Origin of the sequence: Nonomuraea sp. NPDC050643 (genome assembly GCF_040654715.1) — a bacterium.
Taxonomy (GTDB): domain Bacteria; phylum Actinomycetota; class Actinomycetes; order Streptosporangiales; family Streptosporangiaceae; genus Nonomuraea.
The window spans coordinates 111,309-154,293 of the sequence record NZ_JBFAIM010000023.1 but is presented as its reverse complement, the minus strand read 5'-3'; the positions used below and the strand labels follow the sequence as shown (position 1 = coordinate 154,293).

Sequence of the window (42,985 nt, the reverse complement as noted above, 5' to 3'; positions counted from 1 at the left end):
TCGAAGTCGGGGGTGACGTCGGAGACGTCGATGTAGTGGGTGTCGTCCACGCGGACGACGGGCTTCTCGGCGCCGGGCGCGCCGATACGCATGAGGTGCATATTCCGAATAGTAGACCATGGTTCCGCCTGTCGGAAGGCGGCCTATCAGGCACAACCCCGCGAAACGGGCGGCCGCGGCCTGGAGGCGCGGTGCACTGTTCCGCAGTACGCGCTAGCATTCCATTGCGCGGAATAGATAGGAGAGCGTAGTGGCCGAGGTCCAATCCCCCGTGGGGAGCGTCGACCGTGCCCTGCTGATCCTTCAGGAGATCGGTAAGCACAGCAGAGGCGTCACCCTCGACGAGCTCGCGACCCGGCTCGGCCTGCCCAAGAGCTCGCTGCACCGCCTGCTGGGCGCGTTGAAGCACCGGGGGTTCGCCGCCCAGCCCGACCAGGGCGGGGCGTACTTTCTCGGCACCGAGATGCTGGCCACGGCCTTCAGGTTCTACGAGACGATGGATCTGCGCACCCTCGTGCGCCCCCTCCTGCTCCGGCTGAGCGAGGAGTTCGCCGAGACCGTGCACATGGCCATGCTGGACGGCGCGGAGGTGGTCTACCTCGACAAAGTGGAGGCGGTGCGGACGATCACGATGACGTCCGTCGTGGGCGGCCGCAACGCGGCCCACTGCACCGGCGTCGGCAAGGCGCTGCTGGCCTGGACCCACACCACGGACGACGCGGTCCACGCCTGGGGCGACCGGTTCGGGCCGCTCGTGGCCAAGACCAGGAACACCATCATCGACCCCGCCAAGCTGGCCACCCACCTCGACCAGATCCGTCAGCGCGGCTACGCGCTCGACCTGGAGGAGAACGAGCCGGGCGTGCGCTGTGTGGCGGCCCCGGTCTTCATGGGCAGGACGACGCCGGTGGCGGCGGTGAGCGTGACGGCGCTGAAGGACCGGATGTCCCCGGCCAAGATGGAGGAGATCGGCCACGGCCTGCGGCGATCGATCGCCGAGCAGGTGTGAGGGGTTCCGCGCTCCAGAACACCAGGACGCCAAGGGCGCCGGCGCCCTTCACGTCGTCAGGGTCTGGTGACTTGTCAGGGCTTGGTGACGGTGATCACCGTCGGGAAGTAGCCGTTTTCCCGCTGGTCGGCCGACGTTCGAGGCAACCGGGGTGCCGGGGACGGTCGAAGCGGTGAAACTGGTGACCGAGGTGCTCACGGTCAGCGCGGCGCCGGCCGGCGAGGATCTCCAGTGAGCCGAGCCGCGTCCGGTTCGACTTCCAGAACAGCGGGTCGGTGGCCGGCCCTGTCCGCCCTCGGCGCTGTGCCGCTGCCTGAAGGCGGGCCGGTAGACCGGCTTCTCCCTCGTGGCGGTGGCCGTCATCGCAACCTCGGCACCAGTTCGAGCGCGTTGCCCGCGTACACCCGCTCCAGGACGTCCTGGGGCAGGTCGAGCCCGGAGATCGTCCAGCGGCCCATCGGCGGCGGGTCGTCCAGCGAGTGCGCGAACGCCTCGTCGCCGGTCTCCATGAAGCGGAAGTGGATGCGGTAGATGTCGCGGTCCGGCGGGATCTCGTCGGTGCCGAACAGCACCCGGCCGGGGTGGCGCAGCATCAGCGCGCGCGTGGCGCGCGGCTGCCGGCCCAGCTCGGCGATCCGCGCGGCGATGTCGATGTGGAAGTTCGGGTACGTGTCCAGCAGCCGGCTCGCGAACCCCAGGTTCTCGGGCCAGCAGCCGGCGTGCACGCCGATCACCGTGGTCGCCGGATGCCGGGCGACCATCGACTCCATGGCCTCCATCAGCCGCTCGAACGGCGGGAACTCGGGCCCGGAGAAGTTCCAGTCGGGGCGGGCGGCCAGCTGTTCGAGCCGCTCGTTGCGCTCGTCGGCCGGCTCGAAGAAGGCCACCGGGTCGGCCGTGTGCAGGGCGATCGGGATGCCGGCCGCGCCGACCGCGGCCCACAGCTCGTCGAGCCTGGGGTCGTCGAGCATGAGCAGCTCGCCGCGGTCGTCGCGGACCCGCAGGCCCACGTCCTTCCACACCTTGAGCCCGGCCGCGCCCGCCGCCACGTTGCGCCTGAGCTGGTCGGCCAGCCGCTCACCGAAGCCCGGCTCGGCCGTCTGCGACCAGTCGACGTGGCAGAACGTGGCGAACCTGCCGGGGTGGGCGGCGTCGTAGCGCGCGATGTTCTCGGCCAGCTCCCTGCCCCAGCGGCCGTCGAGGTTGACCATGCCGCGCAGGTTGAGCTCGTCCATCAGCCCGATCAGGGCCGGGACGTCCTTGACCATCCAGCCGCCGTCCTCGGACAGCCAGCGGCCGAGGTGGATGTGGGCGTCCACGACGGGGACGCGGGCGCGGTCGATCTCGTGCGTCGCGACCCGGAGCTGGGACACGGGCCGGTATCGGGAGAGGGGCAGGTCCGCGTCACACATCCCTGATTCCTTCCGGCAGCAGGTCGCCGTGGGCCGCGATCAGGTCGTCCACCAGCTCGCGGACCTTGCGGACCGGGAGCGTGGCGGCGGTGTTGGGGTCGAGCAGCGCCGACCAGGACGATTCTGGCCATCTCTACCTCGCTTCCGGGGACAGCAGGGCTTTGACCGGGGTGGCCCGGCCGTTCATCAGGGTGGTGAAGAGGTCCGCGCCCTCATCGAGGGGGAAGGTCTCGACCCAGCTCAGGTCCCATTGGGCGACGAGGTCGAGCGCGCCGGCGAAGTCGGCGTCGTCGTAGGCGAAGGAGCCCAGCACCCGCTTCTCGCCGCGGACCAGGTCGGCGGCGTCATAGCCGGCCACGTGGTCGGCCAGGCCGAGCCAGACGGCCGCGCCGCCCGGGCGCAGGCGGGCCAGCGACTGCTCGTGCGTGGCGGCGCCGCCGACCGCGTCGAACACGACGTCGTACTCGCCGGTCAGCTCCGGTACGGTCGCCCGCGCGCCGAGCCGGGCGCCGACCGCCAGCCGTTCCGGCGAGCGGTCGGCGATCTCCACCGAGGCGGCGCCGCCGGAGAGCGCGACCTGCAGGCAGGTCAGCCCGATCGCGCCGGCGCCGATCACGCCGATCCGCGCGCCGGCCGGGCGCCCGGCCAGCCGCCAGGCGTGCACGGCGTTGGCGGCAGGCTCGGTGACGCCCGCGGCGGTCCAGCCGAGGCCCTCCGGCAGCGGCACGACCGCGCTCGCGGGCACCGCGACGCGCTCGGCGAACGCGCCGGGCCGGTGCACCCCGATGATCTGCCGGTTCCGGCACACGTTGCGCAGCCCGGCCGCGCAGAGGTCGCAGGTGCCGCAGGACAAAATCGGGTTGACCGTCACCGCCTGCCCGTCCCCGGTGCGGCCGGCGAACTCGTGCCCCATCACCAGCGGGGGCACCCGGAAGCCGGGGGTCCTGACCCCGTGCAGCTCGCTGCCGCAGATGCCGGACGTCATCACGTGCACGAGGACCTCGTCCCGGCCCACCTCGGGCTCGGGCACGTCGTGCGACTCCACCACGCCCGTCGCGGTGAAGACGAGCGCCTTCATCGTGACCCACCGGTGGCGGAATGCCCGTGTTCCATGCGGCTCCCATTCTCAGGTTCTACGCCGTTCCGTATAGCAGAATGACGTTCCGATCTGGCGATAGCAGATCACTGGGAGGAAGAGCGTGTCAAGAGTTCTGGGCGATCGCCGGGGCGCCAGGGTGGCGTCGGTGTTGTCGATACTTGCCCGATTGTTGGCTCTATGTCCTATTCCGATAAATGGAATGACACACTGCTATCCAGAATGCACTCCGCGTCTCCTCGGCGGCCCTGGCGATCGCGGGCGGCAGCCGGTGCGGCTGCCCCGTGGGTCGAAGCGGTGGGGTGAGATTTGAGTCAACGGCGGTAGGCTGAACGGCATGGCGGCCGAGCGATCTCGCCCGTCCCGCGCCGAGCGGCGCAGGCGGACCGAGGCGCGGATCCTCGACGCCGCGCGCCGGCCCTTCGCCACCTCCGGCTACGACCGCACCACCATCCGGGCCGTCGCCGCCGCCGCGCAGACCGACCCCGGGCCGCGTCATGCGCTATTTCGGCTCGAAGGACGAGCTCTTCGCCCGCGTCGCCGCGCTCCCGTCCGACGACGCCGCGCTCCGGGCGGGGCTCATCGGCGCGATCACCCTCGGCACCGTCGTCGGCCGCTACCTCCTGCGGTTGGAGGGAGTGCGGGACGCCGAGGTGGCGGACATCGTCAGCGTGCTGCGGCCCGCGGTGCACGCCATCGCCCAGGGCGAGGCCGAGCCCGCACCACGTACGGATGGGTCTTCTGGGTGTTTTTGACAGGATGAGGGGTCACATGGCGGACGGTTTCAACCCCGCTGGGGTGTGGGCGCCAAACGGGCGGGCGTTCTCGCAGGGCGTCGTCCAAGGGCCGGGCGAGGTCGTGCACGTCACCGGGCAGGTCGCCTGGGACGAGCACGGCGAGGTGGTCGGCGCGGGTGACGCCGAGGCGCAGATGGAGAAGAGCATCGACAACGTTCGCCTGATCCTGGCCGCGGTCGGTGGCCGGCTGGACGACATCGTCTCGATGACGATCTACTTCCTGCGGCGCGAGGACCTGCCCGCCATCCAGCGGGTGCGGTCCCGGCATTTCGCCGCCGGGTCCGCGCCCGCCAGCGTGCTGATCCAGGTGCCCGGCCTGGTCCTGCCGGAGTTCCTCGTGGAACTCGTGCCGATCGCGGCGATACCACAGGAGCGGTTCACCCGGCCCGAGAGTTGGTGATCTCCTGACCGGCGACTCGGCGGGATGAACCCGGCCTCACGCATGCCCCTTGCTACGCTCGGTGATGACTTGTTGACTTTGCGTCGCATATGGGGGCTCGTGTGAAGGTCGCGTGTGTCGGTGGCGGACCCGCCAGTCTGTACTTCTCGATCCTGATGAAGCGGATGAACTCCTCTCATGACATCACCGTCTATGAGCGGAATCCGGAGGGGTCGACGTACGGCTGGGGCGTGACGTACTGGTACGAGCTCTTCGAGAACCTCTTCCGGGCCGACCCCGAGTCCGCCCGCATCATCGGTGAGCGCGCGGTTCGCTGGGACACCTGGTTCGCGCGGGTCCACGAACAGCCGCCGGTGACGATCGGCTACTGGGACGAGGGCTTCGGCATCGGCCGGCAGGACCTGCTCGACATCCTCACCGAGCGGGCCCGTTCGCTCGGCGTACAGGTCGAGTTCGAACATGAGGTCACCGACGAGGCCGAGCTGTCCGACGCCGACCTCGTCGTCGCCGGGGACGGCGTCGGCAGCGTGCTGCGCGAGCGTCACGCCGGCCACTTCGGCACGGAGATCGACGTCGGCCGCAACATGTACATGTGGCTCGGCACCACGAAGGTCTTCGACGCCTTCACCTTCGCGTTCGTGGAGACCCCGCACGGCTGGATCTGGTGCTACGGGTACGTGTACAGCCCTGACAACAGCACCTGCGTCGTGGAGTGCTCGCCCGACACCTGGAAGGGCCTCGGGCTGCACCAGACGAACGAGGCCGACAGCCTGGCCATGCTGGAGAAGCTGTTCGCCGACACCCTCGACGGGCATGCGCTGATCGGGCGGGAGCACGACGACGACAGCGCGCACTGGCTGAACTTCCGTACCGTGAGCAACCGGCGGTGGTACCGCGACAACCTCGTCCTGCTCGGGGACGCGGCGCACACCACGCACTACTCCATCGGCGCCGGCACCGCCCTCGCCCTGGGCGATGCAGCCTGCCTGGTGGACACGCTGCACCAGGGCTCGGACCTGCAGACCGCTCTCGGCCGGTACGAGCGCGAGCGCCGGGCCGTGACCCGGATGAGCCAGCGGGCGGCACGCAACAGCGCCCGCTGGTACGCCAACCTGCCGCGTTACATCACCCTCCCGCCGCCGAAGATGCTCACCCTGCTCGGGCAGCGTCATTCGGCGGTGCTGGCGCATGTGCCGCCGCGGCTGTACTACGGGATGGGCTGGCTGAGCTCACGCGTCATCCGCACCTTCAACCGCGACGCTCGCCAACGCTGACCGCATCACCCGCGCCGATCGCATTGGCCGATTGCTTGGGCCGCATCGCCCGTGCTGGGCTGGGCGAATCGGCTCAGCCCGGCGCGGGGTGGCGGGGCAACGGGGTGGTTGCCGTTCAGTCGGTGCCGGCCTCCATGGCGGCCTGGTCGAGGAGCTGCTCCTCGTCGTCCGGGACCTCGCCGCGAGACGCGATGGCCTCGGCGCCGCCCTCAGGCATCGCGCCGATGAGGCCGGGCGCGGGGGTCTGGGGTGCGACGACCAGCGTCGTGTGCTGGCTGCCGACCAGGCCGAGCGCGGCGTACTGCTCCAGCTTGGCGCGGGAGTCGGCGATGTCCAGGTTGCGCATGGTGAGCTGGCCGATGCGGTCGGTGGGGCCGAAGGCGGAGTCTTCGGTGCGCTCCATGGAGAGCTTGTCCGGGTGGTAGCTGAACGCCGGGCCCGAGGAGTTGAGGATCGAGTAGTCCTCGCCGCGGCGCAGGCGCAGGGTGACCTCGCCGGTGACCGCCGTACCGACCCAGCGCTGCAGCGACTCGCGCAGCATGAGGGACTGCGGGTCGAGCCAGCGGCCCTCGTACATGAGGCGGCCGAGCTTGCGACCCTCGGCGTGGTAGCTGGCCAGGGTGTCCTCGTTGTGGATGGCGTTGACCAGCCGCTCGTACGCGGCGTGCAGCAACGCCATGCCGGGCGCCTCGTAGATGCCGCGGCTCTTGGCCTCGATGACACGGTTCTCGATCTGGTCGGACATGCCCATGCCGTGCCGGCCGCCGATGGCGTTGGCCTCCAGCACCAGGTCGACGGCGGAGGCGAACTCCTTGCCGTTGATCGCCACCGGCCGGCCCTGCTCGAAGCCGATGGTCACGTCCTCGGTGGGGATCTCGACGGAAGGGTCCCAGAACCGTACGCCCATGATGGGGTCGACGATCTCGATGCCGGCGTCGAGGTGCTCGAGCGCCTTGGCCTCGTGGGTGGCGCCCCAGATGTTGGCGTCGGTGGAGTAGGCCTTCTCCGTGCTGTCCCGGTAGGGGAGGTCGTGGGCGAGCAGCCACTCCGACATCTCCTTGCGCCCGCCGAGCTCGGTGACGAAGTCGGAGTCGAGCCACGGCTTGTAGATGCGCAGGGAGGGGTTGGCGAGCAGGCCGTACCGGTAGAACCGCTCGATGTCGTTGCCCTTGAACGTGGAGCCGTCTCCCCAGATCAGCACGCCGTCCTCGAGCATCGCCCGCACGAGCAACGTGCCCGTGACGGCCCGGCCGAGCGGGGTGGTGTTGAAGTAGGTACGGCCGGCGGAGCGAATGTGGAACGCCCCGCATGCCAGGGCCGCGAGCCCTTCCTCCACGAGCGCCGCCCGGCAGTCGACCAGCCGCGCGATCTCGGCCCCATAGGCCGTCGCGCGGCCGGGGACGGAGGCGATGTCGGGCTCGTCGTACTGGCCGATGTCGGCGGTGTAGGTGCAGGGGACGGCGCCCTTTTCGCGCATCCACGCGACCGCTACCGAGGTGTCGAGGCCGCCGGAGAAGGCGATACCGACACGTTCGCCGACGGGCAGGGAGGTGAGCATCTTAGACACGAGTAGAAGTATATACATACCTCTGCATGGCCATGCAAAGCCGGGGTGGGGGTGTCGGGGAACCCGATCGGGATCACTTGACCGGATCGGCCGTGGTGAGAGGCGGTACGCCACCCCAACGGGACGAGGCTCGGCGGTGTCGCCGCCACGTCTCGTCAGGATGGGGGGCGCCGACTTCCACTGCAAGAAGACGCGCGGGCTCACGTCGTCAGCCCTGAAGACAGCGCTCAGCGCTGAAGACGGCACTCGGGGGCGGAGACGGCGCTCGACCCTGGAGGTGGCGCTTGGTCCTGGAGGCGGTGCTCGACCCGGAGGCAGTACGCGGTCCTGGCATGCGAGGGGAAGATTTCTCTCCCGGACAAGGCAGGCGCTTGTCAGCGCGCCGGACATTTCCAGGGCGGAATCGTCGGCGGGGTAGAGAAAAGCACACCCAACCGGCCGAAGGCGTTCTGACGCGCGTGATCTGCTTTGCCATCATGGCTTGCACACAGACAAGGCCAGGCCGGCAGTAAACCTGGCCTCTCCGCGACCGCAAAGGCATGGTTGTTCGTGGATCTAGAGGCAGAAATCCTCGATCTGAAGCGTCGTATGGAAGAGCTTGAAGCAAGCCGGTGCTCTCCTGAGGGTGACGGCGGCCTGGCATCGATCGGCGTCATAGAGATGAAGTCCCTGATCACAGACGCTCAGGGTGCGCTCACCGAAGACCTGTCGGCTCTCAACGCCGAGATCGGAGGACTTCGCTGGGATATCAACAAGGTTCTCAAATCCGGCAATATGCAGACCCTCGACCAACTGGACGCCCTCCGGATCGACGTGATTCACCTGGGGCTCAAACTCGATCAGCTACTGGAGAAAGGCAGATAATTCAGCCAATTTGCGCCTTCGACGCCAGGTGCGTCGAGGGCGCACATTGAGCATTTCCGCAAGCTTTCAGCGTGCTCGCCTCTCGAAGTGGGCAGTCGGGGAGGCGATTCGGCGCTCGGCTGGTCGCCGCGATCGACTCCAACATCTGTCCAGTGGTGAGTGCGCCGGTGCACGGTGGGCCGCTCCCCGTACAACGCGGGGAAGCGGCAGCCCTTGCTTGCCTGGATCAGGCATGACACCTGAGTTCGTGATCAGCACTTACGATTGCCTGTTCGAGATCGAGAAGAGTTTCCGGATGGCCAAGTCCGACCTGGCCGCCCGCCCGACCTATCACCGCAAACGCGACTCCATCAACGCGCACCTGACCATCGTCTTCGCCGCCTGGCCATCAGCCGGTGGATCGAAGCCCGGACCGGCTGGTCCATCAGAAATTCGTCCGCACCACACGCCGCTAGCGCACGGTCCGCATTCGAGCGGGTGGCCATATCCTGACCGCGGCCGCCCACTGCCCGACGATCTACGCGACGTGCTCGCGCGAATCCTCGTTCGGGATGGTGCGCACTAATCTGAGCCAACTCGGGGCGAGTTCGACCTGCCATAGCCTCTCGGATGAGAAGGACGAAGCATCAGGTAGTGTTTCGTCCAGTCTGGTCGTATGATACAGGCTGATTGGCGAAACGCCCGCTCTTGGTCCAGGTCATGTGCTGAACTGGCTGGCAAAGCCGGCGATGGTGCAAGAAACTACTCGTTGACAAGGCGTCGGGACCGGGAAACGGTCTCAGCTCGGATGGCTTCAAGGATCTTCTGAAAGAAACCTGGCGTATAGTCGTCCCCCACGACGAGAACCCTGTCCAGGAGGACGTTGGATCGTTCGCACGATGTCTCGGCGACAAGTACACAACCGTGACAAGCAGCACGATTGAGGCTGTTCATTCCTTGTCCGCGGCTTTCCCTGCAGAGAGGGTCGGAGGAGCACCATCCGGCCTCCTCGATTGCCGCGACGAGTGTACGAGCGAGCCTGGGCGCCTCGCCTTCGCGTACGAGACCTCCGAGCGTGCCCTCGGCATCGCCAGAGGCGGTGTAGATCAGGAGCCCCGCCTCAGCGCGCGGCGTGGTCTCCGCGTAGACACGTTCTCGCAGAGAAGCGGAAGAGTACCCGCATGAGAAGGCGAGCCGACGCATCAGGAGGTGTGCCAACGTGTGCAGCAGCACTGCCCGGGGTGTCGCCTCGAAGAGACGGGAGCCCATGATGCTGCGGCGGCGCCGTGACTCGAGTACGGCCACTCGGGACTGTACCTCCTCCTGCTGTTCCCACTCGTTTAGAAGCTCCTGGTCAAGTGAGAGGAACACGCCTTCGCCGAAGGACTCCACGGCAGGAAGCCACCGTCCGCGTCCCCTTCTTCCCAGATTCACGTCGACCAGGTCGGCGTCTCCGGTGTAGCGTCGGAACCCGTGCAGCACTCGGACTTCGCGCAGCCGGTGAGCCACGACCACCGCGTCGATGTACTCGCTCAGTCGAGGAGTCACCGGCGAACTGTCGAGGTCTGCGCGCATGAATGCCGTTGCGCTGATGACGAAGTCCGGCGTTCCTACGGGTCCGTCGGTTGCCCCGGTGGGCTCGAGGAAGGCGTCCCACTCGTCGCTGAGCAAGCCTCGCCGCGATTCGCGAAGGACCTCGTTCAGGTCACCGTCCAGGGCCTGGCGGACTTGACTCTCATCTATGCCGAGGTCTTCGGCGATGAGCTCGATGAGGACTGCCGCTCTGGGGCCGTGGGGTGCACTTTGTACGTCCTCGAAGTTGCGGTGTTGGCGAACCTCTGCCGCGATGTCCCGCGCGGCACCCGACGGTTCGGGTATGTCAAGTGCGGTGGTCGTGTCGGCGAGGGTGACGTTGGTCGCCCCACGCTGCAAGACTTCGAGTGGGTCATCGCAGGGCGGTGTGTTGTGCTGCCACGGTTGCCCGCCGGTGCAGGTCACTCCGATTCGGTGGAGTGCCCTTCTGGATGGGAGGTCACCTAGATCTCGGGAGGCACCGCAGGTCAGACATCGTACGACCAGGCCGGACAGCCCTTCGTTGCCTCGGACGGCTGTGTCGAAGTTGAGCACGTGGTCGTGGCAACGCCGCTGGGCCTCTGACTCGGCTGCGGAGTGTGCCCATTTGTCCCAGGGTATGTCTCGGGCGTGTCCTTTCGTCGCGCACACTGCAATGAATCGCATCGGTACCAACTTTCCCCTGCACTGGCCGCATTGGGGAGGTTGACCGGTTTCTTGTTGGGTGCGGTAATGTTGCATGCGGCGACAGTCCTGACAGAACAGCCAGCGCGGAAAACGTTGATAAAGAATTCCCGGGCTATTTGTCGACGGTTTCGCCGGGACGCTCGGCGGTGAGCGTAGTTCTTGGACTCCGAGGCGTTCCTCGAGCCTCTTCGATTCCACTCTTGCAGTTCGTTCGTACGGCCATTCGCTGATGTCGACGCCCATGAGTGATTCACCCATGACATCCACGATGGCCCCTACACCGAACGGAGAGATGGTTTGGCTAAGCCGAACAGTTCTCATCGAGGCCCCTCTCCAACGGCAATGATGCGAACTTGCCGATCAACGGATCGCATGGAATGTGCAGTCGGCCAGCCCTCGCCGCCAGCCCCGAAGTCCTTGAGCAAGGAGGCCTGGTCCCTGGACCTGTAGTGCAGCCGTTCACCGCGTGCGGTGGTTGCCTCCGCACGCTCGTGCCACTCACCGGCGATTCGCCGCAGTTCCCGCTCGCTTGCCTCGGCCTCATCGGGATCAGCTCGGCGGGCGGCCTGGATCATCCGGTCAAGCGCTCGTCGCACGAGCGGATCATCGATGGAGAACTCCCCGGCCTGATCTTTTCGCCGAAGTCCGACCCCATGGCGCACAAGCAGGACGAACGCCGCACGCAGTGATCTCTCGCGCGAAGCCAGCGACCAGGGCGTAACACTCGTAGGTTCGACGTGTCGGTACAGGGATTCGTGATAAGCACGGAAGGATTCGTAATGGGATCGGTCCCGTGGCTTGTTGGCCCGGAGCAGCGTGATCACCAGGCCAGGTACCGTAGACCGGCCGACTCGGCTGGTGGCCTGGATGTACTCGGACGTCGTCTTCGGTTGGCCGTTCATGAGCATCACCCCCAGCCTGCCGATGTCTATGCCCACGGAGAGCATGTTGGTGGTGGCCAACACGTCGACGGCGTCGCCCTGATCGATTTTTCGCTCGAGACGCCTGATGATCTCTGGCAATTGGTCTGCAGGGACGTTGCTCGTGAGTTCCACAACCCCGTTGCCACGTAGCCCTCGGAAAGTTGCGGCATCGGTTCTACGCGCCTGCAACATGGCATCGACGTCGTCGCGGACCTGGGTCACCGTTCGTCCCAGTTCACGAAGACTGTTGTGGTAAACGACCAGTGTCCAGTAAGCATCCCGGTCATCGCCGGACAACCCGAGCACGGCAGGAGCCTGAAGAATCGCCACACTGCTCAGGATCGTGGCCGAAGCCTGCGTGAATGCCTGCGGCATCAGGCCGAGGTACAGTCGGCCCGGGCTTGCCTGATCTGTACGCGCGAAATAGCTGTCGTCTGCATCGAGTCCGCTGGGCGGGAAAAGCTTTACGGCAGCGCCGTAAAGGCCCCGCACCTGCTCGTCTGCTGCGCGGATGGTGGCTGTCGATGCAACAATCTTGGGATTGCCGCCATCCCAGCCCAGCAAGGAGTGCACTGCTGCCTCGTACAGTGCGACGGTCGTCCCCAGTGGGCCGGACAACAAGTGCAGCTCATCCTGAATCACCAGACTCGGTGCGTTGTAAGGCACGGAGCCTCGCCCGAACAGCCGACCTGCATCCTGAACCCAGGGCAAACGGGCTAGTTTGTCCACGGTTGCCAATATTAGCGTCGGGGGCTCGGCAAAGATATGATCGTCGACCACACTTACCGGCAGAAATTCGTGGAACGCACAATCCGGATGCGGGCAGAAAAGTTCAAAAGTATTCTTCGTGGACCTGACGCCGTATGCAGGACTGGGTCCTCCACCTGGTGCGCTCGGTTGACGTCGCTCTGGGACGATCGAAGTGCTGCACCACGGGCAGTTCTGAAGTTGGAAAGGGTTCTCCGGTTTCTGAGCAAGAAAGAGAACCTTGGTTCGGTCGAGGGCATCCTTGTACGTGTTCGGGGTGGTATCGCCGCCGACCCACAGGCCGATACTGAAAGGCGGGGCCTCATGTAGGTCGGGGTGCCTTTCTCTAAGGCGTTCCAGAGCACAGATGAGGGTTGCGGCGCGCTGAAACTGCTGACTGGTGAGAAGCCGAAGGGTGTAGCGGGTGAGGATTGCGGTGCCGCCGCCGCGTAGGCCGTCTACGAGGCGCCGGCGGATCATTTCGAAGGCAGCGAGCCCAAGGTACGCCTCAGTTTTTCCGCCGCCCGTGGGAAACCAGATGAGATCGACGACTCCGCGGTCGGGATGCATCTTGTCGGCGGTCGACGCCAAGCTGAGCAGCTGGAAACCGAGTTGGAAATGCCGCCAGCGAGGTTCGCTGAGCGTGCCTCTCGCGCTCAACGGTACACCCAATGCGCCGGGCTGTTCCTTCATGTGTCGTGTCTGGCAGATCTGTTCGTACATGGCCGCGTTTGCAAGGCGGAACGCAAGCATGCATTTTTGATCTCGACGCAGAAGGTTGATTCCTTCGTGCATCCGTTTCACTGCGCGCCGCATTCGTTCGATGAGTCTCTGTGCAGGGGGTTGGTGGAAGTACTCCAGAGTACGAGCCTCTCGCACCCGATCCGCAATCCAGGCTTCGTACTCGTTGACGAATTCTGTGAGCTCTCGGCAGAGAACGTCGTCGTGGACCGACTCGTCGGCGAGATGAGCGAGTCGGAGCACATCACCTCCGCCCGCCGGTGGGGCGACACCTAGTACGGCAGTGCTGGGCAGCATTTCCGTCCGTACAGTGCGGATCTCCCCGTCCGGATCCTCGACCCACTCGACTGAACATCCATGCCCGATGCCGTAGACAAGCCGGCGCCGGTAGAGCAGCCGGAGTTCTTGATCCTCGGGATCGTCGGACAAGTCTGCGCTGCTTGGATACGGAAGGACGTGACCGCCCTGGACGTGGCAGACAAAGGCCGCCTGGAAGAGGCACATCTCAGTTGGTGGAGGAGACTCCGCCTCGTCGTGCTCGGCAACATTCTCCAACGCGACGGTGACGAGCCAGGCCGTGCCTTCTCTGCGCCAGATACAGATCAGTCTGGCTCGACCTTCGAAGAGGTCGACCTTGTTGTCCTCCGGTGTACCGTCGGAGTTCAAGATCACCTCGTCGTGCCATTCCCGTCTTACCCAGCGGTCACGGTGGCCGTGCACTTCCTGGCTGTGCGTCCTTTCGTAGGTTCCGGCCGTGATCCGGCAGTGCAATCGAGGGGCATCGTGCAAGAAGGAGATGGCCGCCGAAGCCGGATGCCAATTGTTGGCCATCTCGATGGGTTCATCCAGCTCCTCGTCATGTGCATCCGTGCCGAGACTGTCGCCGAAATGCCGTTCCGTTGACAAGCCTTGCGGATAGAGCGTGCCGACAAGATAGGTGTGTTCCGGCCTGGTATGGAGGACTTCCTCCTGCCCAGAGACCGGGCCTACGTATTGGCTACGCAGGTAGGCGAGCAGATCTTCGCGTACGTCGCTCGGATCGCGTCGGCTCATTGCGTGCCTCCTTTGCTGTGGCCCTGCTCGATCTGCTGCCAGACGGTAGCGCTGATGGCGAGCCAGAGACTGATTCGTGGCCGGGTCATGGCCACATAGAGGCGCGCTGACCCGATGGTGTCATTGATGTCTCCGATGTCGACTAGGCAGACGTGGGCTGCTTCCAGCCCTTTGATCTGTGCCGTCGTGACAAGCTGAGCGGTACCGGGTCGCCGCGTTCGCGGATCCGGGTGGTCCTTGAGTTTGCCGGAGCGGAATGCCTTGGAGTGGATGGCAGAGCTGTCCTGCACTCGGTCTCGAAGGGTGACGACAGCCACGTCGGCCAGGTCAACATCTTCTTGCCGTAGCTTGCTGAGATGTGCGTCCAGCAGCCGAGCCGCGTGCAGATCGTCATCGCAACGCTTGTATTCGACAGCGGGGCCAGCGCCTGCTCTGGGGACTCCGAGGTCCGCACCAGTGACCAGTTGGGTCTGCAGAACCACCGGCGCGGTGTTGCGACAGTTGTAGGGCAGATTGATGGACACGGCGGTGGCTGTGAGCTCTCGAAAGGCTTCCTGGTCGAATACGCCGTCGACGTTGGCCTGGTTGTTGGGATCGCAGAAGATGCGCCAGCGACCGGACGCCCATCCGCCTTGGACCAGCGCGTCCAACTGCAGCAGGGAGTCGACGTCCATGAGGTCTTGGGCTTCGTCGACGACCAGGACGTCGGCCGGTGGTGTCCCGTTCAGCTCGCCCAATGCACCACAGACGACGTCGCAGTTCTCCAGGGCGTCGCCAAGGACGCCGGCGAGCAACGTGGAACGACACGTCAGTATGACCTTGCAGCCGGAGGCTGCAGCGCGACGTGCCGTCTCCACAGCAAGCAGCGTCTTTCCGGATCCAGCACCGCCGTCGCACACGATTCGATCGTTGCTTTCGAGACCGATGATCAGGTCGTACTGCCGTTCGGCGAGCTGGACGTATTCATGCTCGAGCCCAACGACTCGCGCGGCCAAGGTAGGCACCCGGTCGAAGTCCGGTCGTAGGACGTTCAGTAACTGCCTGTAGGCGCCACCTCGTACGCGACGTCCCAGGCGTTGGTGCCAGAAGGTACGGGCGCGCCGTAGCGCCTGTTCCAGACCACGGATGCTCATGGCACGAGGGCCGGCGTGTTGGGATGGCTCCCACTCCAGGTCCTGGCCGAGATCCTGATCCGGAGTGAGCACCAGAAAGCCGAAGGCGACATCGAGACTCGGCAAACGATCTTTGAGCCGGCGCTCCAGAGCGAACATGGCGGAACTTGCCTGTTCAAAGGGGCCTTCGCGTTTCTGGTGGGCATGCCCATAGCGATCCATGAAGGTCCAGAGCCCGTCTCGCCGGTGGATGCGTCCGCCCTTGACCTCGATCACCAGGACTGTGTCGTTCCACACCACGACGAAGTCAACCTCGGACATCCGCTTGTATTCATGGACCGGCAATCGCAACGAATACAGACAGGCCGTGGGTACCTCCAGGTCCACCTGGGCGAGGAGTTCGGCCACCCGCCGCTCCGCAGCACTTTCGACGCGGCCGAAGGTCTCTACAGCCGGGATCATTTTCATGTGTGCCGTCCGCCCTGTCGGTCCCAGAGGTAGTCGAATTCTCTGTACGCGAGACGCTCGCCGAACTGCCCGAACGTGTCGGCCACGTTGACCACCAGACAATGAGATTTGCCGCCGTTGGCCGGGCCGCGCAAGCCGCGTCCGACCATCTGGATGTACGCGTTGGGGCTGAAAGTAGGGCGGGCAATGTACAACGCCCTGACCCCCGGAACGTCGAAACCTTGAGTCAAGACGTTGCAGTTCGTGAGAACCCTGATCTCCATGCTTCGAAACCTTTTGATGTTTCGGCGCCGCTCATGGATGCGGGTGGAACCGCTGACCGAAGCCGCGGAGATTCCCCGGACACGAAGCAGGGCGGCCAGAACTTGGGCCGACAACACAGAGGCGGCGAACACGAGGATTGGCCAGTCCGGTGGCAGGCTCTCGATGTGTTCCAACAATCGCGACGTTCTGGCCTCGTCACGCCCGAGGCGCTCCAAAACCCGAGACGGCAACAGCCGTGTGCGTTGGGTGATCTTGGCTTCCTCGGCGTCAAGCGACACGGCTCCACCGTCGAGGATCTGGTGCTCGACCTGAGACAAGACTCCCAGACGCTGCAGCATCCCATAGGGGTCCTCACCGAGGACATCGATCAGGTTGTTGCCGAACCGCTTCGCCAACTGCCGGGTATTCTCCTCGCTCGTCCCTTTGAACGGTGTGGCGGTCAACCCGAGCAGCGGCCTGCTTGGGTGACGACCATCTAGGCCGAGCCAGGCGAGGAGTTCGGTGTAGTCCTTACCGGTTGCTTCATGTGCCTCATCGATCACGACCGCAGTGGGTCGCGCGAGCCATGCGTAGTCCGGGTTGCCACGACAGCCAGAGAGCTTCGCATCAGTGGCCACGACCACCATGAGTTCGTTCTCGCCTTCGGCGATCTCGTTGCGATCCCAGAGGCGACAGATCCGAAGTGCGCGACCGTCCCCGACGTCACGCCAGACGGCAGACCACGTCTGCACGGCCTGCTCGCACAACTCATCGCTTTGGGCCACCCACAACAGATGCCCGACCAAACCGTCCTCGATGAACGCCGTCGCCAGCGCCTGTACAGTCACCCTTGTCTTGCCCGCACCAGTCGGCAGGAACATCAAGCCCCGCTCCCGCCCAGTGATGAGGTGTCGAATCCTGTCGGCAAGTTCCTGTTGATAGGGGTGGAGAGGGCCGAGGCGAGGGGGGCCGAACACGGTCAGGTCGGGTTCAAGGTACGAACCGCGTTCCCCAGCGTATTCGGTGGGGAAGCCGAGCCTACGAACGAAACCCACGGCGGGCGGACTTCCGGCCCAGCGGTCGGGTACTGGGAACCCTGCCGCTTCCAGGTCGTGACGGCATTCCCTCAACACGTCGTAACCGTGGACATCCAGCAACAACCTGGCAATCTGTTGAGGCCCTTTGTCGTCATCGAGCTTGCGTACTGTCTTCAGCAACCCAGTGGGAAGCCTTGCTTCGAGCCTGTGCTCGTCAAGGAGACACAGCAGTTTTCTGGCAGGGTCACGTTGGGCCCGGCAGAGCGCGATACTTCTCTCGACCGCCTCGTCCTGCGCATCATTGAGGATGCGGCTGATGGAGTTCGAGGTCAACTCGACGTCGAACTCGTCTGCGAGCCGCAAGAGAAGATCCTCATCTCTCAGGTCCGAGCGATGGTAGACCACGTTGCCCTCGCGCAACAGGTCCGTTGGTTCCCGATCGACTCCGTCCGGTCCCGTGATCTGTCGGAAGAGCTCGCCGCATTCGATGAGTTCCACGTGGTTGAACACCTCGGTCGCCAACGGACGAAGGCCCCTGTATCGGTCCAACACGACGACCGGCTCGGCTGGACTCTCCGCCAGCACTTCCACCCGCAATCGGGAGGAAGCAAGAGCACAGTCCCACTTGTCGACCAGCAGTGTCGCGAGTGCCTCGTCGGAGACCGCGATGTAGGGAGGCCGACGTTCGGCGAGAACTCGCCCTTCTTCCTCCGTTCTGGCGATCAGAAGTTCCTCACGCGCAACCTGGCATCCCGAGGAGCCGCTGATCGCCGGAACATACTCGGGAACCTGGTCCTCGGCCAGACTCCGAGCGGCCTCGGCGACCAATCTGCCGAGAGTCCACGGGTCTCCGGTCGCCGGCAGACGATCGAGGAACTCCTGCCAGATACCTGGAGTGATCTCCTCAAGAGACTCGGTCAGCGACAGCTTGTCGGCCGCTTGGCACTCGGCGACAGGCAGGAGCGGCGCGTACTCCGAGAGCGACCTGGCCACGCTCAGTGCTGCTGGACGTGGCCCCCAAGGAGTGGCCAGCAGGCCATATTCGCGGGCTGTCCACACAGAGGGGGCGAGCACTTGAATACGCGGAAGGGACTTGCGGGTGAAGTGCCCGAACAGCCATGTGTCGGGGACGTCCATTCGAAGGAGAGCATGGGTCCAACCCACGCAGGCATCGAGATCGCTGGAATCGCGAAATCTGCGGAGGACGTGCAGGGGGCCCACCGGATCGTGGTCGAGGAAACCGAGTTCCTTGTCCGAAGGCCGTCCCCGCGCCGGCAGCTTCGCCAGATACTCCGTCCGGGTTCGTCGGAGGTACTCCAAATAGGTCGAGTCCTGAGTCAGAGCACGGCTCGCCAGGGGGCGGACAGCAATGCCTATCCGTCGCAGCAGATCAGCATGCAGGTCGTCATGGAAGTTCTGGTTGAGGACCATCACCGGATTTCGTGGCGAGATCTCGCCGGCGATGACCACTTCGTCGGAGTAGTGCCACCAGCCGTCTTTACACTTGACCTTGAGCCTGCGCCCCTCGGCGAGATGGTCCTCCAGATGCTGCTCCGCCACAGATTTCGGCACCTCGGAGACCAGCCGCCAGAACTCCGCCCATTCGACGCCTGTCCACTTCCTGGTGGCCGCACGTGTCAGCTTGGCAAGCTCGTGCCCCGGGTCGACGTCCTTGAAGCCAAGGTCTCGAAGGAAACGTTCGACATCGGGTAGCGCCAGCAGGGACTGTCGCACCAGGGCTATTTCGGCCTGCTGAGTCAGGACGTTCCCATGAAGGAAGACGTCCCGAGTCGCGTTCAGGGGCCACAAACGGCCGCCGTCGTCGGGAAGGATTTCGGCGGCGAGAAAATCGCGACGGGTATTCTCGTCTTTCGTCACCGCGATCACCCGGAGCGCGGACGCGCATTCTTCGTCGGTCGCCTCCCCGACGATCTGTTGCAGCCAGTCCGCGGCGCCCAATTCGACATCCGTCGCTCGTGCGTCGTCCACTCGGATGAGGCTGCGCAGACGCGCCTGTCGGATTGCGTTGCGGAAGCACTGGACATGGGGCACCGAGCGAGGGCATCCGGGTGACGAATACCAGGCCCTGAGCAAGGCAGGATCGAGTCGTACCTGTTCCTGATTTGGAAAGCGCAACGCATCGATGCGGCGGAGCACTCCGTCGCGGTCAGGAATGCAGGCTTCTGCCGCAATCAACTGGGGCACGCGTTCTGCAAGGAACCGGTCGGCGAAATTCGGCGCCTCGCGACCTCGTGCAGGCAAGTAGTCGAAGTGACGGGCAGGATCTGCAGCGCTACTGAGAGTAGGTAGACCTTCGGCTACGAGAACGGCGACCCGTTCAAGAATTTCCTGATTGAACCGTCCGCGGAGGAGACTCGTACGGTCGTCGTTGACTTGCCAAGGTGCGTTCAGAATTCCCCGCAGCGAGGTCGTCTCTGCCAGCGGGTAGTAAGCCCAGAACCGTCCCAACGCCGAGACATCGGCAGTCAACGGCGCCGCCCAGGTCACGCTGACACTCGCGCGCTTGATGGCTTCCCCGACCTCTTGCAGGGCTTGGGGCGACGGACTGTGCAGGGCGTGCCACACACGCCAGTCCGACGGCTCGCGACCGCGGGTCTGCAGTCGGTGTACTCCGTCGGGGCGCACGACACACTCATGTTCCAGCTCGACTCGTTCCGATCCAGGGCGGTCGACCACGATCCGCAGCACGGACACTCTGGGCACGAACAGGAGGAACTCCATGGGAAAGTCCCGGAGTTCCTCCTCCAAACGAGTCGCGTCCCCCGACAAAGGCAGGCGGACGACTGTGGTCGCCCAAGCCGTCAGTTCGGCGAGTACCGCGTCGCGGGCGATCTCCTCCATCACGTCGAGGTGGGCAGGCATACGGAGGACAGGAAACCGAGTGGAGCCCGGACCGAGGGATCGTAGTTCCTGCGCCGCTCGTTCAGCGTCGAACGCGAAGCTGATCGACCGGCTGAAGACGGCCGGTGTTCCGGTGATGCCCAGGACGGACTTGAAACCGAGTCCGAACCTGCCGATCGCTTCGTCTCGCTTGTCGCTGAGGAAGGCGTGGCAGATTGCCTCGAGGCCCTGGCGGGAGAATGCCCTGCCCTCGTTCGCGCAGTAAAGAGTGCCATTGACCAGGCGTATCTCAACTTGCCCATGCTGGTCTTGGTACTGTGCGTCGGCAGCATTTTGAACTAGTTCGAGAATCTGCCGCCGTGAGTAACCGCCGGTCCTGTAGCTGTCCTCTTGGTTGGCATGCTCTCCGAGCAGGAGCCGATCCGCTCCGTATGCCCTGAGTGTGTTTGCGCGGTGCTGCTCGAGCCAGTGAACCAGATCCAGGTCTTCCTGACCCCAGTTGCCGTCGGCGGTCATCAATACCCCCGTTCCGTGTGCACCATGGTCGTCCTGCTATGAACGCGTCCAGATCGACTTTGGAGTCCTTGGGCGTAAAGTCCTAGTGCCACCGAAGCCTAAGCCGTGCCGACGGTAGATCATTACAGAATCAGCAGGGCGATGCCCAGTCTGCCGGAAGCGCGATGTGCGACCAGATATCGCGGGCGTACAGGGCGCCGTGCGTGTCAGACTGTGCCCATGCGTTCGGACGACGAGCTACGCTCTGCAATCGCCAGCGCGCGTGATGCTCTGCAGGTCGCTGCTGACCACTTGGACGAGATCGCCAAGGCCGACAGGGTGATGGAGGACGACTGGCAGGATGTCAGTGCGGCTGTTGGGCTCAGCATGGCGCTTCATCGTGAGCACATGGCGAAAGTCGGCGTTCTCCTGGGACTGGGCGGAGCGCAACAGCGTCTGCTTCGATTTCTACTGAGACACGTAGGCCAGGTTGTCTCGGGCCCGGAGTTGTCCGGCGTTGCTGGGATCGCCGAGTGGGCGCGGCGAGTCCGGGAGTTACGCGTGGAGCATGGCTGGCCTATCGAGAGCGGGGTGCAGTCGCCTGATCTTCGCTCTGATCAGTACGTCCTTCTCCGACCAGAACCGGACGAACATCTGGCGTGGAGATGGCGCCTCGCCGCCGACATTCGCAGAAATGGTGGCGCTGTCCGCGACCGTGTCCTCGCCTTCCTGAAGGCCGTCAGTCCCGATGCGGTTGATCGAGAGGATCTTGACTATGTCACCAGGACCGGCGGCTGGAAATCGTCGATCGATGATTTGAGGGCCGATGGCTGGGAAATCCGATCTTCCGACGAAGATCCGCAACTGGCGCAGGGAAGCTATCGTCTGCTGATGTAGGACTTAGGGAATAGACAGTTCCTGCATGCCATAGTGCTTCTCACCTGCATCGGGTAAGCGGTGATGCCATGCGAGCAGGATGATCTGCCTGGGTTGCGAAAGTCCCAGGTCGCTGGCTCGAAGTGTGCTGAAGAGGTGGTGGGAATTGTCAGTGATGCGTCCGACGAACATCAGGCATATTCCACGTCGGCCTCAGCTGTGAGGTCGAAAGCTTCTGGCTCTGCAGCTTCACCGGATCTCCAGGTCTCGAGACTCTGCAACAGTTCTTTGCTTGGACGGCCCCTGCCGAATGCGGCGCAAAGGATGTGCATGGCCAATCGAGGTGGGACGGCATTTCCGATCTGCTGACCCACGTCGCGTCCCGACCACGGATAGTCAACAGGAAAAGTTTGAAGGCAGCCCGCTTCCGGATGAGAAAAGCGTTCCAATTCAGCGCCGTCCAGTGCGACGACACGGTTGCGGGAGATCTTTCCGGTTACCGTGGCGGATGGTTCCCAGGAGGCACGACGACCGCGAGCTTTGGGGTCCCCGCCAGTGCCGTAATTCGAGATGACGCGGAACGGCGACTGCCGATCAAGCACGTCTGCCATCCTTCTCCACGGCTCAAGTGCCTGGTCTCCGGCCTCACGTGGGACACCCTTCCGGTAGGGCCGATGCGTGGGGTCGGGCAGGGCCACCACTTCATCGCCGTAGCGAGCGATGAGCACTGCCCTCTTGCGGGTCTGCGGGACACCGTATTCCTCTGTGCGCAGGATGCGGCAGTCCACCTTATAACCCTCGTCGTAGAGAGCTGCTGCGTAAGCCTCCCACACCGGGAGCACCGCTGGAACCTGCTCAAGAATGATCGCCCGATAGGGAGTGTTGTTCTCGTTGTCGATCGCTTCAAGGGCCCAGCGTAGAGGCTCCAGCACCAATCCGGTTCGCTCGTCCTCTAGCTTGGCCAGATCCTGGTCGATCTCGTGTCGGTCTTCTCGGGCGACCATACGTTTGACGAAGCGCAGTACGTCATCGAGCGCCCTGCGGCCGGCTCCACCGCCGGCGACGGTGAAGGTCTGGCACGGGGGTCCTCCCGCCAGTACGTCCGCTTCGGGGAAATCGGAAGGGCCGTATTTGCGGACGTCCCCCTCTACCGTGGCCAGGCCGGCGGCCCTCCGGGTCTCACAAGCCGAGGCATCCCATTCCACACCCACTGTTGCTATGTCGAGCTTCTCCGCTGCCACGTCGAGCCCGCCAGGACCGGCGAACAAGTCAACAATCTTGACAGGGTGCACTTGATCTCCAGGGGTGTGTTACTCGGGACGATGCTGCCACAGTTTCTGTGGTCAGTAGTCCCATGGGCCGCAAGCTGATGGACGAGCACACAGCGTACTGGGGGCCACCGACAGTATCAGGGGTCACAGGCAGCATGTTCGGCACATGTGGGGCCCAAGGCGCCTGACCGCCGCCGAGCCCGGCGACGTCCTCGATGGCCTTGACCAAATCACGGTCGGAGGTGAAAGGGCGTCGATCTTGGCACGGATGGCCTGGCTAGGCGATGATCGACGAATCACGAGCGTGGGGGCTTTCTCCGTACGACCTTGGCGGTTCAACACGGAACCTACGCTTGCTATCTATTTACCCCGCATCCCGGCCGCGACCGGCAGTGCAAGCGTGGCAGCACGAGAAGGCAGAACCTGGCGCGAGTGACCCGTCCGTCTACTGATGCTTCAGATCCGGCTCCTGGTCCGGGTGGAGCAACTCGTCCCTCGGTGAGGTGCCCATCAGAGCGTGCCTACCTCCATGGCAATTGTAGCAGAGCGTCACGAGGTTGCGCTCGTCATTGTCGCCGCCTTGGTGCACGGGCAGGACATGGTGCACTTGGAGCGCAACGCCTTGACCGGGTACGGCGCCGCAATCCTGACAAGTCTTCTTGTCCCGCTCGAGGATTTTGTGGCGGAGTTTGATGGCCTGACGTACACGAGGCGGACGCTTGATCAGAGTAGGCAGCCGATATGAACCTGGTGGCAGGCTTGGGTCGTCGATGTTCGAGACGATCTGCCAGCCCTCTTCCTCAAGTTCACGCATCCGGCGGGGCCAGTCGTGGATGATCGCGACATAAGCTAGTTGTTCCTTGTCGGCGCCGCGAGGCGAGATCTCCTTGAGGTAATGAAGGAGTCTGTCTTTCCCGGAGGTCTTAGCGCCTCCTGCCTTCCTGAGGTTGCGCGCGGCTTTGGCGACCCGCCAGCGCTCCGCGAGGTCTGTGTCGGGCTCGTCCGCGGCAAGCCTGTAGTGGTCATGAGGCACGTCGTCGCGGTTGATGCTCGACTCGATCGGCCAACCGTGCTCGACCCGGAGCTCGCGTACCCGCCGTGCCCATTCCGAAATTCCTGCGACGCCGCTCAGGGCATGAGCGGGTACAGGCGTTCCGATGTGATTCCGCAGGTACCGCAAGATGGCTTCCTGGCCGGATGGGATCCCGAGTGCCCGGTTCACCTGTGAGACAGCGTCTCGCATGGTGGCCGATAAGCCGCCGAGTTGCGCCGCAGATTCCAACCAGGAGTCATGACTGAGTGACTGCACCTGAACTCGGTCGATCGCGTCCAGGTAATTCTGTGCGGTGACCTTCAAATCCGATAAGGCATGCTCAGGAAACGCGCCAGCGTTCTTCGCCACAGTGCCTCCCGTGACACTACATGATCGTGCAGAGGCAGTTTAGCCCGGTTTGTCTTGCTGCTTGGGCGCTGAGGCAGGGGATGGCCACTCCGCTCACCTGGCGGGGGTCCGACGGTGACAGGACTCGGAGCGGATAGCGAGAGCAAGCCGTCGCAAAGGATGCGGCAGGCTTCTCCGTATGGAAGCGACCGCATGGGCCTCTGTCGACGCTAGCAACCTGCAGTTGGAACGTGCTAGCCGTTGTCGCGACCCTGAGCGGCCATTGTGACTCAGCTGCCCAGAACACTTCTTGGCGGCTGTTAGCGGTCATCAGGAAACCCCGGTCGGTGGTCACTGACGATCCTGGTAGACGGTCATGGGTTCCAGGCAGACTCCTGTCCGCCCATGCCCCGGCGAGGCCCCTGTCATACCTGGTTGGCCGCGATCTGACGCCCTGTTACGCGCAGAACTTCTGGTAGGCGCTCAACACTAGATCGAATAGGGTGTGGACCCATGGTTGTGGAGAGGCCGACCAGTGCATCCAGCGAAGGCGTTCGCAGGAGTATGAAGGCCAACAAAGGCCGGGACACCAAGCCCGAGCTCGCTCTCAGGCGTGCAGTCCATGCCCTGGGCCTGCGGTATCGAGTCTCCATCCGCCCTCTGCCGAGCATTCGCCGTACCGCCGATCTGGTCTTCACCAAGGCGAAGGTCGCGGTCTTCATGGACGGCTGTTTCTGGCACGGCTGCCCCCAGCACCACACGAAGGCCGCGACGAACGCCGACTATTGGGCGGAGAAGGTCGTGAAGAATAGGGCTCGAGACAATGAGACGGACAGGATCCTGGCCGAGGCCGGGTGGACGGTCATTCGTGTCTGGGAGCACGAGGATCCCGTCTCGTCGGCGGGGCGGATCGCCGACGAGCTCAAAGTCATTCGGTCCAAATCGCAGGACTAATGCTTGCGCTTCTTTCGGCGACCCCGGGCCCCGGGCGGTCGGGTGGGGACGAGGCGTAGGGGATGGCGGGCGGTCTTGCGAAGTGACTCGGCGACCAGGTCGCGCATTTCTCGCAACCCCACCTCGTCATGGTGTCCCGACGCCAGCACCGCCTCCACCAGCTCGTACGCCTCCCCGCCCGCCATCCCCCTGAGCTGCCCGATGAGTTCTTCCGGTCCTCCGACCTCCAGCAACGACAGAAGGTTCTCCGCCCCCAGCAGCAGGTGCTCCCGCTCGCTCAGCGACTCAGGATCCAGTTCCCCGGCGTCGATGAGTTCCGTCCAGACGGCGGGGCCGAGGATCGGGTCGTGGCGTAGGTCTCGGAGGAGGGTGCGGCCCTGGGGGAGGGATTCGGTGAGGACGTTGAGGAGGATGGCGGTGCGGGTGCGGAACGGGCAGTCGCGGATGGCCTGGACCAGGGCATCGATGGTCTGGCCGGGTTGGGCGAGCCATCCGTTGAGCTCCGTGACGGCGTCCTCCAGCGGGTAGTGCTGGCTGAGCACGCCCAGGAGGCCGGACGGTGGGGCGGTGGCCAGTTCGCCGAGGAGTGGGGCGTCGCGGCCGTCGGCGAGGAGGCGGTGGCGGACGCCGTGGCGGCCGAGGGGGGTCAGGTTGACGAGGAGGAGGTCGGGGGCGGTGAGGCCGGCCCGGAGGCGGTCGACGGCCTCCGGGGAGAGCTCCTGGTCCTCGTGGTCGAGGTCGCTGGCGTAGAGCGGGTCGGCGGGGCCGTGGGTGAGGGTCACGGCGCCGAGGTCGGACAGGACCTCGAACGTGCGCTTCAGATCCGTGGCGACCTGGCGACGCAGCAGGTCACGCAGGTGCTCCTCCTGGTCGTCCAGGACGAAGAACTCCTGGCAGGCCAGCCACACCGTCTCCTCAAGCCGGATCATGGGCATGTCGTCCATGCCGTAGATGGTGTTGAGGACGTCGGGCAGGATCTCGTCGAAGGCGTCCGCCAGGAGGGCGGCGGGCCGCCACGTGGCGATGGGGGCGATGATCACCTGGCCCAGCTTCGGGAGGAGGTCGAACGCGTGCCTCCACAGCGCTTCCGGGTCGCGCAACAAAGGGGTGGCCTTGGCCACCCGGAGGAGGCGGCCCTTGGCGGTGCGGGTCAGGCGGAGCTTCTTGGCCCAGGCGAGGAGGAGGACCAGGTGGGGGAGCTCGGCGGAGCTGCGGACCCGGAGCCTCTCCTCGCCGGTGTCGAGGAGGGCCGACAGTTCGCGGGCGTCGGTGAGGGAGAGGTTGCCCGCCTTGGTGAGGGGCCGGCCGTCCGTGCGCAGCCAGTCGGCCAGGGTGATGAGGCGCTGGACGGTCCGGCTGCGGGTGGCGGCCTCGGCCAGGTCGGCGGGTGGGGGGAGGGTGATGGGGGGTTGGGCGAAGGCGCGTTCGTCGTCGAGGGTCGCCCCGGCGAAGCGGGCTTCCAGGAGTTTGGTGAGCACGCCCTGGTCGTAGTCGATCCGGCCCGCGTCGATGTCCTTCCTGAAGCGTTCGAAGGCGCGGGGGTCGGCGATGTCGACGTCGTGCTCCAGTGCCTTCTGGGCCCAGAATTTCGCCAGTCCCTGGCGGTGGAGGTCGTCGAGGGCGGCCGGGTATTCGGCCGCGGCCGCCGCGAGCGCCTCCTCCGAGGTGGTGCCGCGGGGGTCGCGCAGGCCGGTGGCGGTGAGGTAGGCCAGCCACGTGCGCAGGGTCTCCGGGGCGGCTTCGAGGACGTCGTGCGGGGCCACCAGGTGGTAGGGGATCCAGCGCAGCAGGAAACGCCGCACCAGTTCGTCGTCCCAATACGCCAGGCGCCCGTCGCGGCTGTCGTGGCGGGCCTCGAGGGCGGCGGAGAGCAGCACGCCGTCGGCCGGGCGGCCGTGCTCGCCGGCCCAGGTGAGGCAACGTCGGATCAGCAGGTCCTTGGCCGCCTCGAACTCCTCGGGCTCCTCAGCTTCGAACCAGGTACGCACGCCGCGAACTCCCCGTTTGTGGACGGTCTGGCGTCCCAGTATCCCGGTTCTTCAGACGCCATGGAGGGATACGGTCTCGCCCGTCAGATCCCAGTATCCCGGCTCTTCAGACTCCGCGGAGGGTTACGGTCTCGCCCGTCAGGCGGGAGTTCTCGGCCGCCCAGGCGATGAGGTGGCTGTGCAGGCTTTCGCCCGGCGCGGAGAGGATCGACGTGCGGTCCCGGGTGGCGATCGCCTTGAGGAACGCCTCGACCAGCCCCTCGTCACCGCCCCCGTGGCCGCCCCTGGCCGTCGCGTCGCCCGTGGCACTGGTGTCGACGGTCTCGATCCGGCCGGTGACGAAGTCGTGGACGGTCAGGAGGTTGCCGTCGCCCTCGATGGAGCCGCGGGTGCCGAAGACGCGGGTCTGCCGGTGGAGGGCCGGGGTGAAGGCGGTCATGGTGAACGAGGCCGTCGTGCCGCCCTCGAACTCCATGTTGACGACCTGGTGATCGACCACGTCGTTGTCGCAGGCGTACACGCACCTGCCGTACGGGCCGGTCCGCAGGGCCTCGAGGACGCCCTGCTCCGAGACGTCGTCGGTGAGGACGGACAGCGGCCACTCGTGCCGCCCCGCGCGGGGAAGGTAGATCCGCTTCGCGGAGTAGGCGCAGTCGGGCTCGACGGCGCAGTCGAGGCAGCGGTCGGCGGCGCCCGGCGGGCGGTTCTCGGGGGTGAAGTGGTGGAGGTTGCCGAAGGAGGAGACGCGGGTGACGCGCCTGCCAGTGACGTGGACGAGCCAGTCGAGGTCGTGGCAGGACTTGGCGAGCAGCATGAACGTCGACTCGTCCGTACGGCGCCAGTTGCCCCGCACGTACGAGTGCGCCTGGTGCCACCACCCCACCGGCTCCAGGTGCTGGATGTTGACGATCTCGCCGATCCGGCCCGCGTCGAGCAGGGCCTTCAAGGCCCGGGTGTACGGGGTGTAGCGCAGCACGTGACACACGGCGAAGATCGCGTCGGAACGTTCCGAGGCGGCCACGATGGCGCGGCAGTCGTCCTCCGAGACCGCCATCGGCTTCTCCAGGAGGATGTCGTAGCCCAGCTCGGCGAAGCGCACCGCGGGCTCGACGTGGTCACGGTCCTGGGTGGCGATGATCACCGCGTCGGCCTGGCGCGGCAGGGCGGCCAGCTCCCGCCAGTCCGCGTACGGCGTCGCCTCCGGGAACCTGCCGCGGCGGCCGTCCAGCGGATCGGCCACCGCGACCACCCGTGCCTGGCCCGACTCGACGGCATGGCGGGCATAGGACGTGCCTCGCGAACCCGCGCCGACGACGGCGAGAGTCACCATCACGCCTCCTACTTATGTAACCAATTCGCGTATGTCCGCCGATGCTAGGATCCTGGCTGGTAGACGTCAATAGGGGAGTTATGGGAGAGGGTCTCATAAGTTGACCGAGCTCCGGCCCGGTGACGCGTCCCTGCTGCGCAAAGTGAACACCCAGGCGACGCTCAGGGCCCTGCGCCGCGAGGGCGTGGCCACGCTGACCCAGCTCGGCCGGGTCACGGGGCTGTCCAGGCAGACCGTGGAGGCGGTGCTCGACGAGCTGGCCGAGCGCGGCTACGTCAGGGAGGTGCCGCCCGACGAGGGCGTGATGGGGCGGCCCGCGCGGCGGTTCGGGTTCCGCGCGGACGCCGGTCACGTGGTCGGCCTGGAGGTCGGCGGCGACGGCATCGTGGTGGCGCTGGCCGATCTCAACGGTGAGGTGGTCGCGTGGGAGCGGGCGGAGGTGGACGCCGGCGCGGCCGCCCATGAGCGGGTGGAGGCCGCCCGAAGCGCGGCGCTGAGGTGCGTGGACGGCGCGGGGGTCGCGCGGAGGCGGGTCTGGGCCGTGGCCGCCGGGACGCCGGGCATCGTCGACCGCACGGGGCGGGTGACGCTGTCGCTCCCCCTGCCGGGGTGGACGGGGCTGGACCTGGCGGGGGTGGCGGGGCGGTGGTTCGGATGCCCCGGGCTGGCGGCCAACGACGCCAACCTGGCCGCGCTCGCCGAGCACTGGCGCGGGAGCGCGCGGCACGCCGCCGACATCGTGTACGTCCTGATCGGGCACCGGGCCGGGGCGGGCATCCTCATCGGGGGCCGGCTGCACCGCGGGCGGAGCGGGGCTGCCGGGGAGATCGGCACCCTGCGGCAGGTCGGCTGGGAGGACGCCGCCCGCGAGCTGGTCAAGGGGACCTCGGCGGGCGAGGTGTTCGAGGCGGCGCTGAAGGGCGAGCGTGACGCCGTGGGGCGGGTGGAGCGCTATGCCGGACATCTGGCCGTCGGCGCCTCGGCGCTCGCCCTGGCCATCGACCCCGATCTGCTGGTGCTCGGCGGAGGTGGCTCCTCGCGGGCCGGTGACGTGCTGCTGGAACCGGTCCGGCGGCACCTGGCCGAGTTGTGCGTGAGCTCGCCCGAGGTGGTGGCGTCCACGCTCGGGGACGAGGGGGTGGCGCTCGGCGCGGTGCGTTTCGCGCTCGATCACGTCGAACGCGAGACGCTGGGTCTCTGACGGGATGAAGGCCCTACGGGGGTGCCGCGTCAGAACGCCTTCGCGGCCTCGAGCAGGGTCTGCCTGACCTGCTCCTCCGGCAGGTCCATCGTCTTGACCGCGCCCCACTGCAGCGCCCCGAGCAGGGCCCAGCTCTTCAGCCGGGTCTCCGGGGTGGGGTCGTCGCCCACGAGCTTGGCGTAGATCTCGTCCCTGAACGTGGCGATCTTCTCGCGTTCGGAGCCGGGTTCGGCCATGGAGTCGTCGGCGGCCAGGTCCTCCATGAACAGGCGGATCACCGAGCGGTAGCGCACCGCGAACCCGACGAGGGCCTCGACGAAGTCCGCTCGGGCGGCGTACCGGGTGCCGAGGAGGGCGAGCATGTCGTCGGCCACGGGGGAGAGCAGCTCGACGGCCAGGCGGTCCTTCGGGTGGAAGTGGTAGGCGACGGCCGTCTTGGTCAGGCCGACGACGGCGGCGATGTCGGCCAGGGACGTGGCCGCGTAGCCGCGCTCGGCGAACAGCTCTCTGGCGGCGGCCAGGATGCGGGAGCGGGTGTCGTCGGCTGTGTTCATCGTCTCATTTCCCTGCGGGAGACGGCCTTCCGTACATATCCCGTTTTATCGTATGTCCTGTACGACCGTACAGGACGGTTGTCGAGCCGGGGGCGAGCGATGACGCGGTTACTGGGACGGCTGGGTGGCTGGTGCGCGCGGCACGGCTGGATCGTGCTGATCGGCTGGATGATCGCGGCGGCCGCACTGATGGGCGGCAGCCTGGCCTTCCCCAGTCCCACCAGCAACGACGCCAGCATCCCGGGCACCGACGCGCAGCGCGCGCACGACCTCATGAAGACGGGCTTCGGCTCCGGCTACGCCACCGGTGGCACGATCCAGCTCCTGCTCTACTCGGCCGATGGGCCGCTCATCGACGACAAGCCCAAGAAGGCCGTCGAGCAGGCCATGGACCGGCTGCGGACGATGCCGTACGTCACGCAGGTGGAGACCCCCTACCGCAGGGGCGGCATCGCCTCCAACCTGCAGATCGGGCTCATCACCATCCGCCTGGAGGGCCACGACTCCAACAAGGTGGCCGAGATCACGCAGGCATTGTCGAAGGCCGCGGACCCGGCGCGGGCGGCCGGGCTGGAGGTGGTCCCCGCCGACAGCTCCACCCCCGCCGACAAGGAGATCAAGACCGGCCCCAGCGAGATCATCGGCGTGATCTGCGCGCTGCTGGTGCTGGTGTTCGCGTTCGGGACGCTGGTGGCCGCGATGATCCCGATCTTCGCCGCGCTGATCAGCGTCGCGTCCGGGCTGGGCGTCATCGGCCTGCTCGGATGGGTCGTGGACATGCCCAAGCAGGCCGGCATCATGGCCACGATGATCGGGCTCGGCGTGGGCATCGACTACGCGTTGTTCCTGCTGTCGCGCCACCGGCGGCTGCTGGCCGACGGGGTGCCGGTCGTGGAGTCCGTACGGCGGACCGTGGCCGGCTCGGGCGGGGCCGTCGTGTTCGCGGGCGGCACCGTGATCATCGCGCTGAGCGCGCTGCTGCTGGCCGGGTTCCCGCTGCTGGCGACGCTCGGCTGGGTCACCGGGATCTCCGTGGTGGCCGCCGTGGTGACCTCGATCACGCTGGTCCCGGCGCTGCTGGGGCTGCTCGGTCATCGCGTCAACGCGCTCAAGGTGCCGCTGCCGCGCGGCGGCGGCGCGGCCGGCTCCGGCTGGGCCGGGCTCGGCTCGTGGGTGGCCCGCCGTCCGTGGCGGGTGCTGCTCGCCAGCGCCGTCGTCCTGGGCGCGCTGGCCGCGCCCGCGCTGGCGCTGAAGCTGGGAGCGCTCGACGAAGGGTACGGCGCCCAGGGCTCGGAGCCCCGGCGCGCGTACGAGCTCATGGCCACCGGCTTCGGCCCCGGCTCCAACGGGCCGCTGATCGTGGTCGCCGAGCTGCCCTCCAAGGTCACGGACGCCAAGGACCCCATCGTGGACAACCTCGTCCGCGAGGTGAAGGACGTCGGCGGCGTCGCGCACGTGGCCGACCCCAAGGTGAACACCTCGGGCCGTTCGGTGCTGCTCCAGGTCATCCCCGAGTACGCGCCCAGCGACGAGCGGGCACCCGGCGTGGTCCACGACGTCAGGGCCATCTCGATCCCCGGGGTGCAGGTGCACGTCGGGGGCAAGGTGGCGGGCCTGACGGACGCCGGGGACCGGATGGCCGAGCGCACCCCGCTGGTCATCGGCGTGGTGGTGCTGCTGAGCGCGCTGCTCCTGCTGCTGGCCTTCCGGGCGCCCGTCGTGGCGATCAAGGCGGCGGTGATGAACCTGGTGTCGCTGGGGGCCGCGTTCGGCGCTCTGGCCATGGTGTTCTCGATCGGGCTGGGGAGCGGGCTGGTGGGGATGGATCCGCCCGTCAGCTCCTCGTACGTGACGGAGCTCTTCTTCTCGGTGCCCATCGAGAGCTATGTGCCGTTGATGCTGTTCGCGGTGCTGTTCGGGCTGTCGATGGACTACGAGGTGTTCCTGCTGACGGCGGTGCGGCAGTCGTACCTGCGGCATGGGAGGAACGCGCGGGCGGTCGCGGAGGGGTTGGGCTCGACGGGGCGGGTCATCACGTCGGCAGCGTTGATCATGGTGGCGGTGTTCGTCGCGTTCATCGCCTACCCCGACCCCATGGTGAAGACGTTCGGCGTCGGGCTGGCGGTCGCGATCGCCGTCGATGCCACGATCATCCGCGGGTTCCTGGTGCCGGCCACGATGGTGCTGCTGGGGCGGCTCAACTGGTGGTGCCCGCGGTGGCTGGACCGGATCCTGCCGAACCTGTCGGTGGAGGGGCACGAGGAGGACGAGCCGGTCCAGCGGCGGCGGCGGGAGCCGGTTGAGGCGGGCGTCTAGCCGAGCAGGAGGAACGCGACGAAGCCGATCAGCACGAGCGCCAGGAGCGCGGCCACGACGGTCGTCGCGCGAGCCCGCCACCGGGCCTCGGCCGCCCGCCCGTGCGCTTCGAGGCTCGCCGCCTGGAACCTCCGGGTCAGGTCCGACAGCGGCGGAAGGTGCTCGAACTCCTCCGGATCGCCGGAGCCCAGGAGGGCGGGGTCCTCCCCGTGCTCGGCCCAGTCGCGGGCCCGGTGGTCGAGCTGCCGCCGGGCCAGCAGGGCGGCGCGGTCGGCGTCGATCCACTCGCCGAGCCGGGGCCAGGCCCTGATCAGCGCCTCGTGGCCGAGCTCCACGGTCTCGGCGCCGACGGTGAGCAGCCGCGCCTTGACGAACGCCTCGAGCACCGGCCCGGTCTCCGACGTCTCCAGTTCGGCCAGCGGCACCTTCGTACGCGTGTCGCCGGCCCCCTCGCCCGGCCGCACCAGGCGGGGCAGCAGCCGGCGGGCCGCGTGCCGGCCGGCCGGGTCGAGGCCGGCGAGCGTGGCCTCGGCGCTGTTGGCCAGGGCGTGGGCGATCCCGCCGGTCGCCAGATAGCCGCCCACGGTCAGCACACCGTCCTCACGGTGCTGCCACGTGGCCAGCAGCGCGTGCGACAGCCGCGGCAGCACGCCGTCCGGGCCGCCCGCCGCCAGGTCCGCCAGGAGCAGGTCCGCCAGGCCGCGGTGCAGGGTGAGGTCGGCCAGTTCGGCGGGCCGTTCGATGGCCTCGCGGAGCTGGGTGGCGGTCATGGGCGTGACGATCACCGGGCTCTCCAGGGCGGTCGTCAGCTCGTCGTAGCGGACGCAGCGTCCGAAGAAGTCGGCGCGCAGGCCGATGACGACCACCGCCTTCGCGCAGGCGGCCTCCAGGGCGGACAGGAACGCCCGCCGCGCCGCCTCCTCCTCGCACAGCGTGAAGAGCTCCTCGAACTGGTCCACCACGATCACCCGCTGCCCCGGACCGGCGAGCAGCTCCTCCAGCCTGTGGGGCTCCCGATGGAGGTCCTGCCGCAGGTCGGCGGGGTGGGCGTCGGTCTGGGCGGCGAGCTCGTCCGCCAGGGTCGCGATCGGGTCGCGGCCGGGGGTCAGCACCATGACGTGGGTGCCCGAGGCCCGCTCCAGGACCGGCACCAGCCCGGCGCGCAGCAGCGAGGTCTTGCCGGCCCCCGACGGGCCCACCACGATGAGCGGCTCCCGCAGGGAGAGCTGCCCGGCCACCCGGTCGGTCAGGTTCCTGGTCAGATCGGCCCGCCCGAAGAAGTAGGGCGCGTCCTGCGACCCGTACGACGCCAGCCCCCGGTACGGGCTGAACCCCCCGCTCCCTGACAGGGCCGCGTTGAGCGCGAGCGGGCTCACCCCGGCCGGCCACCCGGACTGCCTGCGCGGCGCGCCGATCCGCTGCTCGACCAGCAGCCGCGTCACGGCCATGTACACGTCGTCGACCCCCAGGAACGGCCCCGCCGCCGGATCCCCCCGCGTGAGCACCTGGATCAGCGCCCCGGAGAAGGCCGTGTGCCGCTGCCCCTCGGGCGCCCAGGCCACCTCGTCCCGGCCGCTGACGGACAGCACGTAGCTTCCATGCTGCGCGGCGGTGAACACCTCGTCGAGCGCGAGGCGTACCCCGGTGGCCCGGTCCGCGAAGCAGCAGTCCAGCACCACCAGCACGAGCGGGGCCCGGCAGCCGGCCAGCACGTCGGCGACCGTCGCGTAAGGGAGCGCCTGATCGTCGGCGGCCATGGTGGCGCGGGTGGCCAGGTGCAGGTCGCCGTTCGGGCCGACCAGGCCGTGGCCCACGTAGTAGCAGATCAGCACGTCCTCGGCGGCGTCGGCCGCGGCCGCCAGGGCCGCGCCCAGCTCCTTCGGATCCGCCGGGTCCACCAGCGTGGTCAGCCCGGACTCCGCCAGCCCGGCCTGCTCGACCAGGCAGCGCCCCAGGTCGGCGACCGTGCGGGCGACGGCGGGCACCGGCGTCAGCGCGGAGCCCGGCGCGTAGGAGCCGGACCCGGCCAGCAGCACCCGCGCGCCGGGCCGGGACAGCAGGAGCTCCGGCAGGTCACTTCCCGTCATCGGAGAGCACCTGGGGGAGACGGCCGGCCGGGGTTTCGGTGATCGTGATCCTGCCGCGCGGCCCGGGCTCCTCCGGCAGCCGGGAGCACGGCTCCCGCAGTGTGTCCGCGGGGCTGTCGGCTGCGACGCTCACCTCGACGGTCATGGGCGCTCCCGGATGGCTGGGGTATCCGGAATGTACCCCGGATGGCCGGCCGGCGGTCGGCCGACGCGCACGCGACCGGGGATCTTCCGTCAGTCGGGGTCGGCGAGGTTGCAGGCGGGGACCCACCCGACGACACCGGTGCTCACGTTGCGGCCGTGATACCACAGGGTGCTCTCGAAGTTGTCGCACCGGTAGAGCCCGTGCTCCTCCGAGCGGTTCGCCTCGAAGCCCTGGCCCGCGTAGCCGAGGCCGTTGCGGTTGGAGCCCGCCCGGGGCTCGCTCCAGATGATCACGCCCTGGGCGCCGAAGTCGTACAGGCGCCTGGCCTCGGCGGCGGTGACCAGGCCGCCGAGCGCCGCGGTCGCGAGCAGACCTGCCATGGTGGCTCGTCTGATGTGCACCGTGCCTCCCTCTGTGAGCGTCGTTGCTCACAGTAAGGGGGCAGTCGCTCAGCGTTCCAATGGTTTTTCGCCGCGTCGCCAGCCGAGGAAGCCGCCGTCCAGGGGACGGGCCGCGTAGCCGTGCTCGCGCAGCAGGCGGACGGCCTCGGGGGAGACCACGCAGTAGGGTCCGCCGCAGTACGCCACGATCTCCGCCTCCTTCGGCAGGTCGTCCAGATGGTCGCGCAGGTCCGACAGGGGGACGGAGATCGCACCCGGCACGTGGCCGGCGGCGTAGTCGGTGGCGGAGCGTACGTCCACGACGACCGTGCCGGGGTCGGCGAGGCGCCGCGCCAGCTCGTCGGCGGTCACGCCCTCCAGGGCGCCCAGCCGGCTCCGTACGGCGTCGCGCAGGTCGGCCAGCCGGTCGTGCGCGAACCCCTGCAACTCGCCGAGGAAGCGCGACACCCGCTCGTCGGTCAGCCGGTAGTAGACGCGCGTGCCCTCCCGCCTGCTGGTCACCAGGTGGGCCGCGCGGAGCTGCTGGAGCTGGGCCGAGGTGTTCTTGAGCGGGATCTCCGCCGCCTGCGCCAGCTCCTCGACCGTGCGCTCACGCTGGTCGAGCACGTCCAGCAGCCGCAGCCGCACCGGGCTGGACAGGGCCTTGCCGACGCGGGCGAGCTGCTCGTAGATCGGCTCTTCCGGGAACTGGGCCATCACACCATGTACTGGTCGTGCCGCAGGTAGAGCTCCGTCCACTCCTCGGGGGTGAGCTGCCGGCCGGTGTTGGCGATGTCGGCCAGCTCCTCGAAGTACGCCTCGCGGGGCGCGCCCGGGGTGAACAGGATCAGCATCGACGCGGGCTCGCCCGACTCGTTGCGGAAGGCGTGCACCCCGCCCTCGGGCAGGTACAGGAAGTCGCCCGGCTTGCCGTCGGCCCACTTCTCGCCGTTGTAGAGCCGGATGGTGCCGGACAGCACGTAGAACGACTCGGTCATCGTGCGGTGGAAGTGCGGGCCGGGGCCGGACGGGCGCGGGCCCATCTCCCACCGGTACAGGCCGAACGCGCCGCTCGTGGAGCCGCCGGTGGCCAGGTAGTGCACGTCGGTGCCGCCGCTGCCGATCGCCAGGTCCGGCGCCTGGCCGGTCAGGTGGAACGTGCCGCTGTGCTCTCCGGTCTCGCCGAAGTAGCGGGGCTCGGGGTAGGACATGCCGCCTCCTCTTTCTGATATTCTAAGGAATCTTAGAATACGGAACCGGCGCAGGCAAGAGGCCCCCGGTACGGAACCGGGGGCCTCGGCAAGAGTGCCGTCGCTCAGGCGAGCCGCTCACGCGTCACGGTGGGGCACCAGCTTCCAGTACTGGGAGATGGAGGGCGGGCCCTCCCACATCGAGGTGGGAACCACGTAGACGTTGTTCGAGACGATGTTGCTCTGCGTGCTGAGCGCGTATCCCGGATAGGCCTTCGGGATGATCGCGTAGCAGTCCGCGTCCATCGGGGACGCGTCGCTGCCATGCACGCGGCGGACGAACCACCTCTGCTTGTCGCTCGCGCTGTCGGGGGTCTTGAGGCGGGGGTAGTCCTTCTCGTTGATGCCGGCCGTGAGGCAGCGGGCGTTCTCGTAGCTCTTGATCAGGTAGGTGTCGTCGCCGGCGGGCTCGACGTACCACAGGTGGCCCAGCCAGCCCTTGGTCGTCATGACCGGGTCCAGGTTCCAGGTCTGGACGGCCTGGTCGATGTTGTCGTTGTAGTTGTCGGTCAGCAGGTACGTCCCGGTGACCTCGTGGACGAACATGAACGGGCCCTGGGTGCCTCCCGTGGCGGAAATGCTGGTCATGTGCCGTTCCCCTCTCTCGTTGAGACGTTCGCAGGGGTGTTGGCGCCAACAAGTCAAGACTCGTCCCGGATTCTGTTGCCGTCACGAGTCAGACGGCGTCCACATCCGGCCATTCCCGGCACAGCTTCAGAACGTGATCACCGTGCGCGCCACCGTGCCCTCGCGGACGTGGGCCACGGCCTCGTTGATCTGGTCCAGCGGGAGGCGTTCCGAGATCAGGCCGTTGAGGTCCAGGCGGCCCCGCGCGTACTGGGCGGCCAGCATCGGCAGGTCGCGGTGGGGCGCGGCGTCGCCGCCCTGGGTGCCCATGAGGCGGCGGGAGGAGAACAGCAGGGACGTGTCCAGCTCCATGGGCCGGCCGCGCGGAGGGCTGCCGACCATGACCGTGGTGCCGCCGGGCTGGGTCGAGGCGAAGGCCTGGGCCAGGACCCCGGGTACGCCGGTGGCGTCGAAGGCGTAGTCGGCGCCGCCCCTGACCACGTCGGCGACCTGGCCGGGGAGGTCGGAGGCCAGGAGGGTGTGGGTGGCGCCGAAGCGTTCGGCCAGTTTGAGCTTCTGCTCGGCCACGTCGGCGGCGATGATCGTGGTGGCGCCCGCCAGGACCGCGCCCTGGATGACGTTCAGGCCCACTCCGCCGCAGCCCACGACGAGGACCGTGGCGCCGGGCGGAACCTGGGCGACGTTCATGACGGCGCCGACACCGGTGATGACGCCGCAGGCCAGCAGGCACATGGCGTCGAAGGGCGCGGATTCGTCGATCTTCACGCACATGGGCTCGGACACGACCGCGTACTCCGCGAAGGAGCCGATGCCGATGAAGCGGCGCAGCTCCTCGCCGTCCAGGGAGATCCGGGGGAGGCCGCCCATGATGGCGGGCAGGCGGGCGGGTCCGGAGCAGAGGTGGAAGCGGCCCTCTCCGCACTGGCGGCAGCGGCCGCACGGGCCGCTCATGGAGATGATGACGTGGTCGCCGGGGCCGACCGTGGTGACGCCCGCGCCGACGCTCTCCACGACCCCGGCGCTCTCGTGGCCGAGGATGAACGGCAGCCGGCTCACCACCGGGCTCTTGCCGTCGATGGCCTTGAGGTCGGAGCCGCACACGCCCGACGCCTTGATCCGCACGCGGACCTCGCCTGCCCCCGGATCGTCGATCTCGACCTCGCGCAACTCCATCGGTGAGTGGAAGTCGGTCAGTACGGCGGCGCGCATCAGCATGCCACAAGCTAACCCGGCGACCGAATTGCGAGCAAGCGGTTGCTCGGTATCCCCGTTGACGCCCCTCCCGGGCGAATTTACGCTCAGGACATTAACCAAGCGAGCGCTAGGCCAAATGGGTGAGGGAGGCCATCATGGCTCGTCGGTACGGGGTGGCTGGAGTGGCGACGGCGGTGGTGCTGCTCGGTGCGTGCGCAGCCCCCCAACAGCAGCAGCAGGGTACGACGGCCCAGGGAGCGCCCGGTGTGACCGACACGACGATCAGGATCGGCGGCGTGCTGACCAAGACCAGCGCCAGCGGCTACTCGACCAAGGACGCCGAGATCGGGGCCAAGGCCAGGTTCGAGCGGGCCAACGCCGAGGGCGGGGTGCACGGCAGGAAGATCGAGTTCCTCGGGGCCGAGGACGACGGGCAGGACGCCGCCAAGGGCGACGCGGCGGCCAAGAAGCTCGTGCAGAAGGACCAGGTCTTCGCCCTCGTGCCCGTCCACGCCCCCAACTTCGGCGGCGCCGCCTTCCTCGAACAACAGGGCGTGCCGTGGTTCGGCTGGGCGACCGGCCCCCAGTGGTGCGGCACCACGACCGGGTTCGGGTACAACGGCTGCCTGGCGCCCAAACAAGGGGCGGGCTCCCAGACGTGGTGGGGCAGGCAGATGGCCGAACTGCTCGGCGGGGCCGAAGGCAAGAGCGTCTACGTGCAGACCTCCGACTCCAGCGGCAGCAAGTACGGCGGCACCACCATCTCCCGGTCGTTCACCGCGGCCGGCTTCAAGCTCGCGGGCGTGAACTCCGGCCTCCCGGCGGCGGCGCCACCACCCGACTGGCTCCCGTACGTCAACAAGATCATGACCTCGAACGACGGCAAGGCCCCCGACGTCGTGGTCTCGGTCATCGCCGGCACCAAGTTCAACGTGGGCCTGTACGGGGCGCTCAAGCGGGCCGGCTACAAGGGCGCGCTCACGGACGCGACCAGCTACGACGCGGCCATCCTGAAGGACCCCGCCAGCGCGCAGGCCCTGGAGGGCGTGATCGCGGCGCCCATGTTCGAGCCGTTCGAGTCCAGCGCCCCCGAGGTCGCCCGCCTCAGGCAGGACGTCGAGAAGGTCGCCCCCGGCACCGTGCTCACCCAGCACCTGGCCATCGGCTACTGGGCCGCCGACATCTTCCTCGACATGCTGAACAAGACCGGCAAGGACCTGACCAGGCAGAAGTTCCTGGCCACGGGCAACGGCTCGTACACCTACGAGAACGCCGGCTTCGGCAGGATCCAGTACCCCAAGGACCACAGTGAGCCGAACGGCTGCGGCGCCCTGGTCAAGCTGGACAACGGCGCCTTCCAGGTGGCCAAGAGCATGAAGTGCTTCGACAACGTGCCGCTCAAATGATCCTGGGCTACATCCTCAGCGGCCTGGTCACCGGCGCCATCTTCGCGATCATGGGATCGGGCCTGACGCTCTCGTACGCGGCCACCGGCGTCTTCAACTTCGCCCACGGCGCCATCGGCTTCCTGACCGCCCTGCTGTTCTACGAGCTCAACCAGGCCGGGCTGCCCGCCTGGCTCTCGGCCCTGCTGTCGGTCGCGCTGTTCGCCCCCGCCTTCGGCTACGCGCTGCACAAGGCCATGTTCCGCGGCCTCGCGCAGGCGGGGGAGACCGCGCAGATCGTCGCCACCATCGGGCTCACGATCGCGCTGCCCGCGCTGGGCCTGCTGGTCGTGGACCTGGCGGGGCTGCCGCCCGCGGACGCCACCTCGCTGCCGCGCGGCGTCGGGCCGCATCCGGCGCAGTCGTTCGACGTGCTGGGCGTGCACCTGGACACCGACCAGCTCATCACGTTCGCCTTCTCGGCGGTGACGGCGGCCGGGCTGTGGGCGTTCATGCGGCACACCCCGTACGGGCTGCGCATGCGGGCCTCCGTGGACCGCCGCCGTCTGGCCACGCTGCGGGGCATCGACGCCGACGCGACCTCGGCGCTGGCCTGGATGCTCGGCTCGGGGCTGGCCGGGCTGGCGGGGGTGCTGGCGGTGTCGGTGCTCGGGCTGGACGCGACGGCGTACACGGTGCTGCTGTTCGCCTCGGCCACGGCGGCGGTGTTCGGGCGGCTGCGCTCGATCCCGTGGACGTTCGCGGCCGGGCTGGCGCTCGGCGTGATCCAGAACCTGGTCGCCGGTTACACCGACTTCCTGGAGGAGGTCACCGGGCTGCGCACGGCCGTGCCGGTGATCCTGCTGTTCGCCGGGCTCGTGCTGCTGAACAGGTCGCGCGAGCGGGTCGCGGGCAGCGCGGCCGAGGACGCGCCGCCGCCCGACCACCTGGCCGGGCTGCCGCCCTGGCGGCGCCGCCTGCCCTGGGCGGCCGGGCTCGTGGCGCTGGTGGCCTTCACGTTTGCCGGGTCCGAATACTACGTGGGCGTCGTGGCGCAGGGGCTCGTGCTGGCGCTGATCTTCTGCTCGTTCGTCGTCGTGACGGGGATCGGCGGCATGGTGAACCTGGCGCAGGCCGCGTTCGCCTCGATGGCCGCGCTGACCTGCGGGTGGGCGTTCGCCTCCGGGCTGCCGTTCTTCGTGGCGATCGTGCTGGGCGTGCTCGCCGCCGGGGCCGTGGGCCTGCTGGTGGCGCTGCCCGCGCTGCGGCTGGGCGGGCGGGTGCTGACGCTGGCCACGCTCGCCCTGGCACTGCTGGCCGACCAGGTGCTGTTCCAGGTGGACGCGTTCAGCAACGGCACGATCGGCTGGTCGCTGCCCGCGCTCGGGTTCGGCTTCGCCGACACCTCCGACCCGCGGGTGCGGGTGGTGGTGCTGCTCGTGCTGATCGGGTGCGTGGCGCTGCTCGTCCGCAACCTCGAACGGTCGGCCTCCGGGCGGGCGATCCTGGCCGTGCGGTCGGCGCCGGCCGCGGCCATCACGTCGGGGCTGTCGGCACCCCGTACGAAGATCATGCTGTTCGTGCTGGCGTCGGCGATCGCGGGGCTGGGCGGGGTGCTGTTCGCCATCTCCAAAGGGTCGATCACCGCGACCGATCTGCCGGCCTTCGCCGGGTTCGTCTGGCTGGCCGTCGTGGTGCTGCAGGGCGTGCGGCGGATCGGGGGCGCGGTGCTCGGCGGGCTCATCGCCGTCGCCATGCCCGAACTGCTCGCGACCTGGGACCTGTCCGCGCACGTCGGGGCCATCCTGTTCGGGCTCGGCGGCATGATCTTGGCCAAGCACCCGGACGGGGTGCTGACCCAACTGGCCGAGCTGCGTCACCGCCGCCGCCCGGCCGTCACCGAAGAGGAGAGCCCCGAGACCCCGCACGAAGGGCCGGCCCTGTTCGCGCTGGAGGGCGTCGTGGCCGGTTACGAGGACTGCACCGTGCTGCGCGGCGTCCACCTGACCGTGAATCCCGGCGAGGTCGTCGCGCTGCTCGGCGCGAACGGCGCGGGCAAGTCCACCACCTGCGCGGCCGCCGCCGGCGACCTGCCGATCACGGGCGGCAGGATCCTGCTGGACGGCGAGGACGTCACCGCCTGGCCCGCCCACCGCAGGGCACGGGCCGGGATCATGCTGGCGCCCGAGGGCAGGGGCGTCTTCCCCGGCCTCACCGTGGAGGAGAACCTGCGCACCTGGCTGCCCGATCCGGAGCCCGTCTACGAGCGGCTGCCACAGCTAGCCGAGCGGCGCGGCGTGCTCGCGGGCGCCCTGTCCGGCGGCGAGCAGCAACTGCTCACGCTCGCGCCCGCGCTCGTCCGGCCGCCCCGGGTGCTGATCGCCGACGAGCCCTCGCTCGGGCTGGCGCCGATGGTGGTACGGCAGATCTTCGAGGTCTTCGCCGAACTGCGCGAGCGCGGGGTCGCGCTGCTGCTGGTCGAGGAGAAGGCCACGGAGGCGCTGGCGATCGCGGACCGGGTGGCGTTCATGCGGCTGGGCCGCGTCACCTGGGCGGGACCGCGGGCCGAGGTGGACAGCGAGCGGCTGACCGCCGCCTACCTGGGGGTGAGGTGACACATGCTGGCCGTGGAGGGCGTGTCGGTGGCGTTCGGCGGGGTCAGGGCGCTCGACGGGGTCTCGTTCGAGGTATCGGAGGGCCTGGTCTGCGGAGTGATCGGGCCGAACGGGGCGGGCAAGACCACGCTGTTCGACGTGGTGTCCGGGCTGCGCCGGCCGAGCGCCGGGCGGGTCAGCGTGGCCGGCGGAGACCTGACCGGGGTGTCGCCGGTACGGCGGGCCAGGGCCGGGCTGCGCCGGACGTTCCAGCGGACCCAGGTGTTCGGCCGGCTCACCGTGGCCGACAACGTGCTGGCCGCGCTCGACTGGCACGGCGGCGGTGGCGGGCTGGCCGCCGACCTGGCCGGATGGCCCGCCAGGCGGCGGCTGGAGCGGGAGCGCCGCGAGCGGGTGGCCGAGGTGCTGGAGCTGTGCGGCCTCACCCCGCTGCGCGACGCGTACGCCGCCGCGCTCCCCGTCGGCCAGCGCCGGCTCGTCGAGCTGGCCAGGGCGCTGGCCGACCGCCCCCGACTGCTGCTGCTCGACGAGCCCACCTCGGGGCTGGACGCCGGTCAGACGGCGCGGCTGGCGGAGGTGGTCAGGGCGCTGGAGACGACCGTGCTGCTGGTGGAGCACGACATGGGATTCGTCATGGGCACCTGCGACCGGATCGTCGTGCTGGACCTCGGCAAGGTGATCGCCACCGGGACACCGGCCGAGATCAGGGAGGACCCGGTGGTCAGGGCCGCCTACCTGGGTTAGGCGTGCCGCTCGGTGAAGGACAGGATGCGCCGCCAGGCGTCCTGGCAGGCGTCGGCCCACTCGGCGTAGGAGCGGTCGAAGAACGAGTGCGGCGCGCCCTCGTAGACGTGGCTCTCGTGCTCGGTGCCGACGCGGTCGAGCGCGGCCTCGTACGCGGCGAACTGCTCCGGCGTCGAGACCTCGTCGGCGCCGGCCCTGAGCAGGAGCAGCGGCGCCCCCGGACCCGTGGCCGGCTCCTCGATGGCGCGCAGCGCGCCGTAGAAGCCGATGCCGCCCGCCAGGCCGTTGCCCTCGGCGGCCTGGCGCCACGAGTGGGCCCCGCCCATGCAGAAGCCCACCGTGAACACCGGCCCGTGGGCCGCCAGCTCGTCGGTGGCCGCCCGCGCGT

Annotated in this window: 32 protein-coding genes and 2 pseudogenes (1 of these 34 running past the window's edge); 14 read left to right on the top strand and 20 right to left on the bottom strand. The window is 67.8% G+C overall.

Features of this window, described 5'->3' with window-relative positions; genetic code table 11:
- The first annotated feature begins 250 nt into the window (after positions 1-250).
- Positions 251-1,009 carry an IclR family transcriptional regulator gene (locus AB0I15_RS30020; RefSeq protein WP_358102403.1) on the top strand — a complete coding sequence of 253 codons (759 nt, stop codon included), beginning with the start codon at positions 251-253 and terminating at the stop codon, positions 1,007-1,009.
- 359 nt (positions 1,010-1,368) lie between these two features.
- Here AB0I15_RS30020 and AB0I15_RS30015 read toward each other — a convergent pair whose 3' ends face one another.
- Together AB0I15_RS30015 and AB0I15_RS30010 are read right to left on the bottom strand one after the other, a co-directional pair.
- Positions 1,369-2,421 (bottom strand): amidohydrolase family protein, encoded by a 1,053-nt coding sequence (locus tag AB0I15_RS30015; RefSeq protein WP_358102401.1) that lies wholly within the window; start codon positions 2,419-2,421, stop codon positions 1,369-1,371.
- 133 nt (positions 2,422-2,554) lie between these two features.
- Positions 2,555-3,499: an alcohol dehydrogenase catalytic domain-containing protein gene (locus AB0I15_RS30010; protein ID WP_358102399.1), complete on the bottom strand. Its 945-nt coding sequence runs from the start codon at positions 3,497-3,499 to the stop codon at positions 2,555-2,557.
- 355 nt (positions 3,500-3,854) lie between these two features.
- On the opposite strand from AB0I15_RS30010, the pseudogene AB0I15_RS30005 reads away from it, so the two are divergent.
- From AB0I15_RS30005 to AB0I15_RS29990, 4 genes and pseudogenes are all read left to right on the top strand, one after another.
- Positions 3,855-3,965: pseudogene (locus AB0I15_RS30005) on the top strand (hypothetical protein); the annotation flags it as partial.
- A gap of 49 nt (positions 3,966-4,014) precedes the next feature.
- A complete protein-coding gene (locus AB0I15_RS30000) occupies positions 4,015-4,272 on the top strand; it encodes a hypothetical protein (protein ID WP_358102397.1) in 258 nt (85 codons plus the stop codon).
- Positions 4,273-4,288: 16 nt separating this feature from the next.
- Positions 4,289-4,714, top strand: a complete 426-nt coding sequence (locus AB0I15_RS29995) for a RidA family protein (RefSeq protein ID WP_358102396.1) — start codon at positions 4,289-4,291, stop codon at positions 4,712-4,714.
- A 164-nt stretch (positions 4,715-4,878) separates the two neighbouring features.
- Entirely contained in the window at positions 4,879-5,988 is a 1,110-nt protein-coding gene (locus tag AB0I15_RS29990; protein ID WP_358102394.1) for an FAD-dependent monooxygenase, read from the top strand.
- A 115-nt stretch (positions 5,989-6,103) separates the two neighbouring features.
- Here AB0I15_RS29990 and argG read toward each other — a convergent pair whose 3' ends face one another.
- Positions 6,104-7,555: an argininosuccinate synthase gene (argG, locus tag AB0I15_RS29985; RefSeq protein ID WP_358102392.1), complete on the bottom strand. Its 1,452-nt coding sequence runs from the start codon at positions 7,553-7,555 to the stop codon at positions 6,104-6,106.
- A gap of 549 nt (positions 7,556-8,104) precedes the next feature.
- Here argG and AB0I15_RS29980 point away from each other — a divergent pair.
- Both AB0I15_RS29980 and AB0I15_RS29975 read left to right on the top strand, forming a co-directional pair.
- Positions 8,105-8,419, top strand: a complete 315-nt coding sequence (locus tag AB0I15_RS29980; protein WP_358102390.1) for a hypothetical protein — start codon at positions 8,105-8,107, stop codon at positions 8,417-8,419.
- Positions 8,420-8,666: 247 nt separating this feature from the next.
- Positions 8,667-8,984: pseudogene (locus AB0I15_RS29975) on the top strand (IS1634 family transposase); the annotation flags it as partial.
- A gap of 176 nt (positions 8,985-9,160) precedes the next feature.
- Here the strand turns inward: AB0I15_RS29975 and AB0I15_RS29970 are convergent.
- From AB0I15_RS29970 to AB0I15_RS29955, 4 genes are read right to left on the bottom strand one after another with little or no spacing between them, the layout of a single operon-like run.
- Positions 9,161-10,978: a DUF1998 domain-containing protein gene (locus tag AB0I15_RS29970; RefSeq protein WP_358102388.1), complete on the bottom strand. Its 1,818-nt coding sequence runs from the start codon at positions 10,976-10,978 to the stop codon at positions 9,161-9,163.
- The gene (locus AB0I15_RS29965) at positions 10,975-14,121 is read right to left on the bottom strand and encodes a helicase-related protein (protein WP_358102386.1); all 3,147 of its coding nucleotides are present in this window, start codon (positions 14,119-14,121) and stop codon (positions 10,975-10,977) included. The genes AB0I15_RS29970 and AB0I15_RS29965 overlap by 4 nt, the downstream gene beginning before the upstream one ends.
- Complete coding sequence (locus AB0I15_RS29960; RefSeq protein ID WP_358102384.1) at positions 14,118-15,701, bottom strand: NERD domain-containing protein; 1,584 nt, start codon at positions 15,699-15,701, stop codon at positions 14,118-14,120. Before AB0I15_RS29960 ends, AB0I15_RS29965 begins: the two co-directional genes overlap by 4 nt.
- Complete coding sequence (locus tag AB0I15_RS29955) at positions 15,698-20,359, bottom strand: DEAD/DEAH box helicase family protein (RefSeq protein ID WP_358102382.1); 4,662 nt, start codon at positions 20,357-20,359, stop codon at positions 15,698-15,700. Before AB0I15_RS29955 ends, AB0I15_RS29960 begins: the two co-directional genes overlap by 4 nt.
- Before the next feature lie 219 nt (positions 20,360-20,578).
- Here AB0I15_RS29955 and AB0I15_RS29950 point away from each other — a divergent pair, with 219 nt between their 5' ends.
- On the top strand, positions 20,579-21,235 hold the full coding sequence (locus AB0I15_RS29950; protein WP_358102380.1) for a hypothetical protein: 657 nt from the start codon (positions 20,579-20,581) through the stop codon (positions 21,233-21,235).
- A gap of 170 nt (positions 21,236-21,405) precedes the next feature.
- On the opposite strand, the gene AB0I15_RS29945 is transcribed toward AB0I15_RS29950, so the two are convergent.
- Both AB0I15_RS29945 and AB0I15_RS29940 read right to left on the bottom strand, forming a co-directional pair.
- On the bottom strand, positions 21,406-22,506 hold the full coding sequence (locus AB0I15_RS29945) for a DNA cytosine methyltransferase (RefSeq protein WP_358102378.1): 1,101 nt from the start codon (positions 22,504-22,506) through the stop codon (positions 21,406-21,408).
- 424 nt (positions 22,507-22,930) lie between these two features.
- Positions 22,931-23,887, bottom strand: a complete 957-nt coding sequence (locus AB0I15_RS29940; protein WP_358102376.1) for an HNH endonuclease — start codon at positions 23,885-23,887, stop codon at positions 22,931-22,933.
- Positions 23,888-24,379: 492 nt separating this feature from the next.
- Here AB0I15_RS29940 and AB0I15_RS29935 point away from each other — a divergent pair, with 492 nt between their 5' ends.
- A complete protein-coding gene (locus AB0I15_RS29935; protein ID WP_358102374.1) occupies positions 24,380-24,820 on the top strand; it encodes a very short patch repair endonuclease in 441 nt (146 codons plus the stop codon).
- Here AB0I15_RS29935 and AB0I15_RS29930 read toward each other — a convergent pair.
- Together AB0I15_RS29930 and AB0I15_RS29925 are read right to left on the bottom strand one after the other, a co-directional pair.
- On the bottom strand, positions 24,817-26,808 hold the full coding sequence (locus AB0I15_RS29930; protein WP_358102372.1) for a hypothetical protein: 1,992 nt from the start codon (positions 26,806-26,808) through the stop codon (positions 24,817-24,819). The genes AB0I15_RS29935 and AB0I15_RS29930 overlap by 4 nt on opposite strands.
- Before the next feature lie 106 nt (positions 26,809-26,914).
- Entirely contained in the window at positions 26,915-28,138 is a 1,224-nt protein-coding gene (locus tag AB0I15_RS29925) for a Gfo/Idh/MocA family oxidoreductase (RefSeq protein WP_358102370.1), read from the bottom strand.
- Between the two features lie 100 nt (positions 28,139-28,238).
- Between AB0I15_RS29925 and AB0I15_RS29920 the strand changes: the two genes are divergently transcribed.
- Positions 28,239-29,339: an ROK family transcriptional regulator gene (locus AB0I15_RS29920; RefSeq protein WP_358102368.1), complete on the top strand. Its 1,101-nt coding sequence runs from the start codon at positions 28,239-28,241 to the stop codon at positions 29,337-29,339.
- Positions 29,340-29,368: 29 nt separating this feature from the next.
- On the opposite strand, the gene AB0I15_RS29915 is transcribed toward AB0I15_RS29920, so the two are convergent.
- The gene (locus AB0I15_RS29915) at positions 29,369-29,893 is read right to left on the bottom strand and encodes a TetR family transcriptional regulator (RefSeq protein WP_358102366.1); all 525 of its coding nucleotides are present in this window, start codon (positions 29,891-29,893) and stop codon (positions 29,369-29,371) included.
- Between the two features lie 99 nt (positions 29,894-29,992).
- Between AB0I15_RS29915 and AB0I15_RS29910 the strand changes: the two genes are divergently transcribed.
- Positions 29,993-32,209 carry an MMPL family transporter gene (locus AB0I15_RS29910; RefSeq protein ID WP_358102364.1) on the top strand — a complete coding sequence of 739 codons (2,217 nt, stop codon included), beginning with the start codon at positions 29,993-29,995 and terminating at the stop codon, positions 32,207-32,209.
- Here AB0I15_RS29910 and AB0I15_RS29905 read toward each other — a convergent pair.
- The 7 genes from AB0I15_RS29905 to AB0I15_RS29875 form a co-directional block, all read right to left on the bottom strand.
- Positions 32,206-34,296 carry an AAA family ATPase gene (locus AB0I15_RS29905; protein ID WP_358102362.1) on the bottom strand — a complete coding sequence of 697 codons (2,091 nt, stop codon included), beginning with the start codon at positions 34,294-34,296 and terminating at the stop codon, positions 32,206-32,208. The two genes, AB0I15_RS29910 and AB0I15_RS29905, sit on opposite strands and share 4 nt — an antisense overlap.
- Positions 34,283-34,441: a hypothetical protein gene (locus AB0I15_RS29900; protein ID WP_358102360.1), complete on the bottom strand. Its 159-nt coding sequence runs from the start codon at positions 34,439-34,441 to the stop codon at positions 34,283-34,285. Before AB0I15_RS29900 ends, AB0I15_RS29905 begins: the two co-directional genes overlap by 14 nt.
- Before the next feature lie 89 nt (positions 34,442-34,530).
- Entirely contained in the window at positions 34,531-34,842 is a 312-nt protein-coding gene (locus AB0I15_RS29895; RefSeq protein ID WP_358102358.1) for a hypothetical protein, read from the bottom strand.
- A 48-nt stretch (positions 34,843-34,890) separates the two neighbouring features.
- Positions 34,891-35,538: a metalloregulator ArsR/SmtB family transcription factor gene (locus AB0I15_RS29890; protein ID WP_358102356.1), complete on the bottom strand. Its 648-nt coding sequence runs from the start codon at positions 35,536-35,538 to the stop codon at positions 34,891-34,893.
- Positions 35,538-36,032, bottom strand: a complete 495-nt coding sequence (locus tag AB0I15_RS29885; RefSeq protein ID WP_358102354.1) for a cupin domain-containing protein — start codon at positions 36,030-36,032, stop codon at positions 35,538-35,540. The genes AB0I15_RS29890 and AB0I15_RS29885 overlap by 1 nt, the downstream gene beginning before the upstream one ends.
- Positions 36,033-36,149: 117 nt before the next feature.
- Complete coding sequence (locus AB0I15_RS29880; RefSeq protein WP_358102352.1) at positions 36,150-36,659, bottom strand: hypothetical protein; 510 nt, start codon at positions 36,657-36,659, stop codon at positions 36,150-36,152.
- 126 nt (positions 36,660-36,785) lie between these two features.
- Positions 36,786-37,874 (bottom strand): alcohol dehydrogenase catalytic domain-containing protein, encoded by a 1,089-nt coding sequence (locus AB0I15_RS29875; RefSeq protein WP_358102350.1) that lies wholly within the window; start codon positions 37,872-37,874, stop codon positions 36,786-36,788.
- Between the two features lie 134 nt (positions 37,875-38,008).
- Between AB0I15_RS29875 and AB0I15_RS29870 the strand changes: the two genes are divergently transcribed.
- From AB0I15_RS29870 to AB0I15_RS29860, 3 genes are read left to right on the top strand one after another with little or no spacing between them, the layout of a single operon-like run.
- Positions 38,009-39,259, top strand: coding sequence for an ABC transporter substrate-binding protein (locus AB0I15_RS29870; protein WP_358102348.1), 1,251 nt, complete (start codon positions 38,009-38,011; stop codon positions 39,257-39,259).
- Positions 39,256-41,853: an ATP-binding cassette domain-containing protein gene (locus AB0I15_RS29865; protein ID WP_358102346.1), complete on the top strand. Its 2,598-nt coding sequence runs from the start codon at positions 39,256-39,258 to the stop codon at positions 41,851-41,853. Before AB0I15_RS29870 ends, AB0I15_RS29865 begins: the two co-directional genes overlap by 4 nt.
- A gap of 3 nt (positions 41,854-41,856) precedes the next feature.
- Positions 41,857-42,597, top strand: coding sequence for an ABC transporter ATP-binding protein (locus AB0I15_RS29860; RefSeq protein WP_358102344.1), 741 nt, complete (start codon positions 41,857-41,859; stop codon positions 42,595-42,597).
- Here AB0I15_RS29860 and AB0I15_RS29855 read toward each other — a convergent pair.
- Positions 42,594-42,985, bottom strand: the 3' portion of a protein-coding gene (locus AB0I15_RS29855) for a dienelactone hydrolase family protein (protein ID WP_358102411.1). 283 nt of this gene lie beyond the right edge of the window; the window shows 392 of its 675 coding nt (coding positions 284-675); the start codon falls outside the window, past its right edge — the gene reads right to left on this strand; its stop codon occupies positions 42,594-42,596. The two genes, AB0I15_RS29860 and AB0I15_RS29855, sit on opposite strands and share 4 nt — an antisense overlap.

What these genes read in the sequence shown, in the direction of transcription:
- AB0I15_RS30015 (WP_358102401.1), bottom strand. Translation starts at nt 2,421, where the DNA reads ATGTGTGACGCGGACCTGCCCCTCTCCCGATACCGGCCCGTGTCCCAG.
- AB0I15_RS30010 (WP_358102399.1), bottom strand. Translation starts at nt 3,499, where the DNA reads ATGAAGGCGCTCGTCTTCACCGCGACGGGCGTGGTGGAGTCGCACGAC.
- AB0I15_RS30000 (WP_358102397.1), top strand. Translation starts at nt 4,015, where the DNA reads ATGCGCTATTTCGGCTCGAAGGACGAGCTCTTCGCCCGCGTCGCCGCG.
- AB0I15_RS29995 (WP_358102396.1), top strand. Translation starts at nt 4,289, where the DNA reads ATGGCGGACGGTTTCAACCCCGCTGGGGTGTGGGCGCCAAACGGGCGG.
- AB0I15_RS29990 (WP_358102394.1), top strand. Translation starts at nt 4,879, where the DNA reads ATGAACTCCTCTCATGACATCACCGTCTATGAGCGGAATCCGGAGGGG.
- AB0I15_RS29970 (WP_358102388.1), bottom strand. Translation starts at nt 10,978, where the DNA reads ATGAGAACTGTTCGGCTTAGCCAAACCATCTCTCCGTTCGGTGTAGGG.
- AB0I15_RS29965 (WP_358102386.1), bottom strand. Translation starts at nt 14,121, where the DNA reads ATGAGCCGACGCGATCCGAGCGACGTACGCGAAGATCTGCTCGCCTAC.
- AB0I15_RS29960 (WP_358102384.1), bottom strand. Translation starts at nt 15,701, where the DNA reads ATGAAAATGATCCCGGCTGTAGAGACCTTCGGCCGCGTCGAAAGTGCT.
- AB0I15_RS29955 (WP_358102382.1), bottom strand. Translation starts at nt 20,359, where the DNA reads ATGACCGCCGACGGCAACTGGGGTCAGGAAGACCTGGATCTGGTTCAC.
- AB0I15_RS29950 (WP_358102380.1), top strand. Translation starts at nt 20,579, where the DNA reads ATGCGTTCGGACGACGAGCTACGCTCTGCAATCGCCAGCGCGCGTGAT.
- AB0I15_RS29935 (WP_358102374.1), top strand. Translation starts at nt 24,380, where the DNA reads ATGGTTGTGGAGAGGCCGACCAGTGCATCCAGCGAAGGCGTTCGCAGG.
- AB0I15_RS29925 (WP_358102370.1), bottom strand. Translation starts at nt 28,138, where the DNA reads ATGGTGACTCTCGCCGTCGTCGGCGCGGGTTCGCGAGGCACGTCCTAT.
- AB0I15_RS29915 (WP_358102366.1), bottom strand. Translation starts at nt 29,893, where the DNA reads ATGAACACAGCCGACGACACCCGCTCCCGCATCCTGGCCGCCGCCAGA.
- AB0I15_RS29910 (WP_358102364.1), top strand. Translation starts at nt 29,993, where the DNA reads ATGACGCGGTTACTGGGACGGCTGGGTGGCTGGTGCGCGCGGCACGGC.
- AB0I15_RS29905 (WP_358102362.1), bottom strand. Translation starts at nt 34,296, where the DNA reads ATGACGGGAAGTGACCTGCCGGAGCTCCTGCTGTCCCGGCCCGGCGCG.
- AB0I15_RS29900 (WP_358102360.1), bottom strand. Translation starts at nt 34,441, where the DNA reads ATGACCGTCGAGGTGAGCGTCGCAGCCGACAGCCCCGCGGACACACTG.
- AB0I15_RS29890 (WP_358102356.1), bottom strand. Translation starts at nt 35,538, where the DNA reads ATGGCCCAGTTCCCGGAAGAGCCGATCTACGAGCAGCTCGCCCGCGTC.
- AB0I15_RS29885 (WP_358102354.1), bottom strand. Translation starts at nt 36,032, where the DNA reads ATGTCCTACCCCGAGCCCCGCTACTTCGGCGAGACCGGAGAGCACAGC.
- AB0I15_RS29880 (WP_358102352.1), bottom strand. Translation starts at nt 36,659, where the DNA reads ATGACCAGCATTTCCGCCACGGGAGGCACCCAGGGCCCGTTCATGTTC.
- AB0I15_RS29875 (WP_358102350.1), bottom strand. Translation starts at nt 37,874, where the DNA reads ATGCTGATGCGCGCCGCCGTACTGACCGACTTCCACTCACCGATGGAG.
- AB0I15_RS29870 (WP_358102348.1), top strand. Translation starts at nt 38,009, where the DNA reads ATGGCTCGTCGGTACGGGGTGGCTGGAGTGGCGACGGCGGTGGTGCTG.
- AB0I15_RS29865 (WP_358102346.1), top strand. Translation starts at nt 39,256, where the DNA reads ATGATCCTGGGCTACATCCTCAGCGGCCTGGTCACCGGCGCCATCTTC.
- AB0I15_RS29860 (WP_358102344.1), top strand. Translation starts at nt 41,857, where the DNA reads ATGCTGGCCGTGGAGGGCGTGTCGGTGGCGTTCGGCGGGGTCAGGGCG.